This window comes from Comamonas terrae, assembly GCF_001544075.1.
Classification (GTDB): Bacteria; Pseudomonadota; Gammaproteobacteria; order Burkholderiales; family Burkholderiaceae_C; genus Comamonas; species Comamonas terrae.
On record NZ_BCNT01000009.1, the window covers coordinates 56,476 to 112,438 of the forward strand.

At 60.0% G+C, this 55,963-nt stretch carries 53 protein-coding genes (2 of these 53 running past the window's edge); 29 read left to right on the forward strand and 24 right to left on the reverse strand.

Annotated elements, in window-relative coordinates; translation table 11 throughout:
• A protein-coding gene (locus tag Cte04_RS14125) for a glycosyltransferase family 2 protein (protein WP_066478991.1) crosses the window boundary here: on the forward strand, positions 1–129 show its 3' portion. The gene continues 750 nt to the left of window position 1, outside the view; the window shows 129 of its 879 coding nt (coding positions 751–879); the start codon falls outside the window, past its left edge; it ends in the stop codon at positions 127–129.
• 183 nt (positions 130–312) lie between these two features.
• Here the strand turns inward: Cte04_RS14125 and Cte04_RS14130 are convergent, their stop codons facing one another.
• Positions 313–486 carry a DUF1328 domain-containing protein gene (locus Cte04_RS14130; RefSeq protein WP_083526671.1) on the reverse strand — a complete coding sequence of 58 codons (174 nt, stop codon included), beginning with the start codon at positions 484–486 and terminating at the stop codon, positions 313–315.
• A gap of 511 nt (positions 487–997) precedes the next feature.
• On the opposite strand from Cte04_RS14130, the gene Cte04_RS14135 reads away from it, so the two are divergent.
• Complete coding sequence (locus Cte04_RS14135; protein ID WP_217997582.1) at positions 998–4,750, forward strand: ATP-binding protein; 3,753 nt, start codon at positions 998–1,000, stop codon at positions 4,748–4,750.
• Between the two features lie 216 nt (positions 4,751–4,966).
• Here Cte04_RS14135 and Cte04_RS14140 read toward each other — a convergent pair whose 3' ends face one another.
• Complete coding sequence (locus Cte04_RS14140) at positions 4,967–5,527, reverse strand: hypothetical protein (protein ID WP_066479007.1); 561 nt, start codon at positions 5,525–5,527, stop codon at positions 4,967–4,969.
• Between the two features lie 225 nt (positions 5,528–5,752).
• On the opposite strand from Cte04_RS14140, the gene Cte04_RS21890 reads away from it, so the two are divergent.
• Positions 5,753–6,034 (forward strand): hypothetical protein, encoded by a 282-nt coding sequence (locus tag Cte04_RS21890; protein WP_217997583.1) that lies wholly within the window; start codon positions 5,753–5,755, stop codon positions 6,032–6,034.
• Between the two features lie 344 nt (positions 6,035–6,378).
• Here Cte04_RS21890 and Cte04_RS14145 read toward each other — a convergent pair whose 3' ends face one another.
• Positions 6,379–6,762 carry a hypothetical protein gene (locus Cte04_RS14145; protein WP_157082014.1) on the reverse strand — a complete coding sequence of 128 codons (384 nt, stop codon included), beginning with the start codon at positions 6,760–6,762 and terminating at the stop codon, positions 6,379–6,381.
• Between the two features lie 149 nt (positions 6,763–6,911).
• On the opposite strand from Cte04_RS14145, the gene Cte04_RS14150 reads away from it, so the two are divergent.
• From Cte04_RS14150 to Cte04_RS14170, 5 genes are all read left to right on the forward strand, one after another.
• Positions 6,912–7,568 (forward strand): DUF4142 domain-containing protein, encoded by a 657-nt coding sequence (locus Cte04_RS14150; protein ID WP_066479011.1) that lies wholly within the window; start codon positions 6,912–6,914, stop codon positions 7,566–7,568.
• Positions 7,569–7,760: 192 nt separating this feature from the next.
• The gene (locus tag Cte04_RS14155) at positions 7,761–8,519 is read left to right on the forward strand and encodes a gluconate 2-dehydrogenase subunit 3 family protein (RefSeq protein ID WP_066479012.1); all 759 of its coding nucleotides are present in this window, start codon (positions 7,761–7,763) and stop codon (positions 8,517–8,519) included.
• Between the two features lie 6 nt (positions 8,520–8,525).
• Entirely contained in the window at positions 8,526–10,313 is a 1,788-nt protein-coding gene (locus Cte04_RS14160) for a GMC family oxidoreductase (RefSeq protein WP_066479013.1), read from the forward strand.
• 10 nt (positions 10,314–10,323) lie between these two features.
• Positions 10,324–11,763 carry a cytochrome c gene (locus Cte04_RS14165; RefSeq protein WP_245633381.1) on the forward strand — a complete coding sequence of 480 codons (1,440 nt, stop codon included), beginning with the start codon at positions 10,324–10,326 and terminating at the stop codon, positions 11,761–11,763.
• A gap of 66 nt (positions 11,764–11,829) precedes the next feature.
• Positions 11,830–12,840, forward strand: coding sequence for an SDR family oxidoreductase (locus tag Cte04_RS14170; protein WP_066479016.1), 1,011 nt, complete (start codon positions 11,830–11,832; stop codon positions 12,838–12,840).
• A gap of 9 nt (positions 12,841–12,849) precedes the next feature.
• Here Cte04_RS14170 and Cte04_RS14175 read toward each other — a convergent pair whose 3' ends face one another.
• The 4 genes from Cte04_RS14175 to Cte04_RS14190 are packed head-to-tail and all read right to left on the reverse strand — an operon-like array spanning position 12,850 to position 15,903.
• Entirely contained in the window at positions 12,850–13,503 is a 654-nt protein-coding gene (locus tag Cte04_RS14175; protein WP_083526672.1) for a D-sedoheptulose-7-phosphate isomerase, read from the reverse strand.
• Complete coding sequence (locus Cte04_RS14180; protein WP_066479017.1) at positions 13,500–13,991, reverse strand: adenylyltransferase/cytidyltransferase family protein; 492 nt, start codon at positions 13,989–13,991, stop codon at positions 13,500–13,502. The genes Cte04_RS14175 and Cte04_RS14180 overlap by 4 nt, the downstream gene beginning before the upstream one ends.
• A gap of 8 nt (positions 13,992–13,999) precedes the next feature.
• Positions 14,000–15,118 (reverse strand): glycosyltransferase family 9 protein, encoded by a 1,119-nt coding sequence (locus tag Cte04_RS14185; RefSeq protein ID WP_245633382.1) that lies wholly within the window; start codon positions 15,116–15,118, stop codon positions 14,000–14,002.
• Positions 15,119–15,168: 50 nt separating this feature from the next.
• Positions 15,169–15,903, reverse strand: coding sequence for an SDR family oxidoreductase (locus tag Cte04_RS14190; RefSeq protein ID WP_066479018.1), 735 nt, complete (start codon positions 15,901–15,903; stop codon positions 15,169–15,171).
• Between the two features lie 96 nt (positions 15,904–15,999).
• Between Cte04_RS14190 and Cte04_RS14195 the strand changes: the two genes are divergently transcribed.
• The 4 genes from Cte04_RS14195 (at position 16,000) to Cte04_RS14210 (ending at position 21,100) form a co-directional block, all read left to right on the forward strand.
• Complete coding sequence (locus tag Cte04_RS14195; protein WP_066479020.1) at positions 16,000–16,830, forward strand: mechanosensitive ion channel family protein; 831 nt, start codon at positions 16,000–16,002, stop codon at positions 16,828–16,830.
• Entirely contained in the window at positions 16,823–19,606 is a 2,784-nt protein-coding gene (locus tag Cte04_RS14200; protein ID WP_066479022.1) for an ATP-binding cassette domain-containing protein, read from the forward strand. Before Cte04_RS14195 ends, Cte04_RS14200 begins: the two co-directional genes overlap by 8 nt.
• Entirely contained in the window at positions 19,603–19,884 is a 282-nt protein-coding gene (locus Cte04_RS14205) for a hypothetical protein (RefSeq protein WP_245633383.1), read from the forward strand. The genes Cte04_RS14200 and Cte04_RS14205 overlap by 4 nt, the downstream gene beginning before the upstream one ends.
• 208 nt (positions 19,885–20,092) lie before the next feature.
• Entirely contained in the window at positions 20,093–21,100 is a 1,008-nt protein-coding gene (locus Cte04_RS14210; RefSeq protein ID WP_157082018.1) for a hypothetical protein, read from the forward strand.
• 80 nt (positions 21,101–21,180) lie between these two features.
• Here Cte04_RS14210 and rpoN read toward each other — a convergent pair whose 3' ends face one another.
• The gene (gene rpoN / locus Cte04_RS14215; protein ID WP_066479039.1) at positions 21,181–22,590 is read right to left on the reverse strand and encodes an RNA polymerase factor sigma-54; all 1,410 of its coding nucleotides are present in this window, start codon (positions 22,588–22,590) and stop codon (positions 21,181–21,183) included.
• A 429-nt stretch (positions 22,591–23,019) separates the two neighbouring features.
• Here rpoN and Cte04_RS14225 point away from each other — a divergent pair, with 429 nt between their 5' ends.
• Both Cte04_RS14225 and Cte04_RS14230 read left to right on the forward strand, forming a co-directional pair.
• A complete protein-coding gene (locus Cte04_RS14225) occupies positions 23,020–24,405 on the forward strand; it encodes a hybrid sensor histidine kinase/response regulator (RefSeq protein WP_157082022.1) in 1,386 nt (461 codons plus the stop codon).
• Positions 24,406–24,535: 130 nt separating this feature from the next.
• The gene (locus Cte04_RS14230; RefSeq protein ID WP_066479045.1) at positions 24,536–24,994 is read left to right on the forward strand and encodes a PA2169 family four-helix-bundle protein; all 459 of its coding nucleotides are present in this window, start codon (positions 24,536–24,538) and stop codon (positions 24,992–24,994) included.
• Positions 24,995–25,121: 127 nt separating this feature from the next.
• Here the strand turns inward: Cte04_RS14230 and Cte04_RS14235 are convergent, their stop codons facing one another.
• The 3 genes from Cte04_RS14235 to Cte04_RS14245 are packed head-to-tail and all read right to left on the reverse strand — an operon-like array spanning position 25,122 to position 26,584.
• The gene (locus Cte04_RS14235; RefSeq protein WP_066479046.1) at positions 25,122–25,487 is read right to left on the reverse strand and encodes a hypothetical protein; all 366 of its coding nucleotides are present in this window, start codon (positions 25,485–25,487) and stop codon (positions 25,122–25,124) included.
• A 23-nt stretch (positions 25,488–25,510) separates the two neighbouring features.
• The gene (locus Cte04_RS14240) at positions 25,511–25,783 is read right to left on the reverse strand and encodes a GlsB/YeaQ/YmgE family stress response membrane protein (protein WP_066479370.1); all 273 of its coding nucleotides are present in this window, start codon (positions 25,781–25,783) and stop codon (positions 25,511–25,513) included.
• A gap of 54 nt (positions 25,784–25,837) precedes the next feature.
• Positions 25,838–26,584 (reverse strand): hypothetical protein, encoded by a 747-nt coding sequence (locus Cte04_RS14245; protein ID WP_245633385.1) that lies wholly within the window; start codon positions 26,582–26,584, stop codon positions 25,838–25,840.
• Between Cte04_RS14245 and Cte04_RS14250 the strand changes: the two genes are divergently transcribed.
• A complete protein-coding gene (locus Cte04_RS14250) occupies positions 26,559–26,966 on the forward strand; it encodes a hypothetical protein (RefSeq protein ID WP_157082024.1) in 408 nt (135 codons plus the stop codon). The two genes, Cte04_RS14245 and Cte04_RS14250, sit on opposite strands and share 26 nt — an antisense overlap.
• Positions 26,967–26,998: 32 nt before the next feature.
• Here the strand turns inward: Cte04_RS14250 and Cte04_RS14255 are convergent, their stop codons facing one another.
• Positions 26,999–27,700, reverse strand: a complete 702-nt coding sequence (locus Cte04_RS14255) for a L,D-transpeptidase (protein ID WP_217997584.1) — start codon at positions 27,698–27,700, stop codon at positions 26,999–27,001.
• 80 nt (positions 27,701–27,780) lie between these two features.
• Between Cte04_RS14255 and Cte04_RS14260 the strand changes: the two genes are divergently transcribed.
• Genes Cte04_RS14260 through Cte04_RS14280 form a run of 5 tightly spaced genes read left to right on the forward strand, consistent with a single transcriptional unit; the run spans position 27,781 to position 32,280 of the window.
• Positions 27,781–28,269: a hypothetical protein gene (locus tag Cte04_RS14260; RefSeq protein WP_066479052.1), complete on the forward strand. Its 489-nt coding sequence runs from the start codon at positions 27,781–27,783 to the stop codon at positions 28,267–28,269.
• Between the two features lie 25 nt (positions 28,270–28,294).
• Positions 28,295–29,596: a glycosyltransferase family 4 protein gene (locus tag Cte04_RS14265; RefSeq protein WP_066479057.1), complete on the forward strand. Its 1,302-nt coding sequence runs from the start codon at positions 28,295–28,297 to the stop codon at positions 29,594–29,596.
• Positions 29,593–30,231, forward strand: coding sequence for a D-glycero-alpha-D-manno-heptose-1,7-bisphosphate 7-phosphatase (locus tag Cte04_RS14270; RefSeq protein WP_083526674.1), 639 nt, complete (start codon positions 29,593–29,595; stop codon positions 30,229–30,231). Before Cte04_RS14265 ends, Cte04_RS14270 begins: the two co-directional genes overlap by 4 nt.
• Positions 30,232–30,253: 22 nt before the next feature.
• A complete protein-coding gene (locus Cte04_RS14275; RefSeq protein WP_245633386.1) occupies positions 30,254–31,315 on the forward strand; it encodes a glycosyltransferase family 9 protein in 1,062 nt (353 codons plus the stop codon).
• On the forward strand, positions 31,312–32,280 hold the full coding sequence (locus tag Cte04_RS14280) for a glycosyltransferase family 4 protein (protein ID WP_245633387.1): 969 nt from the start codon (positions 31,312–31,314) through the stop codon (positions 32,278–32,280). The genes Cte04_RS14275 and Cte04_RS14280 overlap by 4 nt, the downstream gene beginning before the upstream one ends.
• A 38-nt stretch (positions 32,281–32,318) precedes the next feature.
• On the opposite strand, the gene Cte04_RS14285 is transcribed toward Cte04_RS14280, so the two are convergent.
• Complete coding sequence (locus Cte04_RS14285) at positions 32,319–33,782, reverse strand: sigma-54-dependent transcriptional regulator (protein ID WP_066479059.1); 1,464 nt, start codon at positions 33,780–33,782, stop codon at positions 32,319–32,321.
• A 75-nt stretch (positions 33,783–33,857) separates the two neighbouring features.
• Between Cte04_RS14285 and Cte04_RS14290 the strand changes: the two genes are divergently transcribed.
• On the forward strand, positions 33,858–34,172 hold the full coding sequence (locus Cte04_RS14290; protein WP_157082027.1) for a hypothetical protein: 315 nt from the start codon (positions 33,858–33,860) through the stop codon (positions 34,170–34,172).
• 69 nt (positions 34,173–34,241) lie between these two features.
• Here Cte04_RS14290 and rfaE1 read toward each other — a convergent pair whose 3' ends face one another.
• The 3 genes from rfaE1 to Cte04_RS14305 form a co-directional block, all read right to left on the reverse strand.
• Positions 34,242–35,183: a D-glycero-beta-D-manno-heptose-7-phosphate kinase gene (gene rfaE1 / locus Cte04_RS14295; protein ID WP_066479061.1), complete on the reverse strand. Its 942-nt coding sequence runs from the start codon at positions 35,181–35,183 to the stop codon at positions 34,242–34,244.
• A 299-nt stretch (positions 35,184–35,482) separates the two neighbouring features.
• Positions 35,483–38,191: a hybrid sensor histidine kinase/response regulator gene (locus Cte04_RS14300; RefSeq protein ID WP_083526675.1), complete on the reverse strand. Its 2,709-nt coding sequence runs from the start codon at positions 38,189–38,191 to the stop codon at positions 35,483–35,485.
• Between the two features lie 172 nt (positions 38,192–38,363).
• Positions 38,364–39,371: a DNA topoisomerase IB gene (locus Cte04_RS14305; RefSeq protein WP_083526676.1), complete on the reverse strand. Its 1,008-nt coding sequence runs from the start codon at positions 39,369–39,371 to the stop codon at positions 38,364–38,366.
• 535 nt (positions 39,372–39,906) lie between these two features.
• On the opposite strand from Cte04_RS14305, the gene Cte04_RS14310 reads away from it, so the two are divergent.
• The 3 genes from Cte04_RS14310 (at position 39,907) to Cte04_RS14320 (ending at position 41,680) form a co-directional block, all read left to right on the forward strand.
• Positions 39,907–40,386, forward strand: a complete 480-nt coding sequence (locus Cte04_RS14310) for a CBS domain-containing protein (protein ID WP_066479070.1) — start codon at positions 39,907–39,909, stop codon at positions 40,384–40,386.
• A 78-nt stretch (positions 40,387–40,464) separates the two neighbouring features.
• Positions 40,465–41,073 (forward strand): DUF892 family protein, encoded by a 609-nt coding sequence (locus Cte04_RS14315; RefSeq protein ID WP_066479394.1) that lies wholly within the window; start codon positions 40,465–40,467, stop codon positions 41,071–41,073.
• The gene (locus tag Cte04_RS14320) at positions 41,042–41,680 is read left to right on the forward strand and encodes a cysteine hydrolase family protein (protein WP_306302929.1); all 639 of its coding nucleotides are present in this window, start codon (positions 41,042–41,044) and stop codon (positions 41,678–41,680) included. The genes Cte04_RS14315 and Cte04_RS14320 overlap by 32 nt, the downstream gene beginning before the upstream one ends.
• Here the strand turns inward: Cte04_RS14320 and Cte04_RS22225 are convergent.
• The 5 genes from Cte04_RS22225 to Cte04_RS14345 form a co-directional block, all read right to left on the reverse strand.
• Positions 41,622–42,083: a LysR family transcriptional regulator gene (locus tag Cte04_RS22225; RefSeq protein ID WP_083526677.1), complete on the reverse strand. Its 462-nt coding sequence runs from the start codon at positions 42,081–42,083 to the stop codon at positions 41,622–41,624. The genes Cte04_RS14320 and Cte04_RS22225 overlap by 59 nt on opposite strands.
• A 94-nt stretch (positions 42,084–42,177) precedes the next feature.
• Positions 42,178–44,160, reverse strand: coding sequence for a S9 family peptidase (locus Cte04_RS14330; RefSeq protein WP_066479090.1), 1,983 nt, complete (start codon positions 44,158–44,160; stop codon positions 42,178–42,180).
• Between the two features lie 324 nt (positions 44,161–44,484).
• Entirely contained in the window at positions 44,485–46,572 is a 2,088-nt protein-coding gene (locus Cte04_RS14335) for a catalase (protein WP_066479093.1), read from the reverse strand.
• A gap of 96 nt (positions 46,573–46,668) precedes the next feature.
• Positions 46,669–47,628 carry a non-homologous end joining protein Ku gene (ku, locus tag Cte04_RS14340; protein ID WP_066479098.1) on the reverse strand — a complete coding sequence of 320 codons (960 nt, stop codon included), beginning with the start codon at positions 47,626–47,628 and terminating at the stop codon, positions 46,669–46,671.
• Positions 47,629–48,057: 429 nt separating this feature from the next.
• Entirely contained in the window at positions 48,058–48,315 is a 258-nt protein-coding gene (locus Cte04_RS14345) for a hypothetical protein (RefSeq protein WP_157082029.1), read from the reverse strand.
• Positions 48,316–48,460: 145 nt separating this feature from the next.
• Here Cte04_RS14345 and Cte04_RS14350 point away from each other — a divergent pair, with 145 nt between their 5' ends.
• Positions 48,461–48,775 carry a plasmid stabilization protein gene (locus tag Cte04_RS14350; protein WP_083526678.1) on the forward strand — a complete coding sequence of 105 codons (315 nt, stop codon included), beginning with the start codon at positions 48,461–48,463 and terminating at the stop codon, positions 48,773–48,775.
• Between the two features lie 158 nt (positions 48,776–48,933).
• Here Cte04_RS14350 and Cte04_RS14355 read toward each other — a convergent pair whose 3' ends face one another.
• Both Cte04_RS14355 and Cte04_RS14360 read right to left on the reverse strand, forming a co-directional pair.
• On the reverse strand, positions 48,934–49,092 hold the full coding sequence (locus Cte04_RS14355) for a hypothetical protein (protein ID WP_157082031.1): 159 nt from the start codon (positions 49,090–49,092) through the stop codon (positions 48,934–48,936).
• On the reverse strand, positions 49,089–49,226 hold the full coding sequence (locus Cte04_RS14360) for a hypothetical protein (RefSeq protein ID WP_157082032.1): 138 nt from the start codon (positions 49,224–49,226) through the stop codon (positions 49,089–49,091). Before Cte04_RS14360 ends, Cte04_RS14355 begins: the two co-directional genes overlap by 4 nt.
• A 331-nt stretch (positions 49,227–49,557) precedes the next feature.
• Between Cte04_RS14360 and Cte04_RS14365 the strand changes: the two genes are divergently transcribed.
• Both Cte04_RS14365 and Cte04_RS14370 read left to right on the forward strand, forming a co-directional pair.
• Positions 49,558–49,914 carry a PRC-barrel domain-containing protein gene (locus Cte04_RS14365; protein WP_066479101.1) on the forward strand — a complete coding sequence of 119 codons (357 nt, stop codon included), beginning with the start codon at positions 49,558–49,560 and terminating at the stop codon, positions 49,912–49,914.
• 234 nt (positions 49,915–50,148) lie between these two features.
• Positions 50,149–51,429, forward strand: coding sequence for an NAD(P)/FAD-dependent oxidoreductase (locus Cte04_RS14370; protein ID WP_066479102.1), 1,281 nt, complete (start codon positions 50,149–50,151; stop codon positions 51,427–51,429).
• Here the strand turns inward: Cte04_RS14370 and Cte04_RS14375 are convergent, their stop codons facing one another.
• Entirely contained in the window at positions 51,430–52,662 is a 1,233-nt protein-coding gene (locus Cte04_RS14375; protein WP_066479397.1) for a helix-turn-helix domain-containing protein, read from the reverse strand.
• A 146-nt stretch (positions 52,663–52,808) separates the two neighbouring features.
• Here Cte04_RS14375 and Cte04_RS14380 point away from each other — a divergent pair, with 146 nt between their 5' ends.
• Together Cte04_RS14380 and Cte04_RS14385 are read left to right on the forward strand one after the other, a co-directional pair.
• The gene (locus tag Cte04_RS14380; protein WP_066479111.1) at positions 52,809–54,908 is read left to right on the forward strand and encodes a PQQ-dependent dehydrogenase, methanol/ethanol family; all 2,100 of its coding nucleotides are present in this window, start codon (positions 52,809–52,811) and stop codon (positions 54,906–54,908) included.
• A gap of 85 nt (positions 54,909–54,993) precedes the next feature.
• Positions 54,994–55,963, forward strand: the 5' portion of a protein-coding gene (locus tag Cte04_RS14385) for an aldehyde dehydrogenase family protein (protein WP_066479115.1). It continues 470 nt past the right edge of the window; only the first 970 of its 1,440 coding nucleotides appear in the window; its start codon is at positions 54,994–54,996; the stop codon falls past the right edge of the window.

The window sequence follows — 55,963 nt, forward strand, 5'->3', positions numbered from 1 at the left end:
GAGGCGTCGCGCAGCGGGATATTGAAGCCGGTCCTTGCCGAGGCTCTGAGCGGAATCCCATGGGCCTTGAAGCATCGGCGCAGGGTACCGCCGCAGGTGGCCCGATGGCATCAGTGGTTGCATGGCTGATCCGGAAATGTCTGCAAGGCACGCTGCAGCGCGAAACGGGCCCAGTCATCCTTCTGATGCCGAGATCCTTTCAGCTGAAGGCCATTTCGCGGGCGGTACCGCCCTGTTCGGCTGAGCGATGAGAAAGCGACAGCAATAAAAAGGAGGCCAAGGCCTCCTTTCTCCGGTCATTCCTGCAAACGTCTATGAAACGGCGCCAATTCCCAGCACTGCCAGCACCACAAAGACGATGGCAATGATGATGAAGATGCCGAACAGGACCTTGGCAACACCGGCCGCGCCACTTGCAATGCCGGTAAAGCCGAACAGACCGGCAATGAGTGAGATGACTGCAAAGATGATCGCCCATTTCAGCATGAGTACCTCCTGTGGTTCGTATTGGAGAGATAAGGCAGTATCCCAACTCTTCTATCAACCGGTGCCGTGAAGAAAGAGGATGGCTTTGTGCCTTTCCGCGACGTTTCCAAGAGTCTCAAGAATCACCGGATGGCGCTGTAGGAGAGGAGACGTAACACTTGTCCCCAGGGGAAGGCGTGGCCTTACAAGCTCTGGTGAAGTAAAGGAGATTGCTTGCCGCGCCGCTTCTTGCATTGAGGGCGTCATGGCAAGTTGCAATTGCGTTGCGTGCCGGCAGGGTGTTTTCCATGTCCGACACGAGCGCATGAACGTTGGTACGCGTATGTCTTTGCCATCGCATACGGTGCGAGGGAAGGGGCAAGGCGCTTGGCAAGCCTGTATGTCCGCGCCGACAGGCTGACAGGGCATATTGCAGCTTGCAGTTCTGCCCGGACCAGCTAACACTCGATGCCTGCGCAACCTGCATATCTGACAGCCTGGCCTGAGTGTGATGCATCAACGGGAGAATTTTTTGCACCCTGAAGCTGGATTCGGTTTTTTGCCCGAGCGTGGCGAAATGGCGCAGCGCATCAGGGCATTTGATTGGAGAGCAACGTCGCTGGGAGAGCCGGAGCAATGGCCTGAAAATCTGCGGACTTCGTTAAGCCTGTGTCTGAGCTCGCGTTTTCCCATTCTCATCTGGTGGGGTCCCGATATGCGGGTGCTCTACAACGATGCCTACATACCTTTTCTGGGGACCACCAAGCATCCTGCTGCATTGGGTCAGCCGGGAGCGCAGTGCTGGAGTGAGATCTGGGGTGGCATCGGCCCCATGCTGGAAAGCGTTTACCGCACCGGCGAAGCGACCTGGTCGCAGGATGAACAGTACTTCTTCGACCGAGCGCTCCCGCGCGAGGAGGTGTATGTCACTTTCACCTACGGTCCGATTCTGTCCACCGACGGCATAACCGTTGAAGGGGTGTTCTGTCCCTGTACCGAGACTACCGAAAAAATCCTTGGTGCCCGGCGGCTGGAAACTTTGCGTCGGCTCGGCCTTCGGTCTACCGAAGCGCGCGGTGTGCAGCAAGCCTGCGAAAAGATATGCGATGTGCTCGCCGAGAGCCGGCATGACGTGCCTTTTGTGCTCATATACCGTTGCTGCGTGGAAGAGGAGGACTATGAGCTACAGGCAGCTGCCGGTTTGGAGCCGTGGCAGGCGACGGGCATGGCCGCCTGGCCGTTCAAGCAGGCCATAGACAGCCAGCAGGCCGTCAATGTGGACTTGCTCCTGATGGGGCAGCAGTTGCCGGGCGCGCCCTGGCCCGAATGTGCGAGCTGGGCGCGCGTAGTGCCGCTCAACTGGGCCGATGACGGAAAGATCAACGGCTTCATGGTGCTGGGGGTCAGTCCGCGCCGCCCGCTGGATGCTGGCTATTGCGCATTCCTCGACCTGGTTGCCAGCCATTCCGCAGCGCAGCTGCGGCAGGCTTGGCGGGTGCAGGCAATGGCGGAGCTGGACCGGGCGAAAACCGTGTTCTTTTCCAATGTCAGCCACGAATTCCGTACGCCGCTCACGCTCATGCTGGGGCCGCTGGAAGATGCCATTCATGCGCCCGGCGGCGAACTGCAGCCTGGACAAACGGTGTTGCTTCACCGCAATGCCCTGCGCTTGCAAAAGCTTGTCAATACCTTGCTCGATTTCTCTCGTGTCGAAGCGCAGCGTTTGAAAGCAAGCTTCGAACCCGTGGATCTGAAGGTGCTGACCGAGGAGCTTGCCGGAGTCTTCCGGTCGGCCATTGAAGATGCCGGGCTGCAGCTGTATGTACGGTGTGAATCGCTGCCCGAGCTCCTGTATGTGGACCGGGACATGTACGAGAAGATCGTGCTGAACCTGATCTCCAACGCCTTCAAGTTCACGCTGCAAGGCTGTATCGAGGTGGTTCTGGAGGATGCTGGCGAGCATGTGGAGCTTCGGGTCAGCGACACAGGCTGTGGTATTGCGGATGAAAACCTGCCTCGTGTCTTCGAGCGCTTTTATCGCATCGAAGGCCAGGCTGCGCGTACGCACGAAGGTACCGGCATCGGCTTGGCTTTGGTGCAGGAGCTTGTGCGTCTGCATGCCGGCAGCCTGCAGGTACACAGCCAGCTGGCCCAGGGCAGCACCTTCACTGTCAGGCTTCGCAAGGGATGCCAGCATCTGCCCGGCGAGTGCATCCGCACGGTGCCCATGCTGTCGCCAACTACCCTGAAGGGACAGCACTATCTGCAGGAGGCATTGCGCTGGCTGCCATCGGCATTGCCCGCAGGCAAGGCTGGCAGTGCGCCCGGAAGAGGCGATGCCCAGCTGTCCCGCGATGCACGTGCCCGTATTGTCTGTGCAGATGACAACGCCGACATGCGTGAATACCTGCAAGGCCTGCTCGCTGCATTCTACGAAGTGGAAGCAGTATCGGACGGGTTGCAGGCCCTTGAATTGATACGACAGCGTCCGCCCCAATTGGTGATTGCCGATGTCATGATGCCCGGCCTCGATGGCTTCGGCCTGCTGCAGGCCCTGCGCAACAATGCGCTGACCCGGAATGTGCCCGTGCTCCTGCTTTCAGCGCGTGCCGGAGAAGAGGCTCAGATTGAAGGCATACATTCAGGGGCGGATGACTATCTGATCAAACCGTTTTCGTCGCGCGAGCTTCTTGCCCGAGTGAAAGCGCAATTGCGCCTGGCCAGCCTGCGCGAGCAGACCAATGCCGCACTCCGTGCCAATGAAAGGCGATTGAGAGCCATCATCGAGCAGCTGCCTGCCGGAGTCGGCGTCTCCGATCTCGATGGAAGATGGGTGCTGACCAATACACTGATGGAGCGCTTTGCTCCAGGCGTCATGCCCTCTACCTTGCCGGATGCCGAGCGCCACTGGTCCAGCTGGGATGCACATGGTATTGCCGTTCCTCGGGAAAACTGGCCTGGCCGGCGCGCGCTGCGCGGCGAAATGGTCCTGCCTGGCATGGAGATGCTCCATCACCCGGAGCCGGACAAGGAGCAATGGGTGCGCATGAGTGCGGCTCCCTTGATTGACGACAGCGGCAATGTGGTGGGTGCCTGTTCGATCATCCAGGACATACATCAGCTCAAGCAGGCGGAGCAGGAGTTGCGCAATGCGGATCGCCGCAAGAATGAATTCCTTGCCGTGCTCGCGCACGAGCTGCGCAATCCGCTGGCTCCGATCATGAACGGCCTGGAACTGTTGCGTCTGGCCGATGGAGATGCCGACAAGTTAAGGCTGAGCCATGTGGTGCTGGAGCGGCAGGTCAACCATATGGCGCGGCTCGTCGACGACTTGCTGGATATCTCGCGCATCACGGTGGGAAAGATCCAGCTGCACAAGGAAGTGGTGGATGCCACGCAGATTGTCCGGCATGCCGTTGAGGCCAGCCGCAACCTGATCGAGTCCCGTGGGCACCAGCTCATCCTGAAAATGCCGCAAGAAGGCATTGTGCTCTATGCGGATGCTGTCCGCCTTACCCAGGTCATCGTCAATCTACTGAACAATGCAGCCAAGTACACGCCTGACGCGGGCGCGATTGTGGTGACGGCGCACGTGGAACCGGATCATGCCATCCTGTGCATCAGCGATAGCGGCATCGGTATTCCAAGCGATCAGCTGGCCGGGATTTTCGAAATGTTCACACAGGTGGAGCTGCCGGATCACCTTGGCAAGGGCGGTCTGGGAGTGGGGCTCACGCTGGCCAGAACCTTGGTGGAACTGCATGGCGGCAGCATCGAAGCGCGCAGTGCTGGAGTGGGGCAGGGCAGCCAGTTCCTGATCCGGCTGCCCCTGTACGAGCTTTCCGCCATACCAGTGAATGAGAACTCGCAGGCAAGCGACGGCACACCATCACGGATCAGACGCGTGCTCATTGTCGATGACAACCGCGATGCCGCTGAAATTCTGGCCATGCTGCTCGACGAATTTGGCGCGGACACCCAGACAGCACATGATGGACCTGGAGCCATTGAACTGGCGCAGACCTGGATTCCGGATGTGGTCCTGCTGGATATAGGATTGCCTGGCATGAACGGCTTTGAAGTTGCAGAAGTGCTCCGCTCCGATCCGAAGTTCGACCGGACGGCACTCATTGCCGTCACAGGGTGGGCGCAAAGCCAGTTGCATCAGAGCTTCAGCGAGGCGGGCTTCCAGCACCATCTGGTGAAGCCGGTGAAGGCGGAAGCACTTGAGAGAATCCTGCTTCAACTCTCCATCCCGCAAAGCCAGGATTCTTCCGTGCATTGAATTCCTGCTATGCATGGCCCTGAAGCACCTGGGCGCCTCGCCTTCAGAAGCAGAGCCCTGTCTGATGGAGAAGCCTCCTCTCTGTTCGCCGCCCACATTCTCTCCACGGACGCTCCATACATCAGAAGTGGTGGATGCCGTGGCTTGGCCTTGCGGTTTTCATGAACGTCGCAAAAAGCCCAGCGTCGGCTGGGCTCGAGGCTCATGTACGGCAATTCACTTGGCCGTCTTGTTGCATGCGTCATCGCGGCTCTTCTCATCAGGCAGATTGATGGTTCCCGAAAGTTCGACGGAGTTGTTGCTGCCGTCCTTCGCCATGAGGTTGCTGAAAGTGATGGTGCCGGTCGTCAGGTTGACCTTGGCCTTGCCCAGGTTGCCACCGTCCTTGACGAAGTTGAAGGTGGTGTCCCGGATCTTGATGTGATCGCCATTCAGTGGAGGGGTGCTGCTGCCGTTGGAGTAGGCATAGCGTATGTCGCCGCTCATGGCCAGGGTTCTATCACCCACAAGCTTGCTGAAGTTGTCGAAGTTGAATGCACATTCATCGGGGCCGACTTTTCCGTCGCCGGTGTCTTTGACGCCAGTCAGTCCCACGTTGCCGCTTCCATACCAGCCGTTCAGGGTGGTGTCAGTGGCATTGGAGATGCTGAGAATCCCGATATTGCCGGAAGGCTCGGGATCGTCGTCATTGCCGCCGCCGCAAGCGGCAAGTGCAAGCGTGGCGCCGAAAGCTGCTGCATAGAAGAACTTTCGCTTTGTCCAATGGATTTTGTTCATTGTCTGCTCCTGATGGGGCTGCCTGTGTGAGTGATATGTGCAAGTGGCTACTTCCACGCGGCACCAATCAATGGTCCCAAATACCTCTTTCCTTGTGAAATCGACAAATTGGACAATGTTTGCCGGTCAACATGGCAAATGGCTGAGGATGCAGTCCTACGATGGCGTAGTGTTAGGTAGATAGTTGCTTCCATGGTTTGAGAAGAGAAGCTCTATGAAGAAATGATGCCAACGGTTTCCGCATTGCTGCAGTCCGGAAATGTCGGCTGGAAGCAGCTTGGCTTTCGCAGATGGCGACGGACCTACCCATCACTTTTCATTGAATTTCTGGAAATCCATTGCAAGCGAAGAACACTGTCGAGAGAGCGTCAGGCTTTGAACTTGTTGACGGATGGCATTGCCGCAGATGCCTGGCTGGGATTGCCCTGCATCGTTGCCATGGCGGCTCCGCCGATACAGCTGTGGAGCCTTGCTTCAGTCATATTGGAAAGGCAGGCCTTGCCATAGACATGACTTGTGACAGCGGACCATCTGCCCAGCGGAAGAAGTCCGGAAGCCGAATTGCACTAGGCCGATGGCTTCAGAAAGATGAAAAGGGACCGGGGTGGGCGTCTACGCGTCAAGCAAAAATGATGCGCAGCCATTGATGAAATTGCTGTTATGAAAGTTTCATTTTCAAAGTTTCATGAGTTTTTTCATGGGCTTAGTAAATTTATTGGAATAATCAATATTTTTAATATATTGACTTTTGAAAAATGAAGAGTATGAAAACCAGCAGAAACAATAAGAAAAAGAAGAACTGTCTATGCTGGTTGTTTTCTCTTTTATCGTATTTTTTGTTTTTCGGAAATTTACGCAGGCATGGTCTTTGGGTGCGTGTCCTGCTCCATGAACATGGCTTTTGTTTGATCATGGCACAGTAATATTTCTGCGGAATGGAAAAATTTCTGCAAGAATTTCCTGCATCCTGTAGAACCTGAAAAATTTTTATTTGCTTGTCCGAGGTTTTGGTAGTTCAGCAGCGATCGGCCGGCCTTTCGGATGGTTGGTAATTTTCCTTTGTCTTTGCTCTGGTGCAGACTTTCTCTCTTGGTCTGCAATGATGACGCCATGCTTGGCAGTCTTGCTTTTGGAGGAAATATTTCTTTCCATGATGCGCCTCGACATTTTTCATGTTTGCTGGTGACTGTGCAAGGTTGGGTGCATATATGCCGCACCATTGCGGCAATATTCATGCCAGTCATCCTGAACGACATGGGGCAGAGAGGAATATGTGGATGTTGCTTCTCCGGCGAACAAGAGTTTTTATGGTCGATGGAATAAGAAGATCTGAATCAGGAATGCCGATTGCCTGACAGGTTTTTTAAACTCATGGGAGCATGAAATGCGCTCTGATCTATTCAAGATGAAAGAAAAGGCGGAGTACAAGACCGCAATAGCTGAACCAGCTCTATGCATGGCATTGTTGCTGGGCTTTCCAGCCGCTGCGCAGCCCGCCGTCATCCACGGAACAACGGGTCAAAGGACCGAGACAACTCGTCCGCAGACAGGAAGTGAAAACGGGGCCGTTGCAACCCAGCAAAAGCTTGCTCACAAGGATGTGGCATTCCTCAAGCAGGCTGCGGAAAACAATCATGCGGAGATAGAAAGTAGCCGGCTTGCCGTACAGAAATCCTCGGATAACCGGATAAAGACATTTGCTCAGCAAATGATAGAAGACCATGGAAAAACTGCAGAAGAGCTGAATCGGCTGGCTGCAGCCAAGGTGGTTGATTTACCGGAAGGGCCCTCCGTGCTGCAAAAGGCCAAGATCAAGTTGCTGAGTTCTGCAGAGGGCTCGAATTTTGATCATCTCTACAGTGAAAACATGGGAATTACAGCCCATAGGGAAACATTGGAGCTATTCCAGAAGGCGATGGACAATGTGAAAGATGGTGAAGTCAGGGACTTCGTTGCCAAGACCTTGCCAACCTTGCGTCATCATCTTGAAATGGCACGCCAGCTGCCCGGGAACAGTCCTGGAAATGGAAAAGGTCGTTAATGACTCTTGAGTCAAAGAGTTTGACGGCTTTCGTTTCTTTAAGCTATCTTTGCTCGCATAGTGATTGAACGCCGTCAAGCGCTGGCCTGGATATCACTTCAGGCCGGCTTTTCTTTGCCAGCGATACAGCTGGCGAGCAGGAATTGGCTGCGAGATGCTCCGAGATGCATTTGAAGGTGAAAAGGAAGGTCCATGGCCCAAGACGACACTGCGCAGAACCCGGCACGGCGTGCTTTCTTCCGGAAATCCTTGCCCATCATTCCAGTCACGGCGCTTGCAGCAGCAGGCGGAGCTGCCACGCTGGCCACTACAGAGCATAACCATCTGCCTCCGGTGCCAGGGCCTGCCGTGGATATGGCCATGGCGGATGCTGCACGCTACCGGCCCAGTTTCTTCAGTGCCGATGAATATCGGTTTCTGCAGTCGGCCGTGGCACGGCTCATACCCCAGGACGACCTCGGCCCGGGCGCGCTCGAAGCAGGTGTTCCGGAATTCATCGACCGCCAGATGGGCACCGCGTACGCGGCCGGCAGCCTCTGGTACATGCAGGGACCGTTCGACCCCAATGCGTTACCCGAGCTCGGCTACCAGCTCAAGCTCAGTCCCCGGGAGGTCTACCGGCTGGGCATCGCCGCGGCCGACCGGTGGAGCGAAAAGAACCTCGGCAGGAAGTTTGCCGAACTCTCCGCTACCGACCAGGACAAGGCGCTGGCCGCCATGGAGCACGGTATCGAGGATTTCGAGGGACTGCCTTCCAAGACCTTTTTTTCGATGCTCTGGACGAATACACGCGAAGGATTCTTCAGCGACCCGCTGCATGGCGGCAACAAGGGCATGGTCGGCTGGAAGCTCATAGGCTTTCCTGGCGCACGTGCCGATTTCATGGACTGGGTGGAGCGTGACGAGAAGTATCCGTTCCCGCCGGTGTCTATCCATGGCCAGCGAGGGTGAGAAGAGATGGCAAAGACAATGAAGAAGACCGACGTGGTGGTCATCGGCTTTGGCTGGACGGGCGCCATCATGTCCAAGGAACTGACCGAGGCCGGCCTCAATGTGGTCGCGCTGGAACGCGGTCCGGCGCGGGATACCGATCCCGACGGTGTTTACCCCCAGACCATGGACGAGCTGACCTACAACTCGCGCAAGAAACTGTTCGTCGATGTCTCCAAGGAAACCGTCACCATCCGCCATACCGTAAACGACGTGGCCCTACCCAATCGGCAACTGGGCGCCTTCCTGCCCGGCACGGGCGTGGGCGGGGCAGGGCTGCACTGGTCGGGCGTGCATTTCCGGGTGGATCCGGTGGAGTTGCGCCTGCGCAGCCATTACGAGGAGCGCTACGGCAGGAACTTCATTCCGGAAGGCATGACCATCCAGGATTTCGGGGTGAGCTACGAGGAGCTGGAGCCGTATTTCGATTTTGCCGAAAAGGTGTTCGGCACCTCGGGCACCGCCTGGACGGTCAAGGGGCAGAAGGTCGGCGAGGGCAAAGGCGGCAATCCTTTCGCTCCGGATCGCTCCAGCGATTTTCCGCTGCCCGCGCAAAAGAACACGGTCTCCGCCATGTTGTTTGCCAAGGCGGCCGAGTCCGTTGGCTACCATCCGTACAACATGCCGTCGGCCAACACTTCCGGGCCCTACACCAACCCCTACGGCGCGCAGATGGGCCCCTGCAATTTCTGCGGTTTTTGCAGCGGCTACGCCTGCTACATGTATTCCAAGGCTTCGCCGAACGTGAACATCCTGCCCGCGCTGCGCATGGATCCGCGTTTCGAGCTGCGCACGCTGTGCCAGGCCACGCGCATCAACCTGGCCGAAGACGGCAAGACCGCCACGGGCGTGACCTACATGGATGCCTCGGGCCAGGAAGTGTTCCAGCCTGCCGATATCGTGGCCGTGTGCAGCTTCCAGTTCAACAATGTGCGCATGCTGCTGCTGTCGGGCATCGGCAAGCCTTATGACCCGGTGAGCAACACCGGTGTGGTGGGGCGCAACTTCGCGTTCCAGAACATGGCGACCATCAAGGTCTTCTTCGACAAGGGCCAGCACTATACGAATACCTTCGTGGGAGCGGGCGGCAACGGTGTTGCGGTGGATGACTTCAACGCCGACAACTTCGACCATGGGCCGCACGGGTTTGTGGGCGGCTCGCCATTCTGGGTCAACCAGGCCGGTACCAAGCCCATTGCTGCCTCCGTCACGCCGCCGGGCACGCCGGGCTGGGGCAGCGCCTGGAAAGCCGCCACGGCCCAGTATTACACCCACCATGTGTCCATGGATTCGCACGGCGCCCACCAGAGCTACCGCGCCAACTACCTGAGCCTGGATCCTACCTACAAGGATGCCTACGGCAACCCGCTGCTGCGCATGACCTTCGACTGGCAGCCCAACGACATCAAGATGAACCTCTTCATGCAGGAAAAAATGGGGCTGCTTGCCAAGGCCATGGGGGGCAAAGCCATGGGCGTGTACGGCAAGAAGGAGGGCACGCGCTTCGATACCAACAGCTATCAGACCACGCACCTGAACGGCGGGGCCATCATGGGCACCGACCCGGCGACCAGTGTCGTGAACCGCTACCTGCAATCCTGGGATGTGCACAACGTCTTTGTTCTTGGCGCGTCGGCCTTTCCGCAGGGACTGGGGTACAACCCCACGGGCCTGGTCGCTGCGCTGGCCTACTGGTCGGCGCGGGCAATCCGCGAGCAGTACCTCAAGAGCCCAGGCGCCTTGATCAAGGCATGAGGAGCACGCAATGAAGACAAGCCGCAAGAACTCCGTCCTGCCTGTTACGCTGCTTGCCGGCATGGTGCTGCTGGCAGGCGCCGTTGGCCTGGCCCATGGCCAGAAAGGCGATGCGCCAAAAAGCTCTGCCGCGCCGCTCGCGCATATTGCCAACGGCATGGGGCGCGATCCGCAGCCCATGGTGACTGCACAACCCCATGCGCTGCCTGCCGGAGCGCCGGCTCCCGGTGCCGATGCCGTGAGCCGCGGCGCATATCTGGCCCGTGCAGGCGATTGCGTGGCCTGCCATACGGCACCGGGTGGCCAGCCGTTCGCGGGAGGGCTGCCCATGTCCTCGCCCATAGGCACCATCTACAGCTCCAACATCACGCCCGATGCCAGGACCGGCATCGGGGGCTACAGCTTCGAGGATTTCGACCGGGCGGTGCGCCATGGCGTGGCCAAAGGCAAGGGCAGCCTGTATCCGGCCATGCCCTATCCCTCGTATGCACGTGTGAGCGAGCAGGACATGAAGGACCTGTTCGCCTACTTCCTGAGCCTGCCGCCAGTGGAGCACGCGGTGCCGGGCAACGACATTCCCTGGCCTTTGTCCATGCGCTGGCCGCTGGCCGTCTGGCGCGGCATGTTTGCACCCGACGCGGACAAGGTGCAGCTGAAACAGGCTCCCGCCATTGCAGCGCAAGGCACTCCGGAGGCCGACGTGAAAGCCCGTGGAGCCTATCTGGTCGAAGGGCTGGGGCACTGCGGCGCCTGCCATACGCCGCGGGCCTTCACCATGCAGGAAAAAGGCCTGGCAGCAGCCGATGCACAGTTTCTGGCGGGGGGGGCCACCATGGACGGCTGGGTCGCGAAAAGCCTGCGCACGGGCGGCAGCGACGGGCTGGCGCGCTGGAGCGAGGAGGACATCGTGGCCCTGCTCAAGACCGGCCGCAACCGGCACAGCGCCGTGTTCGGCGGCATGGCCGACGTAGTCAGCCACAGCACGCAGCACATGACTGACGGGGATCTGCACGCCATTGCGGCCTACCTCAAGGCCCTTCCTGCGGATGGCGCTGCCAGCACTTACACCTACAACACGGCCACGGCCGAGGCGCTATGGAAGGGCAACGACAGCCAGCGCGGCGCGGCGTTGTACGTGGACAGCTGCGCCGCGTGCCATCGCACCGACGGACTGGGTTACCAGGAAGTCTTTCCGGCCCTGGCCGGCAACAGCGCCGTGCTTTCCGCAGACCCGCACAACCTGGTGGCCATCATTCTCAACGGCCACCAGGTGCCGGCCACGGCCACGCGGCCTTCGACTTTCACCATGCCCGCATTCGGCTGGCGCCTGAATGATGCCCAGGTGGCGGATCTGGCCAGCTTTGTGCGTTCGAGCTGGGGCAATGCGTCCGCAGCCGTCAGTGCGGACCAGGTGGCAAAGCAGCGCAAGAGCACGCCGCACGGAAACTAGCTGTCCATGCTGCTGGCGGGAGCGGGGATTGCCGGTCCTCGCTCTCGAAACCATGAAGGAAGCAGCATGAACCAAGAGCAGAAAACCTCTGGCGCACGCCAGGACACCGTTGCGAAACAGCGCGAGATACAGCAGGAGCAGGACAGGCTGGACAAGCAGTCCGCAGCGAGTTTCCAGGGCGGCTCCCAGGACAAGGGCAAGCACGCCGTGCAGGCCGGCGCGCGCGAGCAGCCGCAGGACATGCCCGCACAGCATATCGACAAACCGGGCAGCGAGGCCGAGCTCGATCTGGCGCCCCGCTTCATGGCCCCCGATTATCTGGGAAGCCAGAAACTGCAGGACAAGGTGGCACTGATCACCGGTGGTGATTCGGGGATCGGCCGGGCGGTAGCCGTGCTGTATGCGCGCGAGGGTGCCGATGTAGCCATTGTCTATCTGAGTTCCGACGAAGATGCGCAAGAGACATGCCGCTGCGTGGAGCGCGAAGGGCGCAGTTGCCTGTTGATCCGTGGCGACGTCAAGGACGAAGGATTTTGCAAGCAGGCAGTGCAGAAGACCCTGGAGAAGTTCGGCCATCTTGATGTGCTGGTGAACAACGCGGCTTTCCAGGAGCATGCGAAGTCGCTCGACGACATCACCGATGAGCGCTTGCAGGAGACGCTGCAGACGAATATCGGCGGCTATTTCCATATGGCAAAGGCCGCGACTGCACACCTGGAGCGTGGAGCCGCCATCATCAACACCGGCTCCGTCGTCGGGCTGCAGGGCAGTGCCCAGTTGCTGGACTATGCAGCCACCAAGGGCGCAGTGCATGCATTCACCAAATCACTGGCGCAAAACCTGCTGGAGCGGGGCATCCGGGTCAATGCCGTTGCGCCGGGGCCGGTCTGGACCCCTTTGAATCCCGCGGATTCTCCCGCAGAAAAAGTGGCCAAGTTCGGCAAAAACACCGACATGGGGCGGGCGGCCCAGCCAGAGGAGCTGTCGCCCGCATACGTTTTTCTGGCATCTGGCGTGATGTCCGGCTATGTGACGGGCATTGTGCTGCCCGTCACAGGCAGCGTCGGGGCGATATGAGCCCCTGGCTCAGGAGGCCGCCGGCTGCTCCGCGTGGAGCATGCCGGCCCGTGCCAGGCCTTGTTCCACCAGGGCACACAGGACATGGCCGACGAAGATGTGGGCTTCCTGAATTCTGGCGGTGATGGTCGAGGGAACGACGATGGCCGTGTCGCAGAGGTCGCGAAGGCGGCCGCCGCCGCGGCCCGTCAAGGCCACGGTCGCAATGCGCATGCGCCGGGCGGTTTCCACGGCCTGTATCACATTGCTGGAATTGCCTGAGGTGGAGATCGCCAGCAGGCAATCGCCCGGGCGCCCGAGGCCCGCCAACTGCCGGGAGAACACTTCGTCGAAGTCATAGTCGTTGGCAATGCAGGTCAGGGCGGAGCTGTCCGTGGTCAAGGCTATGGCCGCCAGCGGACGGCGGTCCTTGACAAAACGGCCGGTCAGCTCGGCGGCCAGATGCTGGCTGTCGGCGGCAGAGCCGCCATTGCCGCAGAGCATGAGCTTTTTTCCGTCTGCCAGGCTGCGCACGATGACGGCAGCCGCATCCTCCACCTCGGGCCTGATGGCGGCCAGATCGTCGAACAGGGCGATGTGTTCCCGCAGAGCGCTGGGGTAGGGTCCTTCTCGGCCGACATGATCGGCAATACGTACCACTTGGGATTTTTTCAATGCTTTCATAGCGCTCTCTCCATGGTGTGGATCTGATGGGCCCGCTCGATCAGGTGGGTTGTCGAGCGTCCTTTCACATAGTCCAGAATGACGGTGCGGCCGCCCCATTGCTGCATGAGTTCTGCCTCGTGCAGCGTGCAAATGTTGTAGTCGCCTCCTTTGGCATAGATGTTGGGTTTGAGATCGGCAAGCAGCGCCATGGGCGTGGGTTCCTCGAAGACAACGGCCAGCGAGACGCATTGCAGCGCGGCAATGACCGCCATCCGGTCGTCGGCGCAGTTGAGAGGGCGTCCGGGTCCCTTGCCCAGCGTCTTGACGGAGCGGTCGCTGTTGATGCCCACGATCAGCGAAGCGCCCAGGCGCCGTGCCGCTTCCAGGCATTCCACATGGCCCCGGTGCAGGAGATCAAACACGCCATTGGTGAAGACCACGGGACGGGCAAGGCTGGCCGCCCGGGAAACCAGTTCGTTGCGGTGGCATATTTTTGTCGTGTACATGGCCGTTTTCAGAAAGCAAGGGGGCGGGCGCACGGTGCCAGCGACGGCTTTCGCCAATGGCTCGTGCGGGTCCAGGCCTGCGGCACTGCTCTTTTCTGGACGGATGACTCCGTCTCGGCCAGCAACGCATGAACGGCGTCCAAGACTGTTTCGGGTGCAATGCGTTCCAGACAGTCATGATGGATTTGCGGGCATTTGCTTTTGAGGCAGTTCCTGCATGGCACATCGTGGCTGAGCACGCGCGAAGGCACGCGCCACGGCGTGTGCTGCGGATTCGTCAGGGCGTAGAGCACCGCCACTGGCGTGCCCAGCGCTGCAGCCAGGTGGGCGGGTCCGGTGTTGTTGCAAAGCAGGGCGCGGGCTCCGGCGATCAAGGCGGCCAACCCTCCCAGGCTCAGGCGGCCAGCCAGATTGATGGGTGGCCGCTCCATGCGGGATGCGGCCTGTGCCACGAGCTCTGCTTCTTCGTCCGAACCGGTAAATACCACCTGGTAGTCGCCATGTGCCTGCAGCGCCTGGGCCACGACGCCATAACGGTCGGCGGGATAACGGCGCGACGCGGCGCTGGCGCCGGGATGAATGACGATGTAGGGCCGGTCGGGAGAGCCGCCCGCCGCAGCAAGAGCCTGCTGCATTTGCTGCACGTCGTTGCCGTCGTAGCGCAGGCGCAGATGCTCGTCGGCCGTTTCGTAGCCGACATGGTGGACCAGGTCTAGCTGCCTTTGCACCTCATGCCGTGCAGTGGCTATGCAGGTGTCCTGCTCAGGGGCCCAGTTCGTCAAGAGCGCGTAGGGGTTTTCGCGGGAATGGGCCAGTCTCAAGGGAATGCCGGCAAGCCTGCAGAGCAACGCGGCAGGCAGCGCACTTTGCGTACAGACCGTGAAGATGATGGCCGCATCGAAGCGGCGCGCAGCCAGTTCGGCCATGAGATTGAGGTCCGATCGGGCCGAGCCGGCTGCCGATGCGGGCCCCACCCATGGGGCCGCGTAGACGAGCGTCTCGTCCACCGCATCGATCATGGAGGCAACTTCGGCGCCCGCACCTGAAGTGAGCAGCGTGAGCCGCATGTCCGGTGCGCTGTGGCGCACGGCAGCGAGTGCCGGTGAAGTCATGAGCACATCGCCCATGCTGTCGAGCCGCACAGCCAATATGTTCTTGGCATGGGCCCATTCCGGTTTCATGGCCATGATGTCTCCTGGTCAGGCAAAACCATGACTTCGGCGATGACCGTCCCTCTTGGCATGCCCAGCAGGAACAGCACGGTGCTGGCCACATTGTCGGGATCCTGCAGCACATCCGGATTCAGGTCGGGAAAGCGCTCGAGCAGAAAGGGGGTGCGCATGCCGCCGGCAAACAGGGTGGAGACGCGGATGCCGCTGGCTCGCAGTTCCACATGCATTGCTTCGCTGAGTCCGCGCAGGCCCCATTTGCTGGCGTGGTAGGCGCTTGCATTGGGCCAGGCGCGCAACGCAGCCGTCGAAGCAACGTTGACGATGTGGCCTCCGCGGCCCATGTCGGACTCCCGCAGCATGGGCAGCGCGGCTTTGCTCAGCAAAAAGGGGCCGAAAAGATTGGTCTGGACGACACGCGTCCATTCCTGGCTTTCTATCTCATCAATGGAGGCGGTATGGTCTGTGCCGGCATTGTTGATGAGCACGTCGAGGCCGCCCCAGCGTTCGCGTACGGCCGCCAAGGCATCGGCGATGCTGGACTGCTGGCCCACATCGAAATTCAGGGCCATTGTCGATAGTCCCGAGGGATCGATCGTGCTGGCGATATGTGCGACCTTGCCTGCATCGATGTCCGCAAGAACTACCCGGGCCTGGGCATGCACGAGCTTGCGCGAAATGGCGGCGCCAAGACCGCTGCCTGCACCGGTGACCAGCACCGTCTTGTCTTTGAGAGTGTCCATTGTGTCGAAGGTTGGTTGCTACCAGGAAATCGGGAGCAAGAACCGTTCCCGGCGCAGCACGACGTTGTGGGTACAGCAATTGCCGCCCGGCGACCCATGAGCTTCGAGAATCTGACTTCACATGAGGGCTGGCTGTTTGCTGCGCTCGATGTGGTGCTGTTGAAGGTGGGCGACTTGGCAATCACCGTAGGCTCTCTCCTCAAGCTGGTGCTGCTCATGAGCCTGCTGTTCTGGTTTGCCGGGGCATTGAGGCGCTGGCTGGTCAGACGGGTGCTGAGCCGCTTCCACGTCGACCATGGAACGCGCATCGCAATCGCTTCCGTGCTGCGTTATCTGGTGCTGGTTCTGGGCATGGTGCTGATCCTGCAGAACGTGGGCATCAACCTGTCGGCCTTGGGGGTGGTGGCCGGTGCGGTCGGCGTGGGGGTGGGGTTCGGCCTGCAGAACATCTTCAGCAACTTCATCAGCGGCCTGATCGTCATGCTCGAGAGGCCCATCAAGGTGGGCGACCACATCGAGGTGGGCTCCATCGCAGGCGTGGTGCGCGAGATCTCGGCCCGGCGCACGACGCTGGTCACGGCGGACAACGTGGCCGTGCTGGTTCCCAACCAGCGTTTCATCGTGGAAAACGTCATCAACTCCGCCTACCTCGAGGAGCCGGTGCGCCTGCGCATCGCCGCGACGCTGGCCGCAGATACGGATCCCGCACTGCTGGAGCAATTGCTGATGCAGGTGGCGCGCAGCCACGCGATGGTGCTTGCCGCGCCGGCGCCGCAGATATTGCTGCGCTCCGTGGGCGGGACGTCGCGGCAGTTCGAGTTTGCATTCTGGTTCCGGCCCGAGGCCATCGCCAGGGAGCTGCTGACCAGCGAACTCAGCAGTGCCCTGGAAGAGGCGTTCTCCGCCAACGGAGTACAGCATGCCTGAGTTGAAGAACACCGAAAAAGCGGATGCGGGAGCTGCCCCTGGCATTCTTATGGAGCTGTGGCGCGCCACGTGGCGCTATCGGCGGCGCACCCTCGCAGCCCTGGTGCTGCTGGTGCTGGCCAAGGTGGCAGCGGTCTGCGTGCCCCTCGTATTCAAGCGGATTGTCGATCTTTTCAGTTCCCCTGGGAGCCTGGCGTCCGAACTGAATACCGGAACATCGCCGCTGGCGCCCAACGGGGCCCACATCATCATGCTGCCGGTTTTTCTGCTGGTCGGGTATGCGCTGCTGCGTTTCCTGAGCACGTTGTTTACCGAGCTGCGTGACCTGTGCTATGCCCGTGTCACCCTGGTCACGGTGGCAGATTTTGCGCAGCGCGCGCTGGCGCACATGCACCGGATGGGGCCGCGCTTTCACCTGCAGATGCATACCGGCGCGATGATCCGCGACATGGATCGGGGCACCGCCGGAGTGGGCTTTCTGCTGGGCGCCCTGCTGTTCACGCTGCTGCCCACGCTGGTGGAGATTGTGTCCGTGATGGCCATCATGGCGGCCGGCTACAGCCTCTGGTTCACCGCCATCATCTTTCTCACCTTCATCGTCTATGCCAGCTACACCACGGTGATGACACGGCGCAGAGTCCTGTTCCAGCGCCGTGTCAACGAGCTTGATTCACGCTCCAACGGCCTGCTGCTCGACAGCCTGGTCAACCAGGAAGCCGTGCGCAACAACGCACGCGGCCCGCAGGAAGTGCAGCGCTACCAGAAGGCCCGCAACGCCTGGGTGGAGCAAAGCGTGGAAAACCAGAAGGCACTGTCGGCGCTGCATCTGGGCCAGGGGGCCATCATCGCTTTCGGCGTGGGGGCCATCATGCTTTTTGCCGGCCTGGAGGCAATACATGGCCGCATCACCGTGGGCGATCTGGTATTGCTCAATACCTATGTGATCCAGATCTGCCTGCCGCTCAATGCCCTGGGCTTTCTGTTCCGCGAGGCCCGCGATGCGCTGACCAACGCCGAAAAGCTGCGGCAGATGCTGGCACTGCGTCCCGAAATCGAGGAAAGTGCGCGCGCCACTCCGCTGACCGTCACACGCGGCGAAGTGATCTTCGAGCATGTCGATTTTTCCTACGAACCCGGGCGCCAGGTGCTGTGGGACGTCAGTTTCCGGATCGGGCCCGGCCAGACAGTCGCGGTGGTGGGCGGCAGCGGTTCGGGCAAATCCACTTTGGCGCGCCTGCTGCTGCGCACCTATGACCCGCAGCGCGGGCGGGTACTCATCGACGACTGCGACATCAGCATGGTGACGCTGGAGAGCTTGCGCGCTGCGGTAGGCGTGGTTCCCCAGGACAGTACGCTGTTCAATGAAAGCGTGGCGTACAACATCGCCTATGGCCGGCCCGGAGCTTCCATGGTCGAAATCATCGAAGCGGCAAAGGCCGCGCAGATCGATGAGCTCATTGCCTCCCTGCCCCAGCATTTCGATACCCTGGTGGGGGAGCGCGGCCTGAAGCTGTCGGGGGGAGAGAAACAGCGCATTGCCATTGCGCGCGCGTTCCTCAAGAACGCGCCGATCATGCTCCTCGATGAGGCCACTTCGGCGCTGGATACCCGCTCGGAGAAAGCCATTCAGACGCAGCTGGACAGGCTGGCAGCCCACCGCACCACGCTGGTGATCGCGCACCGGCTCTCCACGATTGTGGATGCCGACCATATCCTGGTGCTCGACAAAGGCCGCATCGTGGAGCAGGGGGGACACGAGGAGCTGCTTTCACGGCGCGGCCTGTATGCGCAGCTCTGGGACCTGCAGCTTCAGAAGCAGGAGTTCGATCGGCTCGAAAGAAAGCTGGTGCGCCAGCCGCTCAATCTGGGCGTGCTGCTGGCCAGTGTGGTCGACGGCCTGGGCAGTGTGCTGGAGGCCAAGTCGATCCAGCTCTATACCCATATCCATCCGGAGCCCTTGCGCATCAGCGGCGACCCTTCGGTACTGTCGCAGGCCATCTGGGACATCTGCATGCACGCGATCGACGCGACACCCGCGGGCGGGCGCATCGAGTTGCGGCTGGAGCGTGCGGGCGAGCGCGCACAGCTGTCGTTGACGGATGGCCGGCATCTATCGCCATCGGACTCCTCCGTGCAGGAGCCTGTTTCTTCCAAGTTCGATCCGCTGGTGCTGCGCTCGTCCATAGAGCGCCAGGGCGGCAAGCTGACGATCAAGCTGCCTACCTCGGTGCAGGGAATGCGCTTTTCGGTGGATTTGCCCCTGCGCGGGACCCGCGCCACGGCCGCGGGCGGCGCTGCGCTGCTGCCAGGGCAGCCCGAGTCCGCCGGCCTGGGCGGGGTGGAGGTGCTGATCGTGGACGACAGCGAGGCCGTGAGGGCTTTCTTCGAATCCGTATTGCACGCCGAGGGCGCCCGCACCTACAGTTTTTCCTCGGGGCAGCAGGTGTTGGACTGGCTTGAAGCGCGGCCGTTGCAGCAATGGCCTGCGGTGCTGATCTGCGACAGCTCGCTCGGAAAGGAGGACGGACGCCAGGTGATGGCGCGGATCCGCGACATGGAAGAGGCAAAAGGCATAGCGCTGGCAAGAAGAATGTCCGCCATTGCCCTGACAAATTCATCGCAGCCCAATGAAGGTTTGATCGTGCTGATGTCGGGCTTTCAATCCCATCTTTCCAAAACTGCCTCCCCTTCCGAGGTGATTGCCGGCGTTGCCGCCTTGGCGCGACGGGGTGGACACGCAGCTGTGCAGACGAATGAGCAAGGAGAACAGAAATGAAGAAACGCCAAATACGAAAAATTCCGGGAGCCCCATTGAAGCCCAGGGTCCATGTGGGCCAGGCCCCGCATGCGCCGGGCGAATCGGGTCCTGCACAGCCGCAGCTGAGATTGCCCAACGAGCGTGACGAGAGCACGGATGCGACCAGCCGACAGCCGGATCCTGCCATGGAGCAAGCCGCACAGGATCTCAAATCCGGGCAGGTGGACACCGATCTGCGCAATACGCCGGGCCTGGATGCCCAACACAGGGAAAAGCTGCTGCGCAAATCGCGTTAGCGCCCGGCGTCAGTGCGCCTCCTGTGTGCCAAGGGGCATGTGGTGCGTTGGCTCGGCGGGAGCGCTGCAAGGATTGCAGAACGGTTTACAAGCAGGCGCTGCCGCAGCCAAGTCCCGTACCCGTGCGCAGGCATGGCGTTTGCCAACCCTCAGGGCAGGCTTCATTTTCCGGAGTCTGGTATTGCAACGCATATGAAAGGATCCAGTAATGGCACAACACGAAGAGCACGGTCGTCAAGGCACAGCTCGCCATGCACAGCAGGACATGGGTGAAGGTTTTCAGGGGCGCGAAGGCAACCGGAGCTCCTCTGGAGGCAACTCTGGCGACTGGCGCGGTGAAAGCGAATACCGGGGCGGCCAGCAAGGCGGGTATCAGGGCGGCTACCAGGGAGGCCAGCAAGGTTACCAAGGTGGCCAGCAAGGCTATCAGGGCGGCTACCAGGGCGGGCAGCAAAGCCAGCAAGGCGGCGGCTACTACGGCAGCCAGCAAGGTGGTGGAGGCTACGGCGGCCACCAGAGCGGCTACGGCGGAGGCTATGGCGGCCACCAAGGCGGCTATGGCGGAGGCTACGGCGGCTATCAAGGTGGCGGCTATGGTGGCCAGCAGGGCGGCTATTCCGGCGGCGGCTACGAATCGGGCATGGGCGGCAACGAATACGGGTCCGGCTATCAAGGCGGCGGCTATGGTGGTGGCTACGGCAGCCAGGGTCGCTACGGCGGCCAGCAAGGCCAGTATGGGGGAGGCTCGTCGCAATGGCAGGGCCGCCAGGGCTCGCAGGGCCAATATGGCTCCAGCGGTTATGGCGGCTATGGCGGTGGCTACGGCGGCAACCAGCAGGGCGGCTCGCAAGGCTGGGAAGGCGGCGGCCAGGGCCAGGGATGGCATCAAGGCCGTTCGGGCGGACATCATGAGCATTTCGACCCTGACTACAGCCAGTGGCGTGACGAGCAGGTGCGGGCGCTGGATGAGGATTACCGCTCCTGGCGCAATGACCGCTACAAGAAGTTCTCGGATGAGTTCTCGCAGTGGCGCAATCAGCGTACCAACAACAGCAAGCCTTCCGGTTCCGCGTCGGGCTCGACATCGGGCTCTTCAACGAGCGGGACGTCCGGCTCCACATCGGGGACGGCTTCCGGATCGTCCGCCAGCGGCCATGACAGCACTACTGGCTCTACCGGTTCTACCGGTTCTACCGGCTCCAAGGGCAGCCATTGATGCTGCGTAGTTGACCGTGCGGCCCGGCCGCAAGCAATGAATGCCGCCAGCGGCCCATCCGCTGGCGGCATTGTCATTTTCTAGAAGTAGCGGCGACGCTTTTCGACCGGGGCAATCTGGAGCAGCTGGCGGTATTTGGTAACGGTGCGCCGGGCGACCACCAGTCCCTGCATGGCCAGCTGATCGGTGATCTTTCCATCGGACAGGGGCTGGGCGGGGGATTCCGCAGCGATGATGTCGCTGATCAGTTCACGGATGGCGGTGGCCGAGCAGGCCTTGCCGCTTGCGCTCAGCATGGGACGCGAGAAGAAGTATTTCAGCTCGAAGACGCCCAGTGGCGTGGCCATGTATTTGTTGTTGGTGACCCGGGAGACCGTGGATTCGTGCACCCCGATTTCATCTGCAATCTCCCGCAGAAGCAAAGGCTTCATCGCCATGGCGCCGAACTCCAGGAACAGGTGCTGCTTGCGCACGATGGCCTGGGCGACATCCAGAATGGTCGAGAAACGCTGGGCGACATTGCGCAAAGTCCAGCGGGCGTCCTGAAGATGGTCTGCCAGCTCGGCATGTTCCTTGCGCCGATGCCTCTGGAAAAGCTCCTCGTAGACCTTGTTCATGCGTACCCGCGGTATCACGGCGGGGTTGAGCTGCACATCCCAACTGCCCTGGCTGCGGCGGACGATGACATCCGGAACGATGTAGTCGGTACGGGATGTGCCGACCGACCAGCCGGGACGGGGATTGAGCCGCCGTATGCACGCGATGGCGGCTTCGATGTGCGCGGCCGGCTGTTCCAGCACCTTGCTGAGCTTTCCCACGTCTCGCGCGGCCAACTTGTCCAGATGATGCTCGATGATGTTCTTGGCAATCCGGCGCAGGAATGTGTCTTCGATGCGCGAGCATTGGAGCATCAGGCATTCACGCACGTCGCGAGCTCCCACGCCGGCCGGATCCAGAGACTGCACCAGGCGCAGTGCGATGGTGAGCTCTTCGATCAGGGGGGGCGGCGTGAGGGGAAGGAGCTGGGCAAGCTCTTCCAGGCTGGTGCGCAGATATCCGTCATCGTCCAGGGATTCGATGATGGCCTGGGCCAGATACAGATCCCGTGAAGACAAGGGCATGACATTCACCTGTGTGCGCAAATGCATGGCCAGCGTGGTGTCCGATGCCGTGAGGTCCATGGCAGAGGAGTCCTCGCTGTCCTTGAGGCGTCGTCCTGTCGAGCCATCGGCCAGCCAGATGTCGCGGTCGCTGGCAAAAGAGTCTTCCCTGGTGAATTCACTGTCCTGGGCAGGCGCATCCGTGGCGGCCGGCTCTCCTGCATTGGCTTCGAGGTCCTCTTCCTCCAGGAAAGGATTTTCTCCCACCTTGCTGCGCACCATTGCGGCAAAGTCCAGGGAAGACATCTGCAGCAGTTGAACGGCACGCTGCAAGCGAGGTGAAAGTGTCTGGGACTGATGCGTGTTGACGCTCAGGTACATTGAACTCATTTCATCTCCTGAATGACATGGTTGGCATGGCGACGGCCCTTCAGGAAATGCAAGTACCATGCCGCGGCGCGCAGGAGGATTCGAATAGATACACTTTGGGCGCAATTCATGCCCTGGCTTGCTTTTGCCGGCAGCAGCGGCGGCATTTGCCCAAGGTCTCATCGACAAAATGGGATCCTTGCCGGCATGGGACTTCTTTGTGCCGCAAATTTTTCTGCAGTCTTTGGCTGCCGCCGTTGCCGCTTTCCCAGGGAAGAGCGGTCCGCAGAAGCTGAGAAGAAAAGCGTGAGGTTCCGGTGCAGGAGGGCGGAGAGCCTCTTGCGCGGAGGAACCGCCTATGCCGATTTGATGCCGGTATGCGGGGTCCAACGGCACGGCGCTTTTCCCCTTTGGTCTTGCGCGTAAACCAGGAAACATGAATTGGCCTCCATGCTCAAACCTTCACGAACGGTTTTTCTGCTTGTTGCGCTAGCGGTGCTGGCGGCGGTTTTTGCAGCCCTTCTGCTGCATCTGCGCCAGTCCGATTACAGGGCTGCTGAACGGGAGGCACAGTTGAAAAGCCATTTTCTGGTGCTCTCGTTGCAAAACGAGCTGAACGGCATGGACACGGGTGGAAAGCATGCTGCACGGCCAGATGTCGCCGCACCTGTCCATGCCTTGCTGGACACTGCCGCACGCAGGATGATGGATGCCCTGCCTTCCCTTGAGCCGAGGCCCTGGAACGGCCTGCTGGTCGATGACCTTGGCCGTGTGGTCATCGTTCAGCCTCCCGATTTCTTGGAGGCAGCCCATATCTCGCCACAAGCAATCGCCAAAGCGCATGCACAAGTACAAGGCCCCTCCGAAAGGTGGGTCCTCATCCAGGACATCGAAGGCGCTTTCCGGCCGGCATATCTGAACAGGACGCCCCAGGGCTGGGCCTGGATTGTTCCGCTGTCATGCGGTGCACCCCTCGAATGCACCGTATCCCGCACATGGCAGTGGATTGGGGGAGGTGTGCTGCTGCTGGTTCTGGCCTGCATCTTGGTGGTGCGCACCGCGAGCCGCAAAAAGGCAGTACCGGATACGGAGAGAACACAGACATCAGCCATATCGGAGCGCAGGGAGGAAATCTTCTCCACGCAGGACCGGTGGGCAGTCGTGGGGCGGATGGCCGGCCGCTTTGCGCATGAATTCAACAACCAGCTGGGCATCATGAGCAATAGCGCGTACCTGATACAGCGCCGTACCACGGATCCCAAACTGGCCTTGCCGACGCAGGCCATGCTGCGTGCCGTGGATGCGGCAAGCCTGCTGACCCAATTCCTGCAAAGGCTGGGCGCGGGCCATGCGACCCAAACGCAGGCCATCGACCTGACGAACTGGCTGGAAGAGTCCGAGACGACGTTCACCATGGTGCTGGGAAAGTGCATCCCCCTGGATTTGCAGATTGGCACCGAGCCGCTTGGAGTATCCGCCGATCCGGAAATACTGGAGCTGGCGCTGATCATCGCCCTGCTGCATATTCGCGCCGCTTTGCAGGATATCGAGCGGGTTTCCATTTCGGCAGCGGTAATGGGGCCTGACAAGGAGCGGGAGCTTCTTTCGGGGCGTTATGCCGAAATCCTGGTGGTCGCCAAAACGTCCGGAGAAAGCTCCGGGCCGGTCACCTGGAAACTGCTGGATATTCACGACGAGGGCGAATTGGGTTTGCTGCAGCGGCTGTGCCAGAGCATGGAGGGCTGCGGATGGAGCGGCCAGAATGACGGTGGCCATATGGCTGTCTCCATCACTTTGCCCATGCCCGGGGAAGACCGGCCGGCACAGAGTGCGTAGCCTGGCAAGCCCATTGCTATTCATGGGCGCAGATGCCTGCCTCACATCAGGAAGTATTTCGGGCATGCCGAATGCCTGAACCAAGCTGCCAACAGGCAAGCGACTTCATCAACGATCAGGAAGGCACATCATGGATCCCAAGCAAGTCATCGACACATTGAATGACCTTATTGAAAACTGCCGGGACGGCGAATTCGGATTTAGAAGCACTGCCGAACATACTGGCACCGCTTCCTTGAAGCAGATTTTTCTGGCCCGTGCCGAGGACTGCAAGGCGGCCGCGCAGGAGCTGCAAAATCTCGTGGTCCAGCTTGGAGGCGAGACAGCCGAAGGCGGTACGCTGGCCGGCGCTGCCCATAGAGGCTGGGTGGCCGTCAAAGGTACGCTGGCCGGGTATGACGACCTCAACATGCTGGAAGAGGCAGAGCGCGGCGAAGATACCGCAGTGGCACGCTACCGCGAAGCACTGGATCAGGATTTGCCGGATACCGTGCGCCCCGTGGTGCAGCGCCAATATGAAGGCGCCAAGAGAAACCATCTGCAGATCCGCGAACTCAGGGACCAGGCGCGGCGCAAAGAGAACACCTAAAGCATGAACAAGCATGTCCGCCCCAAGGCGGCATGCTTGCGTTGCTCTTCAAACCGCTTCCTCCATGCCTACTCTACTCGCTTGCGAACGCAGGGGCTGAGGCGTCGGGCATGCCGGCTCACCGTCGCTACTCCTGGCCGGACCGCTGGCAAAGCCGGGCCAGGATGAAGCCCGCCGCGAATGCCGTGGCCAATGCGGCAACAGGCTTTTCCTTTACGGTGTCCCTCAGGCATTCGGTCCACTCTTCGCCGGTGCCTTTCCATTCCCGGGCTTTTTGCTGCACGCTTTCGCTGGCTTTTGCAAACACCTCCTGCGCATACCTTACCTGCGCCGCAGCGGTATCGGCGAGCTGATTGATCGTCTGATGGGCGCCCTGCTCCAGCTTGTCCAGCGCCTCGGGCCGGCTCGTGTTGGTGCGGTCGGCCTTTTCGCTGTCCTGGGACGTGGGAAACGGATTGTCGGCGGCGGTGGACTTGGGGGTGTCGTTGTTCATGCTAACTCCTGTATTCATCCGCATCAGCGCGAAGAGCCCCGGCGGATCAGGTTGACGATGGCCAGCAGGATGACCGCTCCTGCCAGCGACACGAAAATAGACATGGCGCTGTAGGTATGGTCGTTGATTGTTGATTGCGGGCCCAGCAGGGGGGTGATCAGCCATCCTCCGATCAGCGCTCCCACCACGCCCACTATCACGTTGAGCAGGAGACCTTGTTGGGCATCGGTGCGCATGATCATGCTTGCTATCCAACCGATGAGCCCTCCGACCAATAGCCAGATGAGAAAGTCCATTGCAGTGATCTCCAAAGTTGCTGGTAATGATGTAGGGCAATTGATATGCCGGTTTCAGCTTCCTGTTTCCTTGCGGGGTGAAGTCGCCCTGGATGGGCGCAGCTCGGCGCGTTCGTCTTCCCGGCCCGAAGGGGTCTGTGCATCCAGGCCGCTGTCCGGGGACTCCCGGACTTGCGGCAGATCCGTAGGGTGGGCAATCAGCTCCTCGATGATGAAGCGGCCATAGAGCTGGGCGCGCTCGGCTCCTGCCGTGCGCAGTGCGGCGGCAGCTTGCCGGGCACGGTCGTCGCTGCCCACCCGCACGACAAGCCAGTGATAGCCGCGCTCGGCCAATGCCCGATGCGCCTTGATGAGGTTGAGCTCCTGTCCGACAGAGGCCACGGGGCTGGCTTTTGCCAAGTCCGCGTCGATCTGGGCCAGCATTTCCCGGTCGGTATATCTGTGAATGTCCGACGGCCCGAAATGCAGTTTCTCCAGAACCTCGTATCCCTTGTCTGCCAATGGAGCGTTCGCAAAGGATATGACCATGTGGCCGACGGGTTTGAATACGCCATATGCGTGGTGCTTGCTGGTATCCATGATGGTTCCCTGTTGGTGCCGGGACTTGTCATTGGCAAGCAAGATGCCATCTCGATCCGTATGGAAATATTGCGGCAGCTTTTTCTCCAGTGTGACCACGCCGGTATTTGCGAGGCAGGTATGTGCATTGCCGCCGGCGATATGCGGCCCTGCAGTCAGTCGGGGGCGTACCCTCAATCGAACAGGAGCACTCACCATGAATATTTTCGCGAGAGAAGCCATTGCCGCAGCAGCGATCGGCCTGCTGGCCGCAGCCGGTGCGGCACATGCGCAGACCGGCTCTGCTCCGTCCTCCGGCAGCGACGGCAGCACCACGCGTCCCATGCAGGGAAACGGAACCCAGGGAAGCGGGATGCAAGGCAGCGGTACGTCAGGTAGTGGTACGGCCCCCAGGCCCGAGGCCGGCACGCCGGGCAGCGATCCCTACCCGCCCCAGGTGGGCACAGGGGCGGAGAGCGGCAACCGCACTGATGGCCGCCAGATGCCTTCGCCAGGAGGCCGGAACCAGGGGGCCACGACCACTTCTCCTTCGGACAGCCAGTTTCCGAATTCCGATGGCAACTGGAACAACAATGGCCGCCGCGCGCGTGGCGACCGGGGGTGATTCCAGGGGCATGAGCCTGCCGACGGGCCCTCCTAAGGGGAGAGCTTCCACGAAGGAGGAGGCTGAGCCGGCTTTGCTTTGCTGTCCTGACGCCGCGCCAGGGGCGTCAGAAAGGGAAAGGCGTGCTGGATATTGCTGTTTTCCGGCAGGATGTAGGCATAGCCGCCCCGCTGCTGAAAGAGCGCGTGCACGCTTCGATTGAAGACCGCAATCGGTACGTTCACGCAGCCGTAAGAGATCCGGTTGTCCGATGCAGTGGCTGACGCCAGCCGCTGCAGGCGCCTGTCTCCCGGAGCGCCGGGGCGTACACGGTGAAGCGATACCGCGGCGTCGTAATCCACCCAGAAAACGCCTTCCCCTTCGCTGTTGGTGCCTTTTTCGAGATAGAACCTGCCGGCCGGCGTGGTTCTCTCGCTGGGTTTGATCTGAGCGAGAGGGCGTGCTCCTATCCCAGGCACCGAGTCGTCGCCGATTGCGCTGCCAAGCAGGACGGCCGAGCTCTCTACCAACTGGCCGGAGCGGTCGTAGATCCACATGCGGGCCGACCGCTTGTCGATGATGAGATAGGGCAGCCCACGGTTGTCCTTCATTTGTCCGATCCAGTCTCGCAAGCCCGCTGCCGTTACCGGCATGGAGGGCTCGGACGACGGGGCGACTGGCTGTGCGGCACCCGCGCACAGGCATGCAGCGGTCAGGCAGCAGGCAAGGCCGGTGGTCCTGTTGGCGTTTTGCATGGTCGTTTCTGCGAGGCGTGTGAATGCAGCTTTCGCGGCAAAAGCCATGCCGCGGGAGCGCGGCTTGCCCATGCCGGGGCATGAAAAACACCAGCCGTTTTGCAGATATCGAGGCAGCCCGTACCGCGGTGAATCTGGCCTTGCCCTTCATCGAGAAGACGCTGGAGCGTCCTGGAGTCAGTGCCAGAAAGGTGCTCCACGTCGTCGTGCTGGACCCTGCCGCGACCTGCGACTGCAGCAACTTCGAAGAAGCGCTCCTGTATGAGCATTCGGTCGGCGACCGCCACAACTGGGATGCGGACTATGCCGCCTTCGCGCGCGACAAGGCCCGGCTGAGCTGGCGCCACCAGATGGGAAGTCGGCATCTCATCCATATGGAGCCCCATCGGCTCTCTCTCTCGGACACCTTGCTCTGGGGAAGTGTGTGGCTTGACGGAATCGTGGTGGCGGCCAGTGGAGCCATGCCGGCATGGGACGAGGCGTTTTCCTTGTGCGTCGCGGGAAACCTGCGGGCCATTGCCCTGGAGCGGTCGACAGGCATGCCGATTGCCAAGTCCCAGGGCGATTGAGTACGACAACGAACCGGAGCAATTGATGACCGAACGCCCATTCCGAATTGCAATGATCAGCGAGCATGCTTCACCCCTTGCGCTGGCAGGCGGCGTCGATGCAGGGGGACAGAACATCTATGTCGACAGCGTGGCGCGCGAACTGGGAGCACTGGGCCACAAGGTGGATGTCTTGACGCGCCGAGACGATCCCGACCTGCCGGAAATGGTGCAGATGGCGCCGGGTGTCCGGGTGCTGCATATCAATGCAGGCCCTCCTGGCTATGTACCCAAGGAAGAGCTGCTCGATTGGATGCCCGCGTTCGCCCACCAGGCACAAAAGAGGCTGATCGGCCAGGGGGCGTACGACGCCATACATGCCAATTTTTTCATGTCCGGGTGGGTGGGGCTCGTGTTGCGGCCCGTGCTCAAGGCGCCCCTCGTCACGACCTTCCATGCGCTGGGGCTGGTAAGACGCGAGCATCAGGGCGCGGCTGACGGGTTTCCTGCGGCAAGAGAAGCGATAGAGCGCTCGCTGGTCCAATGCTCGGACCGCCTGATCGCGGAATGCCCCCAGGACCGCAGTGATTTGCTGCGCCTCTACGAAGCCTCGCCTGAACGCATCGACATGATTCCCTGTGGGGTGAATACACGTGCCTTCTTTCCAGGCGACAAGGTGGAGGCCCGCAAACGCCTGGGGCTGTCCCCGCATGAATTTGTCATCCTGCAGCTGGGGCGCATCGTGCCTCGCAAGGGTATCGATAACGTCATCCGTTCGATGGCGCTGCTGCCTTCCTCGGTGCCTTCCCGCCTTTTCGTGGTCGGAGGGGAGTCCCGAACACCGGATCCCCAGATGACGCCCGAGCTTGGCCGCCTGATGCGCCTGGCTTCCGCGGTGGGCGTTGCCGACCGGATGACCTTTGTGGGGCAGCGGAGCCGCGCCGAATTGCGCGACTGGTATGTGGCGGCCGATGTGTTCGTGACCACGCCATGGTATGAGCCTTTCGGCATCACTCCGCTGGAGGCCATGGCCTGTGGAACGCCGGTTATCGGCAGCAATGTGGGCGGGATATGCCATACCGTGCGCGACGGTGTCACGGGCTATCTTGTGCACCCCAAGAATCCGCAGGAACTGGCCCGCAAGCTGCTTGATTTGCATGCCAGGCCGCGCCTGGCCCAGGCGTTCGGGCAGGCCGGGGTGGAACGGGTACACAAGCACTTCACCTGGGAGCGTGTGGCACGGGAATTTGCCACGGTCTTCGAACGTGTGTGCGCCAAGGAAAAGCCCTTGCTGCGGATGCATAGACCCGCCGTCCGCCCCTATGCGTTGCAAAGGGGCATGCTATGACAACGAAGAAGCAGTTGAGGCCGGCAATCTTCGTGGACAAGGACGGCACCCTGATAGACAACGTGCCCTACAACGTGGATCCTGCACTGCTGACGTTCCGGCCGGGGGCGGTCCAGGCCATGGCATTGCTTGCCGCCAGGGGCTACATGATCGTGATCGTCACCAACCAGAGCGGCATAGCCAGGGGGTGCTTTACACGTGCCCAGCTCATGGAGCTGCGTGACGCCCTTGCACGGCGCCTGGCAGAGGAAGGGCATGTCTATCTCAAGGGCTTCCAGTTCTGCCCCCATGGACCCGACGAGCATGGGCGTCCCACCTGCCTGTGCAGGAAGCCCCGGCCCGGGCTGCTGCTGGAGGCGGCCATGCTGTATGGGATAGATCTCGAACGCTCCTGGATGATCGGCGACACGCTCGACGATGTGGAGGCGGGCCGGCGCGCCGGATGCAAGACCATTCTCTACGACTCCGGAGGAGAGACATTGTGGCGCAATACGCCACTGAGGAAACCCCATGCGCATGTCTTCCATTGGTCGGAGGTTTCGCGCTTCATCCTGGAATACACAGGCACCAGAAAAGAAAGAGCTGTTTTGAACCTTCCCGTGATGCCCATGAATTATGGACACATTGCGCGCTGACAATCGCAGCTTGCCTGCCCCCATGAGCCATATGGCATCGCTACCATGGCTGCAACCCCGGAGAATCGGTGTTTTCCGCGCATTGATGCTGGGAGACATGCTGTGTGCAACACCTGCCTTGCGGGCACTGCGTTCGGCATGGCCCGAGGCCCACATCACGCTGATAGGCTTGCCCTGGGCTGCAGGCTTGGCGCAGCGCCTGGCATCCATTGACGACTTCCTGGCCTTTCCAGGCTGGCCGGGCCTGCCGGAACTCCGGGCCCCGGCACCCGAGCAAATGCGAAGCTTCATGGGCCAGGTCCGGAGGCGCCATTTCGATCTAGCCATCCAGCTGCATGGATCGGGGCAGTTGACCAATGCGCTCGTGGCCAGTTTCGGAGCCGAATGCAATGCGGGTTTTGGAGACGAGAAAACCGGCTTTCCTGCTGCAGACGCATCGCGCTTCGTCCCATGGCCCGAACGGGGCAACGAGATATTGAGGCTCTTGCAACTTACCGACCATCTCGGCCTGCCGCGTCGCGGAGTGGAGCTGGACCTGCCCTTGACGCTGGAAGACTATCGGCGTGCTGACGCCTTGGTCTCCAGAAAGAAGCCGTATGCCATAGTCCACGCAGGATCACAGCTGCCGTCCCGGCGCTGGCCGCCCCAGCGTTTTGCGGCAGTAGCAGACCGGCTTGCGGCCACCGGTCTGACCGTCGTGCTGACCGGCACGGCCTCGGAAAAATTGCTGGTGGATTCGGTCGCTTCGGCGATGGCGCACCGGCCCCTCGATCTCTGTGGCGAAACGGACCTGTGGACCCTGGGTGCCTTGCTGGCTTCGGCCCAGGTGCTGCTTTGCAACGACACCGGCTTGTCGCACATGGCTGCGGCCTTGGGGGTGCCCAGCGTCATCACGGCGTGTGGCAGCGAGATCGAGCGCTGGGCTCCGCTCAACAGGCACAAGCATCGCGTCCTGTCGCATGAGGTGGCGTGCCGGCCCTGTGCACACAGGGAGTGTCCACTGGATCACCAGTGTGCGAAGGGACTGCCCGTGAAATTGGTCACGGAGGCGGTTATCCAAATGGCAAACGGAGAGGTTGCATGAACGAGCGCATGGCCCAGTCCCGCAGACGCCTGAACATTCTGACCTGGCATGTCCATGGCAACTACCTGTACAACCTCACCCAGGCGCCCCACGACTTCTGGCTGGTGGTGGATGCCGAGCGCTCCACGCATCGCACCGGACGCAACGGCTCCCTCCCCTGGGGGCCGAATGTGCATGAGGTGCGGGTGGAGGAGCTCAGGAGCATGCGCTTCGACCTGGTGCTTTACCAGTCCAGGCAGGCATGGGAATATGATCGCCTGGAACTGCTGTCCGAGCAGCAGCGGACCTTGCCGCGGATCGTGCTCGAACATGACCCGCCGCAGGAGAGCCCCAGCAATACGCGCCATTGGTGCAACGATCCGCATGCCTTGCTCGTGCATGTGACGCCTTATAACGCTTTGATGTGGGACAACGGAAATACTCCGGTCCGGATCATCGAGCATGGGGTTGTCCTCCTGGGACAGGCGCCCTGGTCCGGAGAAATACCTCAGGGTCTGGTAGTCGTCAATAACATCCAGCGGCGAGGCCGGCGCCTGGGACTGGATATCTGGAGACGGATGTCTGACGAAATTCCCTTGTGTCTGGTCGGCATGGGAAGCGTGGAGGCCGGCGGAATGGGGGAGATACCCCAGCAGGAACTCCCCCAGTTGATGGCGAGGCACCGTTTCTTTTTCAATCCCATACGCCATACCAGCCTGGGCCTGGCTGTGATTGAGGCGATGATGGTGGGGCTGCCCGTGGTCGGTCTGGCAACCACCGAGCTGGTGACAGTGATCGACAGCGGGCGCAACGGCTTTATCGACACACGTCTTGAGCGCCTGAGCGCAGCCATGCGCCAATTGATCAAGGAGCCCGGCCTTGCAAGGGAATGGGGAGAGGCGGGGCGCCTTACTGCAATGGAGCGTTTCTCCATCGATCGTTTCGTCGAGGACTGGAACCGAGCATTCCATCTCGTGACCAGCTGAAGCAGGGCAGCGGAAGGCGCGTGGCGCGCCCTTCCGCCTCATCCAGAATCCCGCGCCTGCTTGTCTTGCGCTCCATTGGCATAGTCCTTCAGACGGTTGTAGAGCGTCTTGAGGCTGATTCCCAGTACGGCTGCCGTCCGCTCCTTCTGGTACATGCATTGCTTGAGCGTGGCCTGGATCAGCAGACGCTCGGCCTGCGCCATCGACAGGCCGATGGGAAGATTCAGCGTATCCTCGTCCCCGCCCATCAAGGGCTGGGGGGGCCGTATGGACTCCGGAGCTCGTTCCACCAGGTCGTTCTGCAATGGCAAGGCAAGCCTGTCGGCATGCGCGGGCGTGCTGTCGTTGCGAGGCAGCCACTCGCTGCCGATTTCATCTGTGGTGGCCATGACGTAGGCGCGTTGCACGGCGTTGCGCAGCTCGCGTACATTGCCCGGCCAGCGGTATTCGCACAGCTGCTGCAGGGCATCGGCATTGAAGGTCTTGAGCTGTCCTTCGCGTTCGGAAATGGCTTGCAGAAAATGCTCGGCCAGAAGCGGGACATCCGAGAGCCGTTCACGCAACGGCGGCAGCTCTATGGGAAAAACATTCAGGCGGTAGAGCAGGTCTTCGCGCAGTTTTCCTTCGGTAACCGCTTCCGTGGGCTGCCGGTTGGTAGCTGCGACGATGCGCACATCCGTTTCCTGGCTCTGAGTGGATCCCACACGCATGAAGCGGCCGGTTTCAAGAACGCGCAGGAGCTTGACCTGCAGTTCGAGAGGCATTTCGGTGACTTCATCGAGGAACAGCGTTCCGCCTGCTGCGCGTTCGAAAAAGCCCTGATGCTGCCGCTCCGCCCCGGTGAAGCTGCCTTTTTCGTGGCCGAATATCTCGCTTTCAATCAGATTGGGAGAGATTGCGCCGCAGTTGACTGCAAGAAATGGCTTGGAACGCCTTGCGCTGAGGTCGTGAAGAGTCTGTGCAACGACTTCCTTGCCGGTTCCGCTTTCGCCCGTGATGAGCACCGTGACAGAGGTTGCCGCCACGCGGCCGATCTGTTCATAGACGCGCTGCATGGCCGCAGAACGACCCCACAGCCTGCCAAAGCGGCCATTCTTGGCATTGTTTTCGAGCGCCGGGCATTGACTTTTCGAAGAGGAAAAAGGAGTGGCCTGGGTGAACTGGGAAAGAATGTTTTCGAGGCGCTGGAGGCCGACTGGCTTGACCAGGTAATCCATGGCGCCCTGCCTGAGTGCCTCGATGGAGGAATCAAGGCTGGCATGCCCGGTAACCAGAACCACCTTGGACTCATCGGAGACATTAGGGTCGGCAAACAGCTCCATGCCATTGCCATCGGGAAGCTGTAGGTCAAGCAAGACCAGGTTGGGTGGCTGCATCGCAATTTGTCTGCGTGCATCGCGAAGAGTGTGAGCCATAGCGATGGAGAAGCGTTCCACTCCTATTAACTCACGCATGGTGGTGGCGGAGTCGATGTCATCATCAACAATCAGCACATGGTTCATTTCATGATCTCCACATCTCCTGAAAACTGCTGGTGACAAGCGACCATCATGGCACCAATTTAGTGCGGGTACTGTATGCGTATGTATCGCAGTCTTGGCGCGCTGTTTGCCGGAAATGGCTTTCCAAGCAAGGAGGCGATTTTTATGAACTATGTATATCCCGCAGCTGCCTTGAATATGCTGGGGCGATTGGTTCCTCAAGGGCGTATGCGCACAATGGCCCTTGTATTCACGCTGGGCTTTCTGGTGGCCAAGAGTTGTGCACGCTGTGCAGCGGTACATAAAAGAAGAGCGGAGGAACGCTCCAGCGCCCAGCCTGGAGATCTACAGCAATGGGAAGGGGAAGGCGGACAGAATGAGCCGCCGGTGGAAGGTGGCATCTTGGAGTGATGGCTGGCAGCCGGCCGTGCCGGTTGCCATGCAAGCCCAGCCGGCTGCAGTTCGAGGCAATCGGCGGGTTCAGGAGGCGGCTGCCAGCGCAGCCGCCTGGGCTTTCTGGATTTCGGTACGGGTCACCGCCGCGGTTCCGAACTTTGCAACGGCCAGGCCAGCAGCGAGGTTGGCATGGTGCATGGCTTCGTGCAGAGAGTTCCCGGAAGCGAGATAGGACGCCAGGGCTGCCAGCACGGTATCTCCTGCACCGCTGACATCGAAAACCTCGCGCGCAGCCGTCGGTACATGCACGGCAGGCCTGTCGGCACTGAACAAGGACATGCCGCGCTCGCCCCGGGTCACCAGGAGGTGCTGTATATCCAGGCGTGCGCGAAGCGAGGTCATCGCGCCTGCAAAGCCTTCTTCATCGTCCCAGGAGCCTACGACGGCTGCCGCTTCCTTCTCGTTAGGCTTGAGCAACCAGGCGCCCCGGTAGCGATCGAAGTCGATGCCTTTGGGGTCGACCATCACATGGCAGCGATGCTGGCGGGCGCGTTCGATGAGGCGTTCGCAGTGCGCGAGCGCACCTTTTTGATAGTCGCTCAATATGACCCAGGGATGCTCCGGCAACAAGCCCTCTACCAGGTCCTCGAGTGACTGGACCGCATCGGAAGGCGGCGGATGTTCGATATCAATGCGCAGCATCTGATGCCGGCGGCACACCGTGCGTATCTTCTGGGTCGTCGTCACGGCTGCCGAGCGGACGGCATGCAGTTGCACGCCCTGCGCCTCCATCGTGTGCGCAAGGCTGTCTCCCGCTTCATCGCGGCCCAGCAGCGTAGCCAGGGTCGTGAAGCTGCCCAGCGCGAGCAGATTGACGGCCACATTGGCAGCACCGCCCGGACGCTGCCATTCGTTGGCGAACTTCAGTACCGGGACGGGAGCTTCGGGAGAAATGCGCTCCACATTTCCTTCCCAATAGCGGTCGAGCATGCTGTCGCCTACGACGAGGACCTGATCATTTTGCATGCAGAATCCTTATTTGAAAGAAGCCGAGGAGGCCATGTGCGGGCAGGGCTCATGCCCGCAAGCAGGCTTGTGTCCTGCTGCGTTTATCGGAATGGAGACTGGCGGCGGGCTGCTTGGATGATCCAGCGAAGAATGTGGGGCGGAACCGGCTTTTTCACATTGAGGGCATTGTCTGCATGCACGGTCTTCAGGTATGGATGGCATAAGTTCTCCAACGGGAAGTTATGCCGATGCATGGCAAAAAATGTTCCAGGGAATTTGCTGGCACATTCGAGAGGTCCGCTATGAATACGGTTGCTTCAGCGGAGTGGGGAGGGAGGGGCAGAAGCATCCTGCAGGCTATGCTTTTTCAAAAGCTGGCTGATTTGCTTGGGGCTCACCGGCTTGGTCAGGTGGTGATCAAAACCGGCCTTCAAGGACGCCTGCCGATCCTGGCTCTGACCCCAGCCCGTCAAGGCCAGCAGCAGTGTGCTGGACCCTTCGGCGCTGGCCCTGATCTGGCGCGCAACTTCATAGCCGGTCATCTTGGGCATGCCGATATCCAGCAGGCAGACATCGGGGTGCTGTTCATGCCAGATTCTCAAGGCATTTTCGCCATCATGTGCATGGTGTACTTCATGCCCTTCGGCAATGAGCAATGCTCCCAGGGTTTCCAGAGCATCCTGATTGTCATCAGCAATCAGTATCTTTCGCGAAGGTGTCTCAAAAGGAGTCTCCTCTTCAAACCTCGTGATCGGACTGAGTGACTGGATATCGCTCTTGACGGGCAGTTTCAAGGTGAAGGTGCTGCCTTTTCCCAGACCTGCACTGTGTGCGGAGATCGAGCCACCGTGCAGCTCTATCAATCCCTTGGACAGAGCAAGACCTATTCCCAGCCCGCCTCCAATTCTGTCTTCCGTATGGTGAAGCTGTGTAAACATATGGAATACCTCGGAGACGGACTCCGAAGGAATCCCGATGCCGTTGTCGCTCACTTCGATGATCAGTTCATCGGCATGAATACGGGTCTGCAGAATGATATTTCCACCGGAGTCGGTATATTTGGCCGCATTGTTGAGTAGGTTGGCAATGACCTGCGCAATGCGCAATGTGTCGACTTCAAGCACCACTGACGGGGCATTGTTATGGACTGCCAGATGGTGGCTTTTCGCTTCGATATTGGGCAGTGCCGTCTCGACCGCGGAAGCCACGATGTCGCTGACGCTGGAAAGGGTCTTCTTCAGCGTCAGGGTCCCGCGGCTGATACGCGGAACATCCAGCAGGTCGTCCAGAAGTGCCCCCATGCGTTTTACCTGCCGGTCTATGACTGCGCTGGCCCATTGCCGTTGCGTATCCGTGACCGGGGCTGCCACCAGCAGCTGGGCCGCCTGCTGGATGGGCGCCAGCGGATTTCTCAGCTCGTGCGCCAAGGTGGCCAGAAATTCATCCTTGCGTTTATCGCTATGGCGCAGCAGCTGTTCGTTTCGGATGCGCTCCGATATGTCGGCGAACCATATTGCAATGCCTCCGTGTATCGGAGACGCGATGCAGTGGAACCAGCGCGTTTTTTCGCCCTGTACATAAGCCGTGTCGAATTCGCTGGTGCGCTGGGTCTCGATGACCTTGATGCAATGGTAGAACTCGGGACTGCCGGCCGACATGTACGAAAGGGTCTCGAGGACTTCGTGCTTCATCAGTTCGCTGGGAAGCTGGCCGAATGCTCTTGCTGCAGCGCGATTGATGTATTTCCAGCGGAAATTGACGATCTCACGCTTTTTGCGAACGGGCTCGAGAATGATGAAAGGAGCTCCCGATGCATCGAGCACGGCTTCAAAGCGTCCCTGGGAATCCTCCAGATCCTTTTGAGCCCGATCTCTTTCTATGAACAGAACGGCTTTGCGCGCACAAATATCTGCGAGCGTGCATTCGCGCAGAGTAGGGCGTCGGGGATCGGGAAGGAAAATGGATAATGTGCCCAGCACTTCGCCTTGATGGCTGATGAGCGGAGTGCAATGGATTGCGCGAAATCCCAGGGACAGTGCGATATCTCTGCAGGCATGGAACTGCGAACTGCTTTCCGTGTCTTCGATGATGATCCGGCTTTTTTCCAGGCAGGCATCTATGCATGCATTGGTGCCACCGAATCTGGATACCTGGGATAAAAGCTTGAGATCTATGCCGACATTTGCCCCTATTTTTAATTGGTTCTTTCTGATGTCATAAAGCGAGATCAAACCCATGGCTGCGCCATGAAACTGGACCAAAGTGCTTAATATCGTCTTCAACTGTGTTTTAAGATCCGGTATTTCCAGAAGCTGTGTGCTGAGTTCATGCAGATGGCCCAAGTCACTCAATTGCTGGTTCAGCTTGTGTTGGGTCGATATCAGCTGGCTGTCGATCACCTTGCGCTCGGTGATATCCAGGCATGCACCATACAGGCGGATTGGATAGCCCTTGCTGCGCTCTATCCTGGCCCGTATCAATAATCCTGTATTTCCATGATCGGCTGCCGGTATGGAGGTTTCATGCTCATAGGCAATGCGTCCTTCCGCTGCCTTGATCCAGAAAAAGGCAATGCATTCATTGAGAAAATTCTCTGGCAGATATTGCTGAATCGCCGAGAAATTTATATCCTGTGCAGTTACTGGAATGCCAAATAAATTCAAAAGTGCAGGGGAAGCGAAGACAGTTTGTTTTCGCAAGTCGATATCGAAAACTCCAATTCCCGTACCTTCCGTGACAAGCGCGAGGCGTTCTTCGACGACTTTTGTATGAAATTTCTCCTTGTAAAAAAAACGGCTCAGGTAAAGCAGAAGAAATCCCATGCCGAGAAAAATAAAAGGCAGTAAACGGTGGAGAAAATCGTGGGTATGGAACCAGGCCAAAGCTATTCCAGAGACCAGACCCACAGCCAGCAGGCCCATTCCCAGCCATTTGCCTCCCAAGCTAAGGGAAAGAACCGAGGAACCGGCTTCCGGGCCCAGAAGCCGTGCCCGCACATTGCTCCATCTCTTTGATTTGGGTTTCATCGAAGTCAAATGTAAGAGCGTATACGCTCGGTAAATTTTTTGTAATCGTTATACCTTATTTTTGACGTTCCCAAGCAAGTGTGTTATTGCATTTGAATGCAATTTAATAAGAAAAATTACAATTTTTCTTAAAAAAAATCAATGAGTGAAGTGGACTTACGAGGAATAATTTTTAACTATTGTATTGGAGAATTTTTAGGAATAATTTTTCAGCACAATTTAGTCCGGATTTTTTAATTTTATTGGTGAAAGGATGTTTTATACACTCTTGCTCGCAAAAGCGTAGAACATGGGGGTGTATGTAGAAGTTGCGGCACACAGAATAAGTATTGCCTATGGTCTTGGCGACTTTTTTTATAATCTCAGCCGTTGACAGCTGTGGAGAAGAATTCTGCCCCTGTTCTTTGATGCTGTCGAGCTTGGCCTGCACTGCACATACATTGGCATGCCAGGTCCGGAAATCCTTTGCAGTGAAATTTTCCCCGGATATGGAGCGCAGATAAGAGTTCACATCTTCTGATTGCACGGATTGAAGCTGCCCATTTTGGTCCGGAAACTGGAAAAGCCGTTGGCCGGGAAGTTCCTGGCAGCGGTGAATGATGTGGATTATTCTCCTGTCGGTAATTGTGGTTTTCTGCATAACGCCACTTTTACCCCGGAAGTGGAGAGTCAGCCGACCTGCCTTGACAACGGCGTGCCTGTTTTTGAGTGTACTCACGCCGTAGGACTTGTTTTGCAGAGCATATTGCTCATTGCCAATGCGGAAACCCGTTTGGTCCAATATTTTGACGATGGCAGCCGTGATAACTTTGAGTTCCAGCTTTTTCAGGGCGAGATCATGCTCGACGGCACGCCTGATGGCAGGCAGACAACGCCCGAATGCCAGCATGCGGCTGAATTTTTCCTGCGTGCGCCGCTCTTGCCACAGAGGATGGTATCTGTATTGAAGGCGGCCTTTGGCGTCGCGTCCCATTGCCTGTATATGGCCTTGTGCAGAAGGACAGATCCATACATCCGTGTAGGCAGGCGGAATGGCCAGCTTGCGTATTCTTTCGAGTTCCTCCAGTGCCCGTATATGTTTCCCGTCTGCAGTGAAATAGGCAAAACCGCGGCCCCGGCGTACACGACGCCAGCCTTCCGAAAATGTATCTATATAGACAAGTGGCGCTTGTGCGTCCATTGCTATGCCATCAGGCTATTTCCCTGTATGGGCGGAGGCGAGGACGGAGGGTCGGTATAGGGCGCGGGGGGAGGAGCCGGAGGCGGGTCTCCCAGGGGGGGAAGTATGGGGTCTGTGGGAGGAGGATTGACGGGCGGCGCAATGGGAGGAGTAGGCGGAGTCGTATGCATGAAATGGCTCTTTCCAAATTCACTGAGTGCCTGTTGAGGTCTTGTTGTCCCACGGAAGGGGCTCTGAGTTCCGGCAAAAAACATGCCTGGAAATCACGCTCGGACTGGTGGTTGTTTTTATTTTTACAAGTCCGGTGACCGCTATTGCATCCGATACGAAGGCTGATTTTGGGGTGAAACGATATTTGATATTGGAATGCCATTGAAAAGCTTTCTGTCCGTGGACATTGAACTGAGGCTTTCGGCCTGTGCTGCCGTGGAATCCGTGCAGCGAGGCAACGCGCAGCCGGGGCGGGCATGCTGATTGCCCTTGTCTTCGCACAGGCGCTGGAACTGCCACAGCAAGAAATGCAAGGAGTCGAGCAATGACCACAGTCAAGGATGTGATGACACGCGGTGTGCGAAGCCTTTCGCCCACAGATACCGTGCAATTTGCTGCCCAGGCCATGGATGAACTGGCCGTGGGCTCGGTGCCCATATGTGACGGACAGAAGCTGGTCGGAATGGTGACCGACCGCGATATCACCATCAGAAGCACGGCCCAGGGTTTGCCAGCAGACACCACCTCCTTGTCGCAAGTGATGTCCGAGGGCGTGCGATGGTGCTATGAAGACCAGACGCTGGAAGAAGCTGCGCGCCAGATGTGTGACGCCCAGATACGGCGCTTGCCGGTGGTGGACAGGGAAAAGCGCCTGGTCGGCGTCCTATCCCTAGGGGATGTGGCTGTCAAGTTCAGCGCAGAAGAGGCCGCCCAGGCTCTCCGGGATATTTCCAAGCCGGCCGAGCCCGACAGGCGCGGCATATCTGCCGCGGCAGGCAGTACGGCCGGCGGAGCCACCCCCTGACACAGGCGGCTTGCGGTGCAGCCGCATCGACATAGAGAACCGAAAACTACCAGCCACTCAACCACGATGGAGATCGCCATGGCAAAGCGCCCCTATGATGCAGCACAACTCAAGCAGCTCTTGCTGCAGATGATGGAAACCGAACTGGGGGGCGAGCTTGTCTACCGGACGGCGCTGGAAGCTGCATGCAATGACGATTTGAAAAAGGAATGGGAAGAGTATCTTGAGGAAACGCGCAAGCATCAGGAAGTGGTGCGCAGCGTGTGCGAGGCTCTGGACATGGATCCCGACGAGCAATCCCCGGCACGGATGGTTGTGAAGTCCATCGGTGAATCCCTCGTCAAGGCCATGGAGCTGGCCAGGAAGACCTGCGATGCAAAAACTGCGGAAATCATGGCCTGCGAATGCGTCGTGCATGCCGAAACCAAGGACCAGGCCAACTGGGAATTGCTTGGCAAGATAGCCGAGGCAGCCGGGGGCAAGCAGCAGGAGATTTTGCAGCAGGCGTACGACAGCGTCTGGAAGGATGAGCAGCATCATCTGTTCCATACCAAAGGGTGGTGCAGAGAGCTGGCCATTGAACACCTGGGCATGCCTTCGGTTCTTCCTCCGCCCGAAGAAGCCAAGCAGGTGGAAACCGCTATTGGAGCGGCCCGTGCCGAGCAGCAGCGAAGCAAAATGCTCTGATGCTCCTCGCAAGGAAATGCGGCGGCTGAAACCCGCGAAAGTGCCTCACAGCCCGGAAGTGCTGGTGCTGGTCGATGTGATCAATCCCCTGCATTTTCCGAATGCGCAAGCACTCCTTCCCGCCGCCCTCGAGGCTTCGCATCGTATTGCCAAGCTCAAGGCCAGGCTGGCTGCCCGGGGTGTCGCGGCCATCTATGCCAATGACAACTATGGCACCTGGCACAGCGAATTCAGCGATGTGCTGGCCTCCTGCCGTGCGTTGCCGGGTGCACGAGGTGAAATAGCGCGGAGGCTGGCCCCACAGCCTCAGGACCTCGTCATCCTGAAGCCCCAGCATTCGGCCTTCCATTCCACGCCCCTGGAGCACCTGCTGCGCAGGATGCAGGCGGAAAAGCTCATCATCGTAGGCTTCGCGACCGATATGTGCGTGATGCTGACTGCCACGGATGCACGCATGTCGGGGTATGAGGTCTGGATACCGCAGGACTGTACGGCCGCGGAATCCTCCCGCTGCAAGCAGGACGTTCTAAACCAGTTGAAAGCCGCCTTCAAATGCTCGACCAGGGCAGCCTTGCCCAAGTCCGCACGCATGGAGAAGCTGTCGTAAGGCAGCCCATATGGATGTGCCTCCGGGGTGGCCTTTGTTGCATCACCGGCCCGAGTCCGGATTCATGGGCCGGCCAGGCGCTGCGCCATGGCTTCTGCCGCTGCCGGCAGCGGCAGAGAAGTCCCTCGGAGAGGTGGACTTTCAAGAATCGATGCCTGCGCCTTTTCCATCTCTTTCTTTGCCCGGCACAATGCCGATGGAATCTTGCCCCGGTCTTTGTCAGTTCGAGGTTCTGGGGCAGGCGCTTGAACAGCTGGGTGTCGAGACGCTCTTTCAGGCGTGCGATGGCTTTGCGCACGGCAGATTCCGTAAGACAGAGGCTCCGGGAAGCCGCACCGAAGCTTCCCGCGTTGGCAGTGGCAACAAAGACATCGATACCTCTGAGGCGGCCTAACAGCCGCATGAGCTATCCTTCTGGCTTGTTTGCATGGGTCTGGATTCGGCCATATGGCGCATGACCGAGTGCATCATGTATTGCAGCAGGGCAGTGGTTTGGGCTATTTGTCGGTGACCCATTTTTCCAGCCACTGCAGTATTCTCTGCAGCGCATCCACGCGATGTGAAGGCTTGCCGCTGACGGCAAAAGAATGATCTCCCCCGGGGTACAGAACCATCTCTGTGGGGGTGTCGGTGGTGTATCTGAGCTTGACAAACAATTCTTCCGTTTGGGCTCGTGGGCAGCGCTCGTCCTCCATGCCCTGGAGGAACAGGGTGGGAGTTTTCGCTTTGTCTATGCTGCTGGCAGGTGACAATTTATGGAAGATATGATGGCTCTCCTCTTCATCCACTTCCATCGAATAAGTGTCTGCGTAATAGCCGCTATCCGAAGTCCCGAAGTGGGATTCGAGGTTTGCCACAGGAGCGCTGACAATGGCAGCCTTGAACCTGTCCGAATGGCCTATTGCATAGGCCGCCATGTAGCCGCCATATGAATTGCCGATGATTGCCGCTTCCCTGGCAATACCTTGCTGCTGCAGTTGGCCGAGTGCACCAAGGTGTTGGGGCAAATCGAGTTCCCCCCATTTCCCGCGCAGACGCTCCGAGAAATCTCGTCCGTAACTGCTGGAGCCCACGGCATTCAATGCAAGCACTGTCCAGCCGCGCGAGCAAAGGATCTGCCAATAGGCATGGGAGGAAAATTGGAAATCCACATAGCTTGCCGGTCCTCCGTGGATATCGATCAACAGAGGCCTCGCTTTTTCAAGCTCGTCGCAATCCCGCAGCGCAAGCAACCAGCCATCTATCTTCTCGGTGCTGCCGCCGCCGGCAGGCACGTCAAAAACACGATGCTCTGCATGGAGCCTGTCTCGCTCTTGCCACCACGGGTTGAAGTGCGACAACTGTGTTTCTTCTTCCTGCCCGTCCCATCTTCTGCAGTAGAGTTCCTGCGCGGATACCAGGTCTTCGCTGCTGTAGACGAGAAAGTCATTGGCAGCCAATATCCCAACTTGCCGCTCTCCCTGCGCGAGCGGCCGGGTCTTTCCCGTAGGAACGGATATTTCAACCACGCTTTGCAGTCCGCGGATGGCCTGTATGAATGCGACGGCAGTGCTGTCCTTTTTCCAGTGAAGCTCTCCGGCCACGACTTCAATGGACTCGTCACCCAGGGGCCTGACCTGCCTGCCGTCCATGTCGATGAGCCACAGCCGCATCTGGGCATCGCCGTCTGCCTGCGCTCCTGCAAACACTATCCATTTGCCCTCCGGAGACCAGCTGGGCGAGGTGCAGTTATTCTGCCCGGAGCTCAGGCGCATGCATTGCGCAGGCTTGTCGCCTTCCAGGTCCAGCAGCCATATATCCGTGCAATGCTGCTGGTCTTCCTCTTCCCTGGTTCTGCAAAAGCATAGGCGCTTGCCATCGGGTGCCCAGGCTGCGGAATGGACATTGAAGTCGCCGGCCGTCAGCTGCCTGGGTTTTCCCTTCGCCGCGTCCAGCATGAACAGATGGGTTCGCGCGTCGAGCAGATAGCCCGTGCCATTCATCTTGTAGGGCAGTCTCCAGCATAGATGGGGAGCATCGGCCTTGCGCGCAGGCGCATCGGCGCCATCCCAGCGCATGCAACCTTCCTTTCGCCGGTCCGGATCCACCGTGACGCTGGCCAGCACCAGCAGGCGATCGCCTTGCGGTCGCCACCAGACCTCGGAGGCACCGCCTGCTAGGTGGCCGAGCTGACGTGCTTCTCCGCCATCCATGGGGAGAATGTGGACTTGCGAGGTTCCATCCCCGGAGCGATCCGACAGAAATGCCAATTGGCTACCGTCATGCGAATAGCGCGGCGATATATCCATGTGGGAGCCAAAGGTCAGCTGGCGTGGATGCTTGCCGTTCAAGGAAAATTCCCAGAGCGTGGAGAAATAGCCATCGGATTCGGTGTCTATCGCCTTGACGGCGCATACCGCGATTTCCTTTTCAACATTTACGTTGATGGCGGTAATGATTTTCTCCAGTTCGATATCCTGGGGCACAAAGTTTTTTGGCATGGAATTTTCCCTGTAACCCTGCCGAACTGGCAAATTCCGTTCCATTATTTTCTTTAAGGCTTGGCATGCTTAAAGCTCGCATTGCCGGCGATAGGCTGGAAGAGGGGGCTTTGAAGGGGACATTGCCGCCCTGCAGCTTTTGCAGTGGCGGCGGCCGGATAGGCAGGAGGGAAGGACGCTGCGCCTAAAAAGCCGGCGTGCCTTTGCCAAGTCGAAGCCGGCAGTCCAGCGGATTTGTCTCCATGGAAAATCCGTCTCTGGAGTGGAGCGGCATTACATTCGACAGCGAATGGTTTAGGAAACAAATACAGGTCTCGGACCACCTCAGGCAAGAGAGCGCACCGATGGCTCGCGGCTCCAGAACCGGGTTTTAGCGCCTTCGAGGAAGGCATCGGTATCGTCGATGGAAAAAACGCCTTCATCGAAAGTGATGCCTGCCTTTGCCATGAGGGCCTGCGTTGCTTCGCAGGCCGCGATGGCTTTCAAATGGACGAAGGCATCCCTGAACCAGGCTTGTGCATCGGCGTCCATGCACAGCCTTTCTGCGGATTCCGGTGTCAGCACGGCGGCCACGGCGTCGAATTGCGCCGATGGACTGCCTGCCAGATGGCCGTGGGCGGCAAGCAGGCTGCCGTCATCCAGTCTCGCTCCTGCGATCTTCGGTGCAACGATCCTGACCATGGCTTTTTCCGCCTGCAGTGCCCCGCGGAGCTTTGCAATGGCATGCGCGTTCGATCCATCGTCGGCGAGGATTGCCACGCAACGCCCTTCCAATGTGTGCTTCATGCGTCCGATGAGCGTGGTGGCGGGGCTCGGATCGAGGTTCAGTACCGGCATTGCAGGCTCCGCCGGCCGTGGCAGCGGGCTGATCCCCAGTCCCTGAGCGACGCGTTTGCCGAGGTCCTCGTCGATCACCAGCAGATGGCTTACCATGGCCATACGCACGTGGGCGGTTTCGACCTTGGAAAGCTCGAAAACCAGGGCGCTGGCGAGATGAGATTGCTCGACGGTGTCCTGGCTTCGATAAAACATCCGGGCCTGGCTGTAGTGATCGGCAAAGCTTTCAGGGCGCAGGCGCCCTTTGGTTCCCGTAGGAGCGGCCTGCGCGAAATGCCTGAATCCGGTGGCCCTGCAGGCACGAGGGCTGTCCGCCTGCAGGCTCGAAGGCTCGTAGGCCACCCGTCCATGCGGTCGCTGCGTCTGCATGTGGCCATCGCGTTGGTTGTTCGCAAAAGGGCACTGCGGCGCGTTGATGGGCAACTGCGCGAAATTGGGACCGCCCAGGCGCAGGAGCTGCGTATCCAGATAGGAAAACAGGCGGCCCTGCAAGAGCGGGTCGTTGGTGAAATCGATGCCCGGTGGAACATTGGCGGGGCAGAAAGCCACCTGCTCGGTTTCGGCAAAGAAGTTGTCGGGCCAGCGATCCAGCACCATCTGGCCGATACGCCGCAATGCAATGAGCTCTTCAGGAATGATCTTGGTAGGGTCGAGATGGTCGAAAGGCAGGGTCTGCGCCTGTTCCTCGGTGAACAGCTGCACGCAAAGATCCCAGGCAGGAAAGGCACCGGCTTCGATGGCTTCGAACAGGTCGCGCCGGTGATAGTCATTGTCGGCCGCCTGGAGCTTGAGCGCTTCGTCCCAGACTGTCGATTGGACTCCCAGGGCCGGGCGCCAATGGAACTTCACATAGGTGCTCCTGCCTTCCGCATTGACCAGCCGAAAGCTATGGATGCCGAAGCCTTCCATCATGCGCAGACTGCGCGGCAGGGTGCGATCGCTCATGATCCACATCACCATGTGCATGGACTCCGGCATCAGCGAAATAAGGTCCCAGAAAGTGTCATGCGCGGGTGCAGCCTGCGGAAAAGCCCGGTCGGGTTCCATCTTCAGCGCATGCACCAGGTCCGGGAACTTCATCGCATCCTGTATGAAGAACACGGGAATGTTGTTTCCCACCAGGTCCCAGTTGCCCTCTTCGGTATAGAGCTTGACCGCAAAGCCGCGCACGTCCCGTGGCGTATCCACGGATCCCGCACCGCCTGCCACCGTGGAGAACCTGGCAAAGACCGGTATTCTCCTGCCGGTTTCCGTCAGTACCTTGGCCGTGGTGAAGCCGGACAGAGAATCCGTCAACACGAAATATCCGTGAGCTGCAGAGCCTCTGGCGTGTACGACGCGTTCGGGAATGCGCTCGTGGTCGAAGTGCGTGATCTTTTCCCGCAGGATGAAGTCTTCCAGAAGGGTGGCGCCATGTTTGGCGTCTGCAAGTGAGTTCTGGTTGTCGGCAACCACTATCCCCTGCTGTGTCGTCAGCGGTGGATGGTTTGCCTGGGCTTGCTGCTGTGGCTCTCCACCTGCGCCGATATTGTCATTTCCATCAAATGTTTCACGGATCGCATGGGGCATGGGCATCTCCTTCGATAGCGTGGCCGAAGCGGTTGAGAACGATCAAGCCACCGGGCAATCCGACTGCCAGCAGCTCATTGCAGCGGACATGAGGCGCTCTCTTCAGTGGAACTTTCCCTGCGCCGCGGTGGCGGCATTGGATGAGTGCCTGCGGGCGCCCTGCGAGGCCTTGTTCCTTGGAGCACGGGACGGCATGTTCTCTTCCTGCCGCGAAACGGACTTGCGCGGTCTTTCATTTCGCCCGAGCAGGCTTCTTTCCAGCAGGGTGGTGAGATCCATCACCTCGGAGCCGCTCCGGGAAGGCAGTACGTTCGGTTCGTGCCTGAGGGCCTGGGCGTCCCTGGCCTGGATCTTGGTTTCCAGCAGGCGATGTATTTCGTCTTGGAACGAGTTCCTGAACTGGTCGGCATCCCAGGGCTGCGTCATTTCATTGATCAATGCCAGGGCCATTCGGATTTCCGACGCCTTGATGCCTGCGTCCCTGGGATCCAGGGGCGGAAGGTTCAACGCCTCGAAAGGACGGATTTCTCCGCCCCAGCGCAGAAGATTGAGGATGAGTGCCCTGCCGCAGGGAATGAGCAAAGCCAGGTGCTGCTTGGTCTGGATGACGATTCTGGATATGCCCACCTTGTTGCTTTTCTTGAGGGCCTCCCTGAGCAAGGCATAGGTTTTTTCCCCGCCATTCAAAGGCGCTGTGTAGTAAGGCTTTTCCAGGTAGATAAAGGGAATTTCGTCGACATCTATGAACGCCTCTATCTCTATCGCTCGGGTGAGCTTGGGAAATGCGGCCATGATCTCCTCTTCGGTAAGGACCACGTACTTGCCGTTCTCATACTCCACACCCTTCACAATTTCCGAAGGTTTCAGCTCTTCCTCAGTGGCCTTGTTGATCCGCTTGTAGCCAACCGGCTGCAAGGTTCTTTTGTCCAGCCAGTTGAAATCGGTATCGGAGCTGGATGTGGCGGAATATAAACCGATGGGTATATGGACCAAGCCAAAATTTACAGCACCTTTCCAAACGGCGCGGGTGGAAGAATAGTTTGATCGGGTGCTCTGAGCCATGGTCTATTCCTGTAAAGATCGGCCCGTCGGCAGGCCGGACCGGTTATTTCATTGATTTTTCCAGGTGGTTATTTCATGGGAAAATGGAAAGCAGCCATGGATCAATCCCGGAGCTAATATGCAAATAAGCGTCGATGGAATAAAAACCATGATCTGATCCAAGATGCATACCGTGCTTTTCTGTATACCTAGGAGGGTTTATGAATAAGCATATATGCAAGCGCCAAAATTAGACCTATCAATATCAAGGACATCCAGAGATTCCGGTATGTGCGCTTGCTCCTGGAGTGGAATATGGAGATAGCGTCGGCCGCTGCACAGGGAAAGGCTTCTGCAGTCGTTCGATAGTAGCGTACGTGCGGCTCGGGATTGAAATACTCATCAGGTGTTACGCGTTGCATAGTATCTCCAAGATAAATATCAGCGGAATCAATGTGCCGAAAGAATATCAATGAGCCACCCACGATGTTTGAGAATTCTGGTTGGATCCGAGGCAAGTGTCGTTCCTGGAATATTGCAAAATTTCTGCTGGGTAAAAAAATGAAACTGCAACTGCAATAAATGCTGCTTCTTTTGCTGAAAATAATTCAAAGAAACCATTTTCCGGCCTGCAGCTGAATCTGCCACAACCAATGCAGCACATTTGCAGGCCCGAATTGCATGCTGTTGTATTTGCAGACAGACCATGCTCTGTGATTTGGTTATATTGCAGAGGTCAGCGACCCAATGAAATATTGCAAGCTGTTTGTGTCGGCACAACCTGGTAGCCAGGGGCCGGGTTTCTCATGCCCAGATTCATGCCTGCACCAATTCGAACGAGAAAGGAAGAACAATGCCTCGAGGTGACAAATCCGCTTATACCGACAAGCAAAAGCGCCAAGCCCGGCACATCGAAGACAGCTATGAAGATCGGGGTGTCAGCCATGAAGAGGCTGAAAGGCGGGCCTGGGCTACGGTCAACAAGGAAACCGGCGGAGGAAAGAAGTCCGGCTCGGGACGGGGCCATTCCGTGGATCATTCGCCGTCCCGCAAAGGTGGAAAGCTGGGCGGCGCCGCGTCGGCATCGCGGCCGGCACAGGAGCGTTCGGCATCTGCAAAGAAAGCCGCTGCCACACGCAAGAAAAATGCAGAGGCTGCCAAGAAGTGAGCGGGCCACAGCCCATTGTCTGCCCGAATTGCATTCGTCTCATATCAATGCCCGCAATGTGCGGGCAGGAAGAAAGAAGAGCCGGTGCCCCCGGGGCTGAGGCGTGTCTGGTAAGTGGTGTTGGGTGGCGTGCAATCCAGACCCGGCTGAAAACCGGTTTAAAGCAGGGGATCTGTCAAATAGGCAAGGCCCAGCGTAATTGCACCTATTTCAGACCAGACAAAAAGCATCAAAAGAAGAAATGAAGCAGTATCTTTGACATGAAGCTTGCTGTAGATGAATTTTGTAAATTTTTCTGCAAGAATTACATAGATCATGTAATTGCTCCGGTATGAATGGTTTGTTCTAAGGAAAAAATATGCCGATCGGCGTTTGGCGAAGATAAATAAGCAAGAAGGGTGCCAGAAAGAATGGCTCCCGTCGGGAACGCCACATGCCGCAGCTTTTCCATGAAAGATCAAGACAAATCCCGTAATCAGACGCCTCGCCCTGGCATACCGTCGCTGTTTCCCAAGCGTGGAATCCTCTGGGCGTTGGCGATTGTTCTCATCATCTGGCTTGTCATCATGTTCCCTCCCTGGTAAATGCGGAGGGCAACGGGTTGTTTTATTTTTGCATTGCCGTAGCTAAAAGCATTCCGGCATTGAAAATTGCAAACCCATAAAATCCTGCCTGGAATTGATTTCAGCTCAAGGCCGCGAAAAAATCCCATGACTTGGGATAAGCGAGGATGGCTTTTCAATTCCGGTGAAGGCCGGTGAATACAATGTGTGGAGAAAGGTATGGCTGCCTGTGCGACCGAAAGCAATATTGTGTCCTTTGATAAAGTGACCGGCACAAACGTCTATGATTGCCTGGGCGAAAAGCTGGGCACCATCGATTCATTGATGATCGACAGATTTTCCGGAAAGGTGCGGTATGCCGTACTGGAGTCCGGCGGGATTTTGGGCATGGGCGCCGACCGTTATCCGCTGCCCTGGGAATCCTTGAGCTACGAGCCCAGCAAAGGCGGCTATGTGGCACATCTCACCAGAGAGCAGATTGAAAATGCCCCCAGGTACGAAAGCGGAACGGCCAAGGAATATACGAACGAATACGGGCGTAGCATTAGCGATTATTATGGAGTGCCATATTTCTGATGGCTGTCCTGGCGAGGTGCTAGCCATGGGAGCAAGGCCTGCCAATGCAGGCTTTTGCTTTCTGCCGCGGCAGTTGCTGGCGGCCAGGGTCTGAGCAGTGCCGCAGCAGGGGCGCCCGCAGCAGGCGGGCTGCCCGATAAAGCCGCCGTTATAGACATATTTCGGTGCGCCCGGTACTTGCAAGGGGCAGCGGCCGCTAAACTGATTTCAGTCAAAAGTGGAAAGGCGGTGGTTGTGCATTTCGATATCGTGATCGTCGGCGGAGGGGCCGGAGGCCTGGAGCTTGCAGCCCGGCTGGGCCGCCAGCTGGGAAGCGGGCAGGGCCGCGAGCGTGTGCTGCTCATCGACAAGTTTCCATTCCATATCTGGAAACCGACACTGCATGAGGTGGCTGCCGGCACGCTGGATGCGCATCAGGAAGGACTGTCCTATACGGTGCTGGCAAGGCGCAACCATTTCAGCTTCACGATGGGGGAGTTATGTGCCCTGGATACGCAGCGCAAGACCGTCACGCTGGAGGCCATCCATGGCGCGCAGGACGAGGAAATCGTTCCGTCCCGCACCGTGAGCTTCAAGCGCCTGGTGCTGGCGCTGGGCAGCGGCTCGAATTCGTTCGGTACGCCGGGCATCGAGCATGCCTACCTGCTCGAGAACGTGCGCGATGCGCAGCGTTTCCATTCCGACTGGCTGAGCGCCAGTGCACGCGCCTCGTTCTCGAATGAGCGCAGCCTCTCCATCGCCATCGTGGGCGCCGGAGCTACCGGCGTGGAGCTGTCGGCGGAGCTGCTGGAAGCCCATGCGGTTCTGCTCGACAGCCTGGGCAGCGCCCAGCGCTTCAGGCTCGATATTTCCCTGGTGGAAGGCGGGGACCGCATCCTGGGCGGTTTGCCGCCGCGCATCTCGGAGCAGGCCATGCTGGCGCTGCGGCGAAAGCAGGTCAACGTGCTCACCGGCACGCGCGTGCAGGAGCTGCGCAAGGGCGTGCTGGTCACTTCCGCGGGCGAGATCCATGCCGACATGATCGTCTGGGCCGCGGGCATCAAGGCGGCGGACGGCAATGCCAGGCTGGGCCTGGAAACCAATCGGCTCAACCAGTTTGTCGTGGACACGCATCTGCGCACTTCGGTGCCCGAGATCTATGCCATGGGCGATTGCGCCGCCTGTCCCTGGGGCGAGGACAAGCTCGTTCCCGCACGGGCCCAGGCTGCCCACCAGCAGGCGGCCTATCTGGCCAAGGTGTTTCTGGCCATGCTGCGCGAGAGCGACGTGCGCGAGCCCTTTGTCTACCAGGACCTGGGTTCGCTCGTCTCGCTGGGCGACAACAAGGGCGTGGGCAATTTGATGGGCGGGCTGGCCGGCAAGAACTTCTTCGTGGAAGGACTGATGGCCAAGTGGATGTACATGTCGCTGCACCTGATGCACCACCGCGCCATCCTGGGCCTTGGCAAGACCGTGCTGCTGGCCCTGGCCCGGCTGCTGCAGCAGCGCGTATCCGGCCGGCTCAAGCTGCACTGATCATTGCGCCTGCTTCCAGCTGCGCAGCAGGCGATACAGCGTCCCTCGCGAGATGCGCAGCTGCCGGGCTGCCTGGGAGATATTTCCGCCATGGGCGGCCAGCGTGGCCTCGACCAGCCTGCGGTTGTGCTCGCGCAGCGTGGGCTGGCAGGCTTCATTTTCCGCGTCCATCCCCGCCTCTTTGGCCGCTGCTTCGGGCGGACGCGGTGCCAGCGCGGCCGGCTGCGCCGCGCCTGCGGCTTCTTCATCGGCCAGCAGGGCATGTGCGCCACAGGCCTGCAGCCGCGCCTGTGCCCAGACGCCAAGACCGCTGGCCAGCCTGAGGAACCGGGGCGCCGCGGCAGTGCTCAGGCGTAGCAACTGCTGCAGGCTGTGGCCGAACAGGCTTTCCACCTCGCGCGATGCGGCGTCGGCCGGCAGCAGGCCCACGATGCGGGCGCCTGCGTCATTGAGCCAGGCGACGTGGCCATCGGAGGCAATGCCGGCCAATCCCTGCAAAGGCGTCTCCAGCAGCGCGGGATGGAGCTGGAAGCGCAGTATCAGATGTTCCTGCGACTGCGCCTGCAGCAATACGTTCTCGATCACGGTGGCATGCATGCCCACCATCTGGCCGGCGTCGAAGCCGAAGGGGCGGGCCAGCGTGGTGAGGTCGAGCACACCGACCACCTTGCCGCGCACGTCGCGGATGGGTGCGGCCGCACATTGCAGCAGACGCAGTTCGTCGAAGTAGTGCTCGCCACCCAGGACCGTGCAGGCCTGGCCGGTGGCAGCCACAATGCCAGGTGCCGTGGTGCCGGCAATGCGTTCGCCGATATTGGAGCCGGGCTGTCCCATATGGCGCGACAGCATTTCCGGGGCGGATGACTGCGGCACGGGGCTCAGATAGAGAGCAACGCCGTCGCCGTCGGTCAGCAGCACGCGCACATCGGCGCCCGCCAGCGCCCGCTCCATGGCCGCGATTTCGTGTTGCGCGACCTGGAGCAGGCCCCGGCTGCGCTCCTGCGTGGCATGCAGGCGGCTGCGGGTGACCGGCGCGAACGCCACCTGGCGCTGCGGATCGGGATGCACGCGGCGGCAGCGCATCCAGGACTGGATCACGGCTTCGCTCACCAGCCCCGAGGGGCGCATGCCTTCCTCGAAAAACTGGCGCCTCGCGATTTCGACCCGCTCTGTGGCCGAGGTTGAAAACAATTGCCTGGGCGCATCTGCCGTACGCCATTTTCCAGGCCCCATGGGCATCTCCTCGGGGAACGACGACGGTCGAATGTGTTCCGAAACGGCACAACCGCTGCTTGGTGAAATCCCGAGCATGCAAAAAACAGGACGAGGCGGGATGCTCTGCAGTGCCAATTTGAACAAAGCAGAACCAGGAGACACCCATGAGCTTGCTTGGCAACAGACTCGCGTTCGGCGTTCTTTCATGTGTGGTCGCGGCTGCGGCATCGGCCCAGGATACCGGCAGCCGCGCCGCGGCCAGCCGGCGCGTGGACCAGTCATTCGTCTTGAACAACGCTGCGGGAACGCCCGACTGGCCCGTTGTCGGCGTGGACTACGCCGAGACCCGCTACAGCCGGCTGGACCAGATCAACACCGCCAATGCCAAGGACCTGGGTCTGGCCTGGTCCTACAACCTGGAGTCCACGCGCGGCGTGGAGGCAACACCCGTGGTGGTGGATGGCGTGATGTATGTATCCGCCTCCTGGAGCGTGGTGCATGCCATCGATGCGCGCACCGGCCAGAAGCTGTGGACCTACGACCCCGGGGTGGATCGCAGCATCGGCTACCGGGGCTGCTGCGACGTCGTCAACCGGGGCGTGGCCTTGTGGAAGGGCAAGGTCTACGTGGGCGCCTACGACGGCCGCCTGATTGCGCTGGACGCCGCCACGGGCAAGGTGGTGTGGGAGCGCAACACCATCGAGGGGCAGAAGGGCTCGTACACCATCACCGGCGCGCCGCGTGTGTTCAAGGGCAAGGTCATCATCGGCAATGGCGGCGCCGAGTACGGGGTGCGCGGCTACCTCACGGCCTACGACGCCGAGACCGGCGAGCAGAAATGGCGCTGGTTCAGCGTGCCCGGCGATCCGTCCCGGCCTTTCGAGGACGAATCCATGCGACGCGCGGCCAAGACCTGGGACTCCAGCGGCAAGTGGTGGGAGGCGGGCGGCGGCGGCACCATGTGGGACACCATGGCCTTCGACCCCGAACTCAACACCATGTACGTAGGCACCGGCAACGGCTCTCCCTGGGCCCACAAGAAACGCAGCCCCAAGGGCGGCGACAACCTGTACCTGGCCTCCGTCGTGGCGCTGGACCCCGACACCGGCAAATACAAGTGGCATTACCAGGAAACCCCGGGCGACAACTGGGACTACACCTCCACGCAGCCCATGATCCTGGCCGACATCCGGATCGACGGAAAGCTGCGCAAGGTGATCCTGCATGCGCCCAAGAACGGGTTCTTCTTCGTCATCGACCGCACCAACGGCAAGTTCATCTCGGCCAGGAACTTCGTGCCGGTGAACTGGGCCAGCGGTTACGACAAGAACGGCCGGCCCATGGAGATCGCCGCGGCGCGCGACGGCAGCAAGCCCTATGACGCGATTCCCGGCCCCTATGGCGCGCACAACTGGCATCCGATGTCCTTCAATCCCAAGACCGGTCTGGTGTACCTGCCGGCTCAGAACGTGCCCGTCAACCTGATGGACGACAAGAACTGGAAGTTCAACGAGGTCGGGCCGGGCAAGCCCCAGTCCGGCACCGGCTGGAACACGGGCAAGTTCTTCAATGCCGAGCCGCCCAAGAGCAAGCCTTTCGGCCGCCTGCTGGCCTGGGATCCCGTCGCGCAGAAGGAGGTCTGGCGCGTGGAGCATGTCTCGCCGTGGAACGGCGGCACGCTCACCACGGCCGGCAATGTAGTGTTCCAGGGCACGGCCGACGGCCGGCTGGTGGCCTATGACGCCAGCAATGGCGACAAGCTCTGGGAGACGCCCACCGGCACCGGCGTGGTCGCCGCGCCCAGCACCTATATGGTGGATGGCAAGCAGTATGTCTCGGTCGCCGTGGGCTGGGGCGGCGTGTACGGCCTGGCGGCGCGGGCCACCGAGCGCCAGGGCCCGGGCACGGTCTACACCTTTGCCGTGGGCGGCACGGCCAAGATGCCGGAGTTCGTGGCCCAGCGCATGGGCAAGCTGCTGCAGGGCGTGAAGTACGACCCGGCCAAGGTCGAGGCGGGCACCGCGCTGTATGTGGCCAACTGCGTGTTCTGCCATGGCGTGCCGGGCGTGGACCGCGGCGGCAACATTCCCAACCTGGGCTATCTGGACGCCTCCTATATCGAGAACCTGGGCAGCTTCGTCTTCAAGGGGCCGGCCATGGCGCGAGGCATGCCGGACTTCACGGGCAAGCTGTCCGCGGACGACGTCGAATCCCTCAAGGCCTTCATCCAGGGCACGGCCGACGCGATCCGGCCCAAGAACTGAAGCCGGCCCTCGTGCCGCCGCACAAGCCGGTGCGCCTTGCCAGCGCGCCGGCGATCCTGCCATCAAACGTCAAGGAAACCCGTACATGAAAGACCAGTTGCAGTTCTACATCGACGGCCAATGGGTGGACCCGGCCATTACGCGCACCCTGGAGGTCGTCAATCCCTCCACCGAGCAACCCATTGCGCGTATCAGCCTGGGCTCGGCCGCCGACGTGGACCTGGCCGTGAAGGCCGCGCGGCGCGCTTTCGAAAGCTATTCGCAGACCCGCCGCGAAGAGCGCCTTGCCCTGCTGGCCAGGGTGCTGGAGGTCTACCAGCGCCGCTACGGCGACTTCGTGCAGACCATCTCGCAGGAGATGGGGGCGCCGCTGTGGCTGTCCAAGGCCGCGCAGGCCGCCACGGGCGTGGCGCACCTGGCGACCACCATCGAGGTGCTCAAGCAATTTTCCTTCGAGCATGTGCAGGGCACCACGGCCATCGTGCACGAGCCCGTGGGCGTGGTCGGCATGATCACGCCCTGGAACTGGCCCGTCAACCAGATCATGTGCAAGGTGGCGCCGGCCCTGGCGGCGGGCTGCACCATGGTGCTCAAGCCCTCGGAGATCGCGCCGCTCAATGCCATCCTCATGGCCGAGGTGCTGCACGAGGCGGGCGTGCCGCCCGGCGTGTTCAACCTCGTCAACGGCGACGGCCCCGGCGTGGGCGAAGCCCTGTCGGCCCACCCGGGCATCGACATGATGACTTTCACCGGCTCCACGCGCGCCGGCATTGCCGTGGCCAAGGCCGCGGCCGACAGCGTCAAGCGCGTGGCGCAGGAACTGGGCGGCAAGTCCGCCAACATCGTGCTCGAAGATGCCGACCTGCAAAAGGCGGTCACCCAGGGCGTGCAGGCCTGCTTCACCAACTCGGGCCAGAGCTGCAATGCGCCCACGCGCATGTTCGTGCCGCGCGCGCTGCACGCGCAGGCCGCGGCCATCGCCAAGGCCGTGGCGGGCGCCGTGACCGTGGCCGATGCTTCGGCCGAGGGCATGCACATGGGGCCCGTGGCCAGCG

Bases quoted from the DNA above. Each gene is read 5' to 3' on its own strand.
- Cte04_RS14180 (WP_066479017.1), bottom strand. From the start codon at position 13,991: ATGTACACGACAAAAATATGCCACCGCAACGAACTGGTTTCCCGGGCG.
- rfaE1 (WP_066479061.1), bottom strand. From the start codon at position 35,183: ATGCAAAATGATCAGGTCCTCGTCGTAGGCGACAGCATGCTCGACCGC.
- Cte04_RS14270 (WP_083526674.1), top strand. From the start codon at position 29,593: ATGACAACGAAGAAGCAGTTGAGGCCGGCAATCTTCGTGGACAAGGAC.
- Cte04_RS14365 (WP_066479101.1), top strand. From the start codon at position 49,558: ATGGCTGCCTGTGCGACCGAAAGCAATATTGTGTCCTTTGATAAAGTG.
- Cte04_RS14240 (WP_066479370.1), bottom strand. From the start codon at position 25,783: ATGGACTTTCTCATCTGGCTATTGGTCGGAGGGCTCATCGGTTGGATA.
- Cte04_RS14205 (WP_245633383.1), top strand. From the start codon at position 19,603: ATGAAGAAACGCCAAATACGAAAAATTCCGGGAGCCCCATTGAAGCCC.
- ku (WP_066479098.1), bottom strand. From the start codon at position 47,628: ATGGCTCAGAGCACCCGATCAAACTATTCTTCCACCCGCGCCGTTTGG.
- Cte04_RS22225 (WP_083526677.1), bottom strand. From the start codon at position 42,083: ATGCGGCTGTTAGGCCGCCTCAGAGGTATCGATGTCTTTGTTGCCACT.
- Cte04_RS14290 (WP_157082027.1), top strand. From the start codon at position 33,858: ATGCGTATGTATCGCAGTCTTGGCGCGCTGTTTGCCGGAAATGGCTTT.
- Cte04_RS14285 (WP_066479059.1), bottom strand. From the start codon at position 33,782: ATGAACCATGTGCTGATTGTTGATGATGACATCGACTCCGCCACCACC.
- Cte04_RS14235 (WP_066479046.1), bottom strand. From the start codon at position 25,487: ATGAACAACGACACCCCCAAGTCCACCGCCGCCGACAATCCGTTTCCC.
- Cte04_RS14175 (WP_083526672.1), bottom strand. From the start codon at position 13,503: ATGAAAGCATTGAAAAAATCCCAAGTGGTACGTATTGCCGATCATGTC.
- rpoN (WP_066479039.1), bottom strand. From the start codon at position 22,590: ATGAGTTCAATGTACCTGAGCGTCAACACGCATCAGTCCCAGACACTT.
- Cte04_RS14210 (WP_157082018.1), top strand. From the start codon at position 20,093: ATGGCACAACACGAAGAGCACGGTCGTCAAGGCACAGCTCGCCATGCA.
- Cte04_RS14255 (WP_217997584.1), bottom strand. From the start codon at position 27,700: ATGCAAAACGCCAACAGGACCACCGGCCTTGCCTGCTGCCTGACCGCT.
- Cte04_RS14280 (WP_245633387.1), top strand. From the start codon at position 31,312: ATGAACGAGCGCATGGCCCAGTCCCGCAGACGCCTGAACATTCTGACC.
- Cte04_RS14160 (WP_066479013.1), top strand. From the start codon at position 8,526: ATGGCAAAGACAATGAAGAAGACCGACGTGGTGGTCATCGGCTTTGGC.
- Cte04_RS14360 (WP_157082032.1), bottom strand. From the start codon at position 49,226: ATGGAAAAGCTGCGGCATGTGGCGTTCCCGACGGGAGCCATTCTTTCT.
- Cte04_RS14355 (WP_157082031.1), bottom strand. From the start codon at position 49,092: ATGATCTATGTAATTCTTGCAGAAAAATTTACAAAATTCATCTACAGC.
- Cte04_RS14250 (WP_157082024.1), top strand. From the start codon at position 26,559: ATGAATATTTTCGCGAGAGAAGCCATTGCCGCAGCAGCGATCGGCCTG.
- Cte04_RS21890 (WP_217997583.1), top strand. From the start codon at position 5,753: ATGCCAACGGTTTCCGCATTGCTGCAGTCCGGAAATGTCGGCTGGAAG.
- Cte04_RS14200 (WP_066479022.1), top strand. From the start codon at position 16,823: ATGCCTGAGTTGAAGAACACCGAAAAAGCGGATGCGGGAGCTGCCCCT.
- Cte04_RS14165 (WP_245633381.1), top strand. From the start codon at position 10,324: ATGAAGACAAGCCGCAAGAACTCCGTCCTGCCTGTTACGCTGCTTGCC.
- Cte04_RS14245 (WP_245633385.1), bottom strand. From the start codon at position 26,584: ATGGCTTCTCTCGCGAAAATATTCATGGTGAGTGCTCCTGTTCGATTG.
- Cte04_RS14260 (WP_066479052.1), top strand. From the start codon at position 27,781: ATGAAAAACACCAGCCGTTTTGCAGATATCGAGGCAGCCCGTACCGCG.
- Cte04_RS14155 (WP_066479012.1), top strand. From the start codon at position 7,761: ATGGCCCAAGACGACACTGCGCAGAACCCGGCACGGCGTGCTTTCTTC.
- Cte04_RS14345 (WP_157082029.1), bottom strand. From the start codon at position 48,315: ATGGTCTGTCTGCAAATACAACAGCATGCAATTCGGGCCTGCAAATGT.
- Cte04_RS14145 (WP_157082014.1), bottom strand. From the start codon at position 6,762: ATGAATATTGCCGCAATGGTGCGGCATATATGCACCCAACCTTGCACA.
- Cte04_RS14315 (WP_066479394.1), top strand. From the start codon at position 40,465: ATGGCAAAGCGCCCCTATGATGCAGCACAACTCAAGCAGCTCTTGCTG.
- Cte04_RS14350 (WP_083526678.1), top strand. From the start codon at position 48,461: ATGCCTCGAGGTGACAAATCCGCTTATACCGACAAGCAAAAGCGCCAA.
- Cte04_RS14170 (WP_066479016.1), top strand. From the start codon at position 11,830: ATGAACCAAGAGCAGAAAACCTCTGGCGCACGCCAGGACACCGTTGCG.
- Cte04_RS14330 (WP_066479090.1), bottom strand. From the start codon at position 44,160: ATGCCAAAAAACTTTGTGCCCCAGGATATCGAACTGGAGAAAATCATT.
- Cte04_RS14375 (WP_066479397.1), bottom strand. From the start codon at position 52,662: ATGGGGCCTGGAAAATGGCGTACGGCAGATGCGCCCAGGCAATTGTTT.
- Cte04_RS14265 (WP_066479057.1), top strand. From the start codon at position 28,295: ATGACCGAACGCCCATTCCGAATTGCAATGATCAGCGAGCATGCTTCA.
- Cte04_RS14225 (WP_157082022.1), top strand. From the start codon at position 23,020: ATGCTCAAACCTTCACGAACGGTTTTTCTGCTTGTTGCGCTAGCGGTG.
- Cte04_RS14230 (WP_066479045.1), top strand. From the start codon at position 24,536: ATGGATCCCAAGCAAGTCATCGACACATTGAATGACCTTATTGAAAAC.
- Cte04_RS14140 (WP_066479007.1), bottom strand. From the start codon at position 5,527: ATGAACAAAATCCATTGGACAAAGCGAAAGTTCTTCTATGCAGCAGCT.
- Cte04_RS14130 (WP_083526671.1), bottom strand. From the start codon at position 486: ATGCTGAAATGGGCGATCATCTTTGCAGTCATCTCACTCATTGCCGGT.
- Cte04_RS14195 (WP_066479020.1), top strand. From the start codon at position 16,000: ATGAGCTTCGAGAATCTGACTTCACATGAGGGCTGGCTGTTTGCTGCG.
- Cte04_RS14190 (WP_066479018.1), bottom strand. From the start codon at position 15,903: ATGGACACTCTCAAAGACAAGACGGTGCTGGTCACCGGTGCAGGCAGC.
- Cte04_RS14300 (WP_083526675.1), bottom strand. From the start codon at position 38,191: ATGAAACCCAAATCAAAGAGATGGAGCAATGTGCGGGCACGGCTTCTG.
- Cte04_RS14150 (WP_066479011.1), top strand. From the start codon at position 6,912: ATGCGCTCTGATCTATTCAAGATGAAAGAAAAGGCGGAGTACAAGACC.
- Cte04_RS14305 (WP_083526676.1), bottom strand. From the start codon at position 39,371: ATGGACGCACAAGCGCCACTTGTCTATATAGATACATTTTCGGAAGGC.
- Cte04_RS14335 (WP_066479093.1), bottom strand. From the start codon at position 46,572: ATGCCCATGCCCCATGCGATCCGTGAAACATTTGATGGAAATGACAAT.
- Cte04_RS14185 (WP_245633382.1), bottom strand. From the start codon at position 15,118: ATGGGCGATGTGCTCATGACTTCACCGGCACTCGCTGCCGTGCGCCAC.
- Cte04_RS14275 (WP_245633386.1), top strand. From the start codon at position 30,254: ATGAGCCATATGGCATCGCTACCATGGCTGCAACCCCGGAGAATCGGT.
- Cte04_RS14380 (WP_066479111.1), top strand. From the start codon at position 52,809: ATGAGCTTGCTTGGCAACAGACTCGCGTTCGGCGTTCTTTCATGTGTG.
- Cte04_RS14310 (WP_066479070.1), top strand. From the start codon at position 39,907: ATGACCACAGTCAAGGATGTGATGACACGCGGTGTGCGAAGCCTTTCG.